The organism is Vibrio sp. V03_P4A6T147, from assembly GCF_002241085.1.
GTDB classification, from domain to species: domain Bacteria; phylum Pseudomonadota; class Gammaproteobacteria; order Enterobacterales; family Vibrionaceae; genus Vibrio; species Vibrio anguillarum.
Map to the genome: position 1 here is coordinate 1 of NZ_NDIO01000181.1, position 41,669 is coordinate 41,669.

General features: G+C 46.1%; 43 protein-coding genes. 20 read left to right on the plus strand and 23 right to left on the minus strand.

What is annotated here, in order from left to right:
• Positions 1 to 359: 359 nt before the first annotated feature.
• Entirely contained in the window at positions 360 to 899 is a 540-nt protein-coding gene (locus B9J84_RS07165; protein ID WP_010317655.1) for a PadR family transcriptional regulator, read from the plus strand.
• A 62-nt stretch (positions 900 to 961) separates the two neighbouring features.
• Here the strand turns inward: B9J84_RS07165 and cysE are convergent, their stop codons facing one another.
• The 5 genes from cysE to epmA all read right to left on the minus strand — a co-directional run bounded on the left by cysE (position 962) and on the right by epmA (position 5,310).
• Positions 962 to 1,783 (minus strand): serine O-acetyltransferase, encoded by an 822-nt coding sequence (gene cysE / locus B9J84_RS07170; protein ID WP_010317654.1) that lies wholly within the window; start codon positions 1,781 to 1,783, stop codon positions 962 to 964.
• 86 nt (positions 1,784 to 1,869) lie between these two features.
• Entirely contained in the window at positions 1,870 to 2,928 is a 1,059-nt protein-coding gene (gene gpsA / locus B9J84_RS07175) for an NAD(P)H-dependent glycerol-3-phosphate dehydrogenase (protein WP_013855871.1), read from the minus strand.
• Positions 2,929 to 3,109: 181 nt separating this feature from the next.
• Positions 3,110 to 3,577: a protein-export chaperone SecB gene (gene secB / locus B9J84_RS07180; RefSeq protein WP_013855870.1), complete on the minus strand. Its 468-nt coding sequence runs from the start codon at positions 3,575 to 3,577 to the stop codon at positions 3,110 to 3,112.
• A 167-nt stretch (positions 3,578 to 3,744) separates the two neighbouring features.
• Positions 3,745 to 4,179, minus strand: coding sequence for a rhodanese-like domain-containing protein (locus B9J84_RS07185; RefSeq protein ID WP_010317649.1), 435 nt, complete (start codon positions 4,177 to 4,179; stop codon positions 3,745 to 3,747).
• Between the two features lie 156 nt (positions 4,180 to 4,335).
• Positions 4,336 to 5,310, minus strand: coding sequence for an elongation factor P--(R)-beta-lysine ligase (gene epmA, locus B9J84_RS07190; protein ID WP_088732911.1), 975 nt, complete (start codon positions 5,308 to 5,310; stop codon positions 4,336 to 4,338).
• Positions 5,311 to 5,554: 244 nt separating this feature from the next.
• Here epmA and frdA point away from each other — a divergent pair, with 244 nt between their 5' ends.
• Genes frdA through frdD form a run of 4 tightly spaced genes read left to right on the plus strand, consistent with a single transcriptional unit; the run spans position 5,555 to position 8,903 of the window.
• Entirely contained in the window at positions 5,555 to 7,369 is a 1,815-nt protein-coding gene (gene frdA / locus B9J84_RS07195) for a fumarate reductase (quinol) flavoprotein subunit (RefSeq protein WP_013855868.1), read from the plus strand.
• A complete protein-coding gene (locus B9J84_RS07200) occupies positions 7,369 to 8,127 on the plus strand; it encodes a succinate dehydrogenase/fumarate reductase iron-sulfur subunit (RefSeq protein WP_017046770.1) in 759 nt (252 codons plus the stop codon). Before frdA ends, B9J84_RS07200 begins: the two co-directional genes overlap by 1 nt.
• A 2-nt stretch (positions 8,128 to 8,129) precedes the next feature.
• Positions 8,130 to 8,513: a fumarate reductase subunit FrdC gene (gene frdC, locus B9J84_RS07205; protein ID WP_017043204.1), complete on the plus strand. Its 384-nt coding sequence runs from the start codon at positions 8,130 to 8,132 to the stop codon at positions 8,511 to 8,513.
• Positions 8,514 to 8,525: 12 nt separating this feature from the next.
• A complete protein-coding gene (frdD, locus tag B9J84_RS07210; protein WP_010317640.1) occupies positions 8,526 to 8,903 on the plus strand; it encodes a fumarate reductase subunit FrdD in 378 nt (125 codons plus the stop codon).
• A gap of 124 nt (positions 8,904 to 9,027) precedes the next feature.
• Here frdD and efp read toward each other — a convergent pair whose 3' ends face one another.
• The gene (efp, locus tag B9J84_RS07215; protein WP_017043203.1) at positions 9,028 to 9,594 is read right to left on the minus strand and encodes an elongation factor P; all 567 of its coding nucleotides are present in this window, start codon (positions 9,592 to 9,594) and stop codon (positions 9,028 to 9,030) included.
• A 33-nt stretch (positions 9,595 to 9,627) separates the two neighbouring features.
• On the opposite strand from efp, the gene epmB reads away from it, so the two are divergent.
• Entirely contained in the window at positions 9,628 to 10,650 is a 1,023-nt protein-coding gene (epmB, locus tag B9J84_RS07220; RefSeq protein ID WP_019282863.1) for an EF-P beta-lysylation protein EpmB, read from the plus strand.
• 72 nt (positions 10,651 to 10,722) lie between these two features.
• Entirely contained in the window at positions 10,723 to 11,196 is a 474-nt protein-coding gene (locus B9J84_RS07225) for an MgtC/SapB family protein (protein WP_017046772.1), read from the plus strand.
• 50 nt (positions 11,197 to 11,246) lie between these two features.
• Here the strand turns inward: B9J84_RS07225 and B9J84_RS07230 are convergent, their stop codons facing one another.
• From B9J84_RS07230 to B9J84_RS07240, 3 genes are all read right to left on the minus strand, one after another.
• Entirely contained in the window at positions 11,247 to 11,804 is a 558-nt protein-coding gene (locus B9J84_RS07230) for a VC2662 family protein (RefSeq protein ID WP_026027420.1), read from the minus strand.
• A gap of 190 nt (positions 11,805 to 11,994) precedes the next feature.
• A complete protein-coding gene (gene groL, locus B9J84_RS07235; protein ID WP_013855861.1) occupies positions 11,995 to 13,629 on the minus strand; it encodes a chaperonin GroEL in 1,635 nt (544 codons plus the stop codon).
• Between the two features lie 69 nt (positions 13,630 to 13,698).
• A complete protein-coding gene (locus B9J84_RS07240) occupies positions 13,699 to 13,989 on the minus strand; it encodes a co-chaperone GroES (RefSeq protein ID WP_010317634.1) in 291 nt (96 codons plus the stop codon).
• Positions 13,990 to 14,241: 252 nt separating this feature from the next.
• Here B9J84_RS07240 and B9J84_RS07245 point away from each other — a divergent pair, with 252 nt between their 5' ends.
• Together B9J84_RS07245 and B9J84_RS07250 are read left to right on the plus strand one after the other, a co-directional pair.
• On the plus strand, positions 14,242 to 14,859 hold the full coding sequence (locus tag B9J84_RS07245) for a metalloregulator ArsR/SmtB family transcription factor (protein ID WP_017043200.1): 618 nt from the start codon (positions 14,242 to 14,244) through the stop codon (positions 14,857 to 14,859).
• 116 nt (positions 14,860 to 14,975) lie between these two features.
• Positions 14,976 to 15,314, plus strand: a complete 339-nt coding sequence (locus B9J84_RS07250; RefSeq protein WP_013855858.1) for a DUF3135 domain-containing protein — start codon at positions 14,976 to 14,978, stop codon at positions 15,312 to 15,314.
• A gap of 75 nt (positions 15,315 to 15,389) precedes the next feature.
• Here the strand turns inward: B9J84_RS07250 and B9J84_RS07255 are convergent, their stop codons facing one another.
• Positions 15,390 to 15,815 carry a DUF805 domain-containing protein gene (locus B9J84_RS07255; RefSeq protein WP_026027889.1) on the minus strand — a complete coding sequence of 142 codons (426 nt, stop codon included), beginning with the start codon at positions 15,813 to 15,815 and terminating at the stop codon, positions 15,390 to 15,392.
• Positions 15,816 to 15,832: 17 nt separating this feature from the next.
• On the minus strand, positions 15,833 to 16,180 hold the full coding sequence (locus B9J84_RS07260) for a 5-carboxymethyl-2-hydroxymuconate Delta-isomerase (RefSeq protein WP_017043199.1): 348 nt from the start codon (positions 16,178 to 16,180) through the stop codon (positions 15,833 to 15,835).
• Between the two features lie 292 nt (positions 16,181 to 16,472).
• On the opposite strand from B9J84_RS07260, the gene tpiA reads away from it, so the two are divergent.
• Positions 16,473 to 17,246, plus strand: a complete 774-nt coding sequence (gene tpiA / locus B9J84_RS07265) for a triose-phosphate isomerase (protein ID WP_026027419.1) — start codon at positions 16,473 to 16,475, stop codon at positions 17,244 to 17,246.
• Between the two features lie 147 nt (positions 17,247 to 17,393).
• Complete coding sequence (locus B9J84_RS07270; protein ID WP_094123850.1) at positions 17,394 to 18,731, plus strand: MATE family efflux transporter; 1,338 nt, start codon at positions 17,394 to 17,396, stop codon at positions 18,729 to 18,731.
• Positions 18,732 to 18,836: 105 nt separating this feature from the next.
• Here B9J84_RS07270 and rraA read toward each other — a convergent pair whose 3' ends face one another.
• The 7 genes from rraA to priA all read right to left on the minus strand — a co-directional run bounded on the left by rraA (position 18,837) and on the right by priA (position 26,688).
• On the minus strand, positions 18,837 to 19,358 hold the full coding sequence (gene rraA, locus B9J84_RS07275) for a ribonuclease E activity regulator RraA (RefSeq protein WP_026027418.1): 522 nt from the start codon (positions 19,356 to 19,358) through the stop codon (positions 18,837 to 18,839).
• A 76-nt stretch (positions 19,359 to 19,434) separates the two neighbouring features.
• On the minus strand, positions 19,435 to 20,352 hold the full coding sequence (locus tag B9J84_RS07280; RefSeq protein ID WP_017049221.1) for a 1,4-dihydroxy-2-naphthoate polyprenyltransferase: 918 nt from the start codon (positions 20,350 to 20,352) through the stop codon (positions 19,435 to 19,437).
• Positions 20,353 to 20,474: 122 nt separating this feature from the next.
• The gene (gene hslU, locus B9J84_RS07285) at positions 20,475 to 21,806 is read right to left on the minus strand and encodes an HslU--HslV peptidase ATPase subunit (protein ID WP_013855851.1); all 1,332 of its coding nucleotides are present in this window, start codon (positions 21,804 to 21,806) and stop codon (positions 20,475 to 20,477) included.
• 35 nt (positions 21,807 to 21,841) lie between these two features.
• Positions 21,842 to 22,408 carry an ATP-dependent protease subunit HslV gene (hslV, locus tag B9J84_RS07290; RefSeq protein ID WP_010317615.1) on the minus strand — a complete coding sequence of 189 codons (567 nt, stop codon included), beginning with the start codon at positions 22,406 to 22,408 and terminating at the stop codon, positions 21,842 to 21,844.
• A 120-nt stretch (positions 22,409 to 22,528) separates the two neighbouring features.
• Positions 22,529 to 23,071: an SPOR domain-containing protein gene (locus B9J84_RS07295; protein WP_017043196.1), complete on the minus strand. Its 543-nt coding sequence runs from the start codon at positions 23,069 to 23,071 to the stop codon at positions 22,529 to 22,531.
• A gap of 102 nt (positions 23,072 to 23,173) precedes the next feature.
• A complete protein-coding gene (cytR, locus tag B9J84_RS07300; RefSeq protein ID WP_017043195.1) occupies positions 23,174 to 24,181 on the minus strand; it encodes a DNA-binding transcriptional regulator CytR in 1,008 nt (335 codons plus the stop codon).
• A 305-nt stretch (positions 24,182 to 24,486) separates the two neighbouring features.
• On the minus strand, positions 24,487 to 26,688 hold the full coding sequence (gene priA / locus B9J84_RS07305) for a primosomal protein N' (protein ID WP_013855848.1): 2,202 nt from the start codon (positions 26,686 to 26,688) through the stop codon (positions 24,487 to 24,489).
• Positions 26,689 to 26,956: 268 nt separating this feature from the next.
• On the opposite strand from priA, the gene rpmE reads away from it, so the two are divergent.
• Together rpmE and B9J84_RS07315 are read left to right on the plus strand one after the other, a co-directional pair.
• Positions 26,957 to 27,172 (plus strand): 50S ribosomal protein L31, encoded by a 216-nt coding sequence (gene rpmE / locus B9J84_RS07310; RefSeq protein WP_010318344.1) that lies wholly within the window; start codon positions 26,957 to 26,959, stop codon positions 27,170 to 27,172.
• 205 nt (positions 27,173 to 27,377) lie between these two features.
• Positions 27,378 to 28,655, plus strand: a complete 1,278-nt coding sequence (locus tag B9J84_RS07315; protein WP_026027888.1) for a malic enzyme-like NAD(P)-binding protein — start codon at positions 27,378 to 27,380, stop codon at positions 28,653 to 28,655.
• A gap of 148 nt (positions 28,656 to 28,803) precedes the next feature.
• On the opposite strand, the gene metJ is transcribed toward B9J84_RS07315, so the two are convergent.
• On the minus strand, positions 28,804 to 29,130 hold the full coding sequence (gene metJ / locus B9J84_RS07320) for a met regulon transcriptional regulator MetJ (RefSeq protein ID WP_010318342.1): 327 nt from the start codon (positions 29,128 to 29,130) through the stop codon (positions 28,804 to 28,806).
• Positions 29,131 to 29,523: 393 nt separating this feature from the next.
• On the opposite strand from metJ, the gene B9J84_RS07325 reads away from it, so the two are divergent.
• The 3 genes from B9J84_RS07325 to metF all read left to right on the plus strand — a co-directional run bounded on the left by B9J84_RS07325 (position 29,524) and on the right by metF (position 34,237).
• Positions 29,524 to 30,690: an O-succinylhomoserine (thiol)-lyase gene (locus B9J84_RS07325; protein ID WP_094123851.1), complete on the plus strand. Its 1,167-nt coding sequence runs from the start codon at positions 29,524 to 29,526 to the stop codon at positions 30,688 to 30,690.
• A complete protein-coding gene (locus tag B9J84_RS07330) occupies positions 30,690 to 33,101 on the plus strand; it encodes a bifunctional aspartate kinase/homoserine dehydrogenase II (RefSeq protein ID WP_017049225.1) in 2,412 nt (803 codons plus the stop codon). The genes B9J84_RS07325 and B9J84_RS07330 overlap by 1 nt, the downstream gene beginning before the upstream one ends.
• Before the next feature lie 245 nt (positions 33,102 to 33,346).
• Positions 33,347 to 34,237, plus strand: a complete 891-nt coding sequence (gene metF, locus B9J84_RS07335) for a methylenetetrahydrofolate reductase (protein WP_017043191.1) — start codon at positions 33,347 to 33,349, stop codon at positions 34,235 to 34,237.
• Positions 34,238 to 34,355: 118 nt separating this feature from the next.
• Here metF and zapB read toward each other — a convergent pair whose 3' ends face one another.
• On the minus strand, positions 34,356 to 34,598 hold the full coding sequence (zapB, locus tag B9J84_RS07340; RefSeq protein WP_010318338.1) for a cell division protein ZapB: 243 nt from the start codon (positions 34,596 to 34,598) through the stop codon (positions 34,356 to 34,358).
• A 317-nt stretch (positions 34,599 to 34,915) separates the two neighbouring features.
• Between zapB and glpX the strand changes: the two genes are divergently transcribed.
• Positions 34,916 to 35,923, plus strand: a complete 1,008-nt coding sequence (glpX, locus tag B9J84_RS07345) for a class II fructose-bisphosphatase (RefSeq protein WP_013855841.1) — start codon at positions 34,916 to 34,918, stop codon at positions 35,921 to 35,923.
• 111 nt (positions 35,924 to 36,034) lie between these two features.
• Here glpX and pfkA read toward each other — a convergent pair whose 3' ends face one another.
• The 3 genes from pfkA to B9J84_RS07360 form a co-directional block, all read right to left on the minus strand.
• Positions 36,035 to 36,997: a 6-phosphofructokinase gene (pfkA, locus tag B9J84_RS07350; protein ID WP_026027886.1), complete on the minus strand. Its 963-nt coding sequence runs from the start codon at positions 36,995 to 36,997 to the stop codon at positions 36,035 to 36,037.
• Between the two features lie 260 nt (positions 36,998 to 37,257).
• On the minus strand, positions 37,258 to 38,166 hold the full coding sequence (gene fieF, locus B9J84_RS07355; RefSeq protein ID WP_010318335.1) for a CDF family cation-efflux transporter FieF: 909 nt from the start codon (positions 38,164 to 38,166) through the stop codon (positions 37,258 to 37,260).
• A 122-nt stretch (positions 38,167 to 38,288) separates the two neighbouring features.
• Complete coding sequence (locus B9J84_RS07360) at positions 38,289 to 38,786, minus strand: CpxP family protein (RefSeq protein WP_017049227.1); 498 nt, start codon at positions 38,784 to 38,786, stop codon at positions 38,289 to 38,291.
• A gap of 184 nt (positions 38,787 to 38,970) precedes the next feature.
• Between B9J84_RS07360 and B9J84_RS07365 the strand changes: the two genes are divergently transcribed.
• The 3 genes from B9J84_RS07365 to trmL all read left to right on the plus strand — a co-directional run bounded on the left by B9J84_RS07365 (position 38,971) and on the right by trmL (position 41,633).
• On the plus strand, positions 38,971 to 39,657 hold the full coding sequence (locus B9J84_RS07365) for a response regulator (protein WP_094123852.1): 687 nt from the start codon (positions 38,971 to 38,973) through the stop codon (positions 39,655 to 39,657).
• A complete protein-coding gene (cpxA, locus tag B9J84_RS07370) occupies positions 39,657 to 41,057 on the plus strand; it encodes an envelope stress sensor histidine kinase CpxA (protein WP_094123853.1) in 1,401 nt (466 codons plus the stop codon). Before B9J84_RS07365 ends, cpxA begins: the two co-directional genes overlap by 1 nt.
• Before the next feature lie 99 nt (positions 41,058 to 41,156).
• Positions 41,157 to 41,633, plus strand: coding sequence for a tRNA (uridine(34)/cytosine(34)/5-carboxymethylaminomethyluridine(34)-2'-O)-methyltransferase TrmL (gene trmL / locus B9J84_RS07375; protein WP_013855835.1), 477 nt, complete (start codon positions 41,157 to 41,159; stop codon positions 41,631 to 41,633).
• Positions 41,634 to 41,669 lie beyond the last annotated feature (36 nt).

A 41,669-nucleotide genomic window follows, 5' to 3' on the forward strand; every position in this document is an offset into this window, starting at 1 on the left:
CATTTTGTTTCACAAACTAGCTAAAAGGCCGCCTCTGCGCGGCTTTTTATTTTAAATCACAAAAATTATTGAGCATATTATCAGTTTTTTAAGCTAAACTAACAAAGTATTCTACTTTATGCTTATTATTTAGATATACTACTGCTCCTCTGCGGTAGCATACAAACATAACAAATCGCAGGTCGATATGCGTCACGCATATAATCCTAGGTGATAAACGGCTTTTTAAGGTGACACAACCCACTCCGTCAATAGAACGGTGGGTGTTGCTTAAACTCATTCATGATTGATGCCATCAGAAGCACAACACGAGTTTGAGCAAGTTGTTTTTGAGTTTATTAACCATTTGGATTAAAGACATGTCATTACCACACGTTATCCTCACTGTTTTGAGCACTCGCGATGCCACAGGGTACGACATCACAAAAGAGTTCTCTTCGAGCATTGGCTATTTTTGGAAAGCCAGCCACCAACAAGTTTACCGCGAACTGAATAAAATGGGTCAACAAGGCCTAGTCACTTGTGTATTAGAACCGCAAGATGGCAAGCCAGATCGTAAAGTTTACTCCATCACCGATGCAGGTCGCAGCGCTTTAGGTGAATGGTTTGACCAACCTACAGCTCACCCAACCGTACGTGATGAATTTAGCGCTAAATTGATCGCTTGCGCGGTACAACCAGCAACACCTTACCGAATTCAACTGGGTGAATTGGTTGAAGAATCGAAAAAACTGGTTGCTCACTACAAAGAGATTGAGTCTGCGTACTATGCAACACCAGCTACCCTCGATAAGCTACAGCGCCTTGAGCGTCTAACACTACGCCGCAACCTACTGGTTCGCCAAGCGTGGGTTGATTGGGCTGAAGAAGTGCTTGCTGAACTCGATGCAATGGCTTAATGCCAACCATAAAAAAGGGTGATGCTCTGTGAGCATCACCCTTTTTGTTTTCCGCGACCAAATCAAATACCATCACCGGCAATGAAACTTTGAGAGCGGCCATTAAATTGTTGGTCCATATCTAACGAAGGCTTATCGGTTTGCGGACGACCGACAATTTTGGCTGGCACTCCAGCGACGGTAGTGTGCGGAGGCACCGCTTGCAATACCACCGAACAAGAACCAATTTTCGCCCCTTCGCCCACTTCAATATTACCGAGAATTTTGGCACCCGCGCCAATCATCACGCCTTCACGAATTTTCGGGTGGCGATCGCCGCACTCTTTACCCGTTCCACCTAGCGTTACATCTTGTAAAATAGAGACATCATTCTCCACCACTGCGGTTTCACCGATCACAATGCCCGTAGCATGGTCAAGCATGATACCGCGGCCAATACGTGCAGCAGGATGGATGTCCACTTGGCAAGCTACCGAAATTTGGTTTTGAAAATAGGTAGCCAACGCCACTCGACCTTGCTTCCATAACCAGTTCGCGACGCGATAGCCTTGTAAGGCATGGTAGCCCTTGAGATAAAGTAGAGGCATTGAAAACATAGATACTGCGGGGTCGCGATTGACAGTCGCGCAGATGTCACACGCCGCCGCTTCCATAATGCTGGGGTCTGCGGCAAATGCCTCTTCGACCACTTCACGCACCGCCATCGCTGGCATTGAGGCCGTATTCAGCTTATTGGCAAGAATGTAGCTCAAGGCCGAGCTTAAACTATCATGCTTAATAATAGTGGCATGATAAAAACTTGCCAGCATCGGTTCTTGTTCTGACTGCTCGCGCGCCTCTTTGACTATGGCTTGCCACACTTTGAGTTTTTCGCAATGTTTCATCGTTGGTTGATCACCCTTCCTCATCCAATCTCTAGAGCGTCAATGTAGATTGCTAATAGGCTTTGTGCCTAATCATGAGCAATGAATTAGCGTTCTGCTTTTTTATCACGAGCCAGCAAATCTTGTGCTGCAACACGCGCATCTTTTCCTTGATACAGCACTTGATAGATTTGATCAACTATTGGCATTTCAACCTCCATGCGCGCCGCTAATAACCACACCTCTTTGGTGTTGCGATAACCTTCAACCACTTGGCCAATTTCTTGCTGCGCCGTATCCACGTCTTTCCCTTGTCCCAACGCCAAACCAAAGCGACGGTTACGTGATTGGTTATCGGTACAAGTGAGCACTAAGTCACCCAATCCAGCCATCCCCATAAAGGTTTCAGGCTGAGCACCTAACGCTGCACCCAAACGGCACATTTCGGCCAGACCGCGCGTAATCAATGCAGTACGCGCATTCGCACCAAAGCCAATCCCATCGGACATGCCAGCGCCAATCGCAATCACGTTTTTCACCGCACCACCTAGCTGCATGCCAATAAAATCACTATTGGCGTAAACGCGGAAAGTTTTGCTGCAGTGAATTTTGCCTTGCAGATCTTCGACAAACTGCGCGTCAGGCGAGGCAACAGAAATTGCGGTAGGCATTCCCATCGCCAGCTCTTTAGCAAAAGTCGGCCCAGATAACACTGCCAATGAATAGCGCTCGCCAATGGTGTCATAGGCCACATCCATCAGTAACCGGCCCGTTTCAGGTTCAAGCCCTTTGGTTGCCCAACAAATACGGGAATCATCACGTAAGTGAGGCTTTAAACTCTTCATAACAAGGCCAAATACGTGGCTCGGAACTACAACCAACAAATCGCGGCTCGCTTGTACCGCTTTTTTCAAATCGGTTTCCACAATCAGCGAATCGGGAAAATCAATACCGGGTAAAAATTCTTGGTTAGCACGATCAGCGTCAAGACGAGCCATATGCTTAGCATCGTGTCCCCAAAGGACAACATTAGCACCGTTACGTGCTAAAGAAATCGCCAGAGATGTGCCGTAAGAACCCGCACCAACTACTGTCATGGTGATCGCTTTACCGTAAATACTGTTAGGATCTGTCATTGTTTCGTCCATTGCTATTCGTGTTGTCATGTTATACCTAAATTCCTTCCGATACAGCTTTCAATACGGAGTAGCAAGGAACGGAGGTATTGGCATTCGAAATAAACAAAAAATGCACAACGCACCATCATTATCTGGGATGCTTTGTGCATTTTTTATCATCAAAGTCTGACGTGGAACGCCAACGTTAATGATCTCACGTCATTAACGATTAAGCTTCTGCTTGCTCGCCTTGAGTCGCTTGTTGTTGTAGGTAGTTCATGAACAATGCATCAAAGTTCACTGGTGCAAGGTTAAGTTGTGGGAATGTCCCTTTAACAACTAAGCTAGAAATTGTTTCACGTGCATATGGGAACAGAATGTTCGGGCAGAATGCACCTAAACAATGAGCAAGTTGACCCGCTTCCATTTTTTCAGCAGTAAAAATACCACCTTGTTGCACTTCGCATAAGAACGCGATTTCTTCCGCGTTTTTCACTGTCACCGTTAGGCGTAATACGACTTCATACACACCCTCACCCAGATCACGACTTTGAGTGTCAAGATCCAACTTCACATCTGGATTCCACTCTTTTTGGAACATAACAGGTGAGTTTGGCGCTTCAAAAGAGACATCTTTTAGAAAGATACGTTGAATTGCGAAATTTTGTTGTGCTGTTTGTTGTGCGGCTTCAGCCATGATTAAATCCTTAAATACTTACAAATTCAGTGTTGCTTTTAGACTAACCGAGCTGATTTCGAATGACTAGATGAGCTCACGATTACGTGGAAAACATCACAACTCTTAGCATCAAATGCTGGCTTTTCAGCCAGCACACTCAGTTCAAGATAACCGCGATCAGTGAATTATTTATTGCCACGAACCAATGGCAAGTTCGCTTCATTCCAAGCTACAAGACCATTTTTCAGTAAATTCACATTCTCAAACCCAGCTTTAGCAAGCAGGTTGGCACTCTCTTGCGCGGTTTGACCCGTTTTACATACCACAATGATTGGGTCAGACTTGTGCTTTTCAAGGCTAGCCAAGTTACCGGATTTAATATCTGACGGTAAAATGTGAACCGCATCGGTAATATGGCCTTTTTTAAATTCATCTTTCGTGCGGATATCGACAACAACACCGTTTTCACGATTCATTAAAAGCGTCGTTTGTGAAGCGGTGATCTCTTTATAGGCTGCCGTGGTTGATTTCACGATGCTCATGATTAAGGCGACGAGAATACCTACCCATGCCAAAGATAGAATCATATTGTGTTGGAAAAATTCGATGTACTCTTGCATATTCTGTGCTCTTGCAATGTGGGCTTAAAATCAGACAAGGAGTATAACGAGGTTGTCAGCCAGACGCGAGGGCTTACATTGCATAATAAGAAACTGTTGCCGTTTTTCAGCGCGCTCATCGCACTACAAGCGCGCAATCCACATCAGCTTAAAAGCTTAAGCTATCGGAAAAGGAAAAGCCGTCACGTTATCAATATGATCTTGGCCTAACGCCAGCATAATCAAGCGATCAATACCAAGCGCCACTCCTGAACATTCAGGTAAGCCAGCCTCTAACGCCGCTATCAAGTGGTAGTCAATCGGCTGTTCGACCAGCCCCATCGTTTTACGCTTTTGGTTATCCGCTTCAAAACGAGCCAGTTGCTCTTGTGGGTTGTCCAGCTCATGAAAACCATTCGCAAGTTCAATCCCTTTGAAATAGACCTCAAAGCGATCCGCAACACGATGATCTTGCGGGTTAATCTTAGCTAGTGCCGCTTGTGATGCAGGAAAATCGTAAACAAAAACCGGTACCTGTTGACCAATTTCCGCCTCAACACCGACACTAAATAGCAGTTGCAGTAAGATATCTCTATCCTCTTCTGGCTCAGCAATGTCACTTAGACCTAATCGGCTCGCAGCCGCTTTTAACTCGTCCATTGAGCCTTCTAACGGACAAACCCCAAGTACCTGCAAAAATGCTTGTTGGTAGCTCATCTTCTGCGCCGCTCCACACTGCAAAATAAGTTGCAGCAATTGATCCATCTCATCCATTAAATCATGGTGAGTAAAACCAACCCGATACCACTCTAACATCGTAAATTCTGGGTTGTGATAGCGGCCATTTTCCTCGTTGCGAAACGCTTTATTGATCTGATAAATCGAACCACTCCCCGCCGCCAAAAGTCGTTTCATATGAAACTCTGGGCTGGTCATTAAATAGAGTTGACGGCCATCAGCATACCCTGGGCCAACAAATTGGGTTTGGAAGGTTTGCAAATGAATGTCGGTTACCGTGGCATGACTCATGGCTGGTGTATCGACTTCCAATACATCTCGTAGTTCAAAGAAATGGCGGATCTGCTTGAGTAACTGAGCACGCTGTTTGAGTTGTGGTATTGATGCGGTTGGCATCCAGTTTTTTCTATTCATGTTCTGGCACACATAAGTTTGGATGATATGAATTTTACTGACTTAAAGCGCAATTCCAAATTCTAACGTGATTATTATCACACAAAGAAAAATAAGTATGCTCGCGCTTGCACTTCCGAAGCAAAAACCTAACAGAATCAATTTTTTCCTTACACAGCTCTTCTACACTACCCGTACCACTTAAGGCTTACGAACCTTTAACTATAACAAGCGGATTTTCCGCATCACACACCGGAGGATAACTGTGCAAATTATCACCACAGATATCGCAGTCATCGGCGCAGGCGGCGCTGGTCTTCGCACTGCAATTGCAGCCGCTGAAGCAAACCCTGATTTAGAAGTTGCTCTGATTTCTAAAGTTTATCCTATGCGATCTCATACGGTTGCAGCGGAAGGAGGCTCAGCAGCAGTTATCAAGGAAGAAGATAGCCTTGACAACCACTTCAACGATACCGTTGGTGGGGGAGATTGGCTATGTGAACAGGATGTTGTTGAATATTTTGTGGCCAACTCGACCCGCGAGATGGTGCAAATGGAACAGTGGGGTTGCCCATGGAGCCGTAAAGAAAATGGCGAAGTCAACGTACGCCGTTTTGGTGGCATGAAAGTCGAACGTACTTGGTTTGCGGCTGACAAAACAGGCTTCCACATGCTTCACACCCTCTTCCAAACTTCAATGAAGTACCCACAAATCAATCGATTTGATGAGTATTTCGTGGTGGATCTACTTGTTGAAGATGGCGAAGTTCAAGGGCTTATCGCGATTCATATGTCCGAAGGTGAGCTAGTAACCATCAAAGCAAAATCTGTGGTATTAGCCACTGGTGGCGCGGGCCGTGTGTACCACTGCAACACCAACGGCGGCATTGTAACTGGCGATGGTATGGCAATGGCTTATCGTCATGGCGTCCCTCTACGCGATATGGAGTTCGTGCAATACCACCCAACTGGCCTACCTGGCACGGGTATTTTGATGACGGAAGGCTGCCGCGGTGAAGGTGGTATCATCGTCAATAAAAATGGCTATCGTTATCTGCAAGATTACGGTATGGGCCCAGAAACTCCGGTGGGTCAGCCTAAAAACAAATACATGGAACTCGGTCCTCGCGACAAAGTTTCTCAAGCTTTCTGGCATGAACAACAAAAAGGCAACACCATCAAACATCCGCTTGGTGATGTGGTGCTGCTTGATCTTCGCCACCTTGGTGAAGAGTACTTACAAGAGCGTTTGCCGTTCATCTGTGAACTAGCGAAAGCTTACGTCAACGTTGATCCAGCAAAAGAGCCGATCCCAATTCGTCCAACCGTACACTACACCATGGGTGGTATCGAAACGGATGGACAATGTGAAACGCGCATCAAAGGTCTGTTTGCTGTCGGCGAATGTGCCTCGGTTGGCTTGCATGGTGCAAACCGTTTGGGTTCTAACTCGTTAGCTGAATTTGTGGTCTTTGGCCGCGTTGCGGGTGAAAGTGCAGTGAAACGCGCAGCGGAATTCAAAGGTTGGAACGATGAATCTATCGCCAAACAAGTCAAAGCCGTAGAAGAGCGTATTGCAGCGTTAATGAACCAAGAAGGTGATGAAAACTGGGCCACCATTCGCACTGAGATGGGTCACACCATGGAAGCGGGTTGTGGTATCTACCGCCAAGAAGATTTAATGCAAGCGACGATTGATAAAATCACCGAGCTAAAAGCACGCTACAAGAACATTAGCATTAAAGATAAAGGCAAAGTGTTCAACACCGACCTTCTGTACGCTATCGAAGTCGGTTATGGCCTTGAAGTGGCTGAAGCTATGGTTCACTCAGCTATCTTGCGTAAAGAATCTCGCGGTGCGCATCAGCGTTTAGACGAAGGTTGTACTGAGCGTGATGATGTGAACTACCTCAAGCACTCTTTAGCTTTCTATCAACCAGATGCCGCTCCAAGTATCGACTACAGCGCGGTTAAGATCACGAAATCTCAGCCGAAAGCTCGTCTCTATGGTGAAGCGGCAGAACAGGCTGCCGCCGCGGAAAAAGCGGCAGAAGAGAAAAGCGCAGAGGAGCAAAAATAATGTCAGCAAATCGCATTCAAAAAGTAGACATTTTGCGCTACGACCCAGAAAAAGATGCCAAGCCACGCCTGCAAGCGTTTGAAGTTCCCTTTGATGACACCATGTCAGTGCTCGACGCGATTGGCTACATCAAAGATAACCTCGATAAGGATCTCTCTTATCGCTGGTCTTGCCGTATGGCGATCTGCGGTTCATGTGGTGTGATGGTCAATGGCGTACCTAAATTGGCTTGTAAAAGCTTCCTGCGCGATTACCCCAATGGCGTGAAGATTGAACCTTTAGCCAACTTCCCAATTGAAAAAGATTTGATCGTGGATATGACTTCGTTTATCGAGCGTCTTGAAGCCATTAAACCCTACATCATTGGCAACGATCGCAAACCTGAAGATGGCACCAACTTACAAACGCCAGAGCAAATGGCCAAATACAAACAATTTGCTGGTTGTATTAACTGCGGTCTTTGCTACGCGGCCTGCCCTCAGTTCGGTTTGAACCCTGAGTTTATTGGCCCAGCAGCATTAACCCTTGCTCACCGCTACAACTTAGATAGCCGTGACCATGGTAAAGCCGAGCGTATGAAGCTTATCAATGGTGATAACGGTGCTTGGGGTTGTACCTTTGTTGGTTACTGCTCTGAAGTGTGTCCAAAACACGTTGATCCAGCGGCAGCCGTCAACCAAGGCAAAGTTGAATCTTCAATGGACTTCGTGATTGCCATGCTAAAACCTGACGGTTCACCAAAGAAAGTGGAGGGATAAGGATGAGTAACCGTAAACCTTACGTTCGTGAAATGACACGCACTTGGTGGAAAGATCACCCATTCTACCGCTTCTACATGTTGCGTGAAGCAACGGTACTGCCACTGATATTCTTTACCTTATTCCTTACCTTTGGCTTGGGCTGCTTGGTTAAAGGCCCTGAAGCATGGGAAGGCTGGCTAAGCTTTATGGCAAACCCAATTGTGGTCGCAATCAATATCGTCGCGTTGGCGGGGAGTTTGCTGCATGCACAAACCTTCTTTAGCATGATGCCGCAAGTGATGCCAATCCGCTTGAAAGGTAAGCTAATCGACAAGAAAATCATCGTATTAACTCAGTGGGCTGCGGTTGCGTTTATCTCACTGATTGTTCTCATCGTGGTGTAGGAGCTTATAGTCATGAACAACAATTATAAGGTAAATCGCACGCCAAAACGTTCTGATGAACCTATCTGGTGGGGGCTGTTTGGTGCCGGTGGAACATGGTTTGCGATGATTACCCCGATCACCATTCTCGTGTTGGGTATTTTAGCACCATTAGGCATTATCGATGCTGAAGCAATGAGTTATGAACGCGTTTCGAGTTTTGCGACTAGCATCATCGGCGCACTGTTTATCATTGGTACATTAGCCTTACCGATGTGGCATGCCATGCACCGTGTTCACCACGGTATGCATGACCTAAAATTCCACACCGGTTTAGTGGGTAAAATCGCTTGTTATGCGTTTGCAGGGCTGATTTCCGCACTCGCTGTCGTTTTTATCTTTATGATTTGAAGATAGAAAAGTGATGACATCAAAGAGCTGCCTCGGCAGCTCTTTTTTATTACGGCACTCACTCAGCTTTGGAGCAATAAAAAAGGCCGCTAACCGAGCGACCTTCTTACTTATCTTGAGGTGATTATTTGACTCGACCTACATATTCGCCAGAGCGGGTATCCACTTTGATCACTTCACCGATAGAGATGAACAATGGCACACGTACCACAGCACCTGTGACCAACGTAGCGGGTTTACCACCCGTACCTTGCGTATCACCTTTCAAGCCTGGATCAGTTTCAGCCACTTCAAGTTCAACAAAGTTTGGTGGCGTTACCGCAATTGGGTTACCGTTCCAAAGCGTCAACATGCAGGTGTTGTTTTCCACTAGCCATTTTGCGCTTTCACCCACCGCTTTATTATCCGCCGCAATTTGCTCGAATGTTTCATTATTCATAAAGTGGTAGAATTCGCCGTCGTTATAGAGATAATCAAGGTCGATATCCATTACGTCAGCCGTTTCTACTGAATCACCTGACTTAAATGTTTTTTCCAACACTTTGCCAGAAAGAAGTTTACGGATTTTGACACGGTTGAAGGCTTGGCCTTTACCTGGTTTCACATATTCATTTTCGAGAATGACACAAGGCTCATTATCAAGCATAATTTTGAGACCGCCTTTAAATTCATTCGTGCTAACAGTAGCCATTTTTTCCTCTTACCATTCTTCGAGTTAAATTCAATGCCGCATATAATAACCCGAAAACTTGATTCTGTTGAGCAAAACTGGCTTCAACAATTAACGAATGCGATCTCAAACCCTGCCGAGCTTCTCCAGCAGTTAGAGATTGATCCTGCCCTTTGGCAAAACGGGTTTGCCGCACGCAAACTCTTCGCACTACGGGTGCCACAAAGTTTTGTCGATCGCATGGAAAAAGGAAACCCTTACGATCCCCTGTTGCGTCAAGTTTTGCCACTCAATGAAGAGTTTGAATGGCATGATGGGTACTCAAATGATCCGCTTGATGAGCAAAACAATGCCATTCCGGGATTGCTGCATAAATACCGCAACCGAGTGCTAATGATAGTCAAAGGTGGTTGTGCGATTAACTGCCGTTACTGCTTTCGTCGTCATTTCCCCTACCAAGAGAATAAAGGCTCAAAGCAGGTGTGGCAGCAAAGTGTCGACTATATTGCCGCGCATCCCGAACTCAATGAGGTCATTTTATCGGGCGGTGATCCGTTAATGGCGAAAGATGAAGAACTGCGTTGGCTCATCGATGCAATCAGCAGCGTGCCTCATATTAAACGATTGCGTATTCACTCGCGCTTACCCGTGGTGATCCCCGCTCGAATCACCGATGCATTGTGTGATCTGCTGCGTGAAACTCGCTTACAAGTCATTTTGGTGACGCACATTAACCATGCCAATGAAATCAATCTAGAATTCAAACAGCAGATGAGTCGTCTGCGCGCCATCAATGTTACCTTACTCAACCAGGGTGTATTGTTAAAAGGTGTTAATGATAGCGTTGACGCGCAAGTCGCGCTCAGCGAAACGTTATTTGATGCAGGGATTTTGCCTTACTACTTGCATGTGCTGGATAAAGTGCAAGGCGCAGCGCACTTTTTTGTTAGTGATCAAAAAGCAAAAGAAATAATGGCAGGTGTCATTGAGCGAGTCTCGGGCTATCTTGTTGCTAAGCTAACTCGAGAAATCGGTGGCAGAGCCAGTAAAACGCCACTCGATCTGCATCTTGAGTAATTACAGAACTTCAAAAGAGCGGTTCGGTGTCAATCAACGAACTCTTACCTTCATACTTTTGGGAAAACCATCATGCAATCTCTCGGACAATTTCTTGATCTTAGTCCATTCAGTTGGTCTGCATTATTGTGCTGTGCTATCAATGGGTTACTGATTGGCGTTGAACGCCAAACCCGTGGTAAACCGGTGGGCATTCGCACATCAATATTAATTATCTCAGGGACTTATCTCTTTCTAGCGATGGCAGTATCACTGTCCCCTAACACCTTAGATCAAGCTCGCGTGCTTGGACAAATTATTACTGGGGTTGGTTTTTTAGGCGCAGGCGTGATGATGACTCAAGATGGGAAAATCCATGGCGTCACCTCGGCCGCTGTTATTTGGGTACTGGCATCACTGGGATTGATGATCGGTCTTGGTTACTTACAGCAATCCATCATTGTCACGGTATTAGCATTGTGTGTGTTGTATGGCGTGGATAAGGTAGAAAATAGCTTTCAAAGTTTGCGCCGTGGTGTTCATCAACGCTTTCGTCGTCGTACATAAGGTGAAAAAAAGAGCAGCTTGAGGCTGCTCTTTCGATTTCAATTCATCGGCTATTTAGCAAAGTTGATGATAGGAAAACACTTAAAGAAACCGTTATCCGCACAGTTAATTAGACCAACCTGAACACCTTCAATTTTTGTGGTTTTGTTGAACAAACCCACTTGCACTTTCGATGTATCAGAGAAGTTTGCTGCACCAACATCAACCATGGTATTACCTTCAGAGTAGTTCACTAGACTGACGTTAGCACCTTGTACATTGTTGGTCAGATTCACTACACCCACGTTAGCACCCACGGTTTGCCCTGTATTCCAGTTTAACAAACCGAGTGAAGCACCGGTCATCTCTTGATTGACTTTCGATGCCCCTAAAAGACCTAAATTTACACCCGTCGTAGAGTCAGTTTCAGATAATCCAACAACGGCGAGATCTAAGCCTTTAACTTCATTCACTTTACCGTAAAGAGCCGCAACACGAACGCCTGATACCGCATTTTCATCCGGCGCATTGAAGTTATTAATGGAAGAAAACATAACTGGAGTGCCAGCCATCGCAACAGAAGAAGATAACGCAGCCACTACGGCTAGTGCTGAAAGTACTTTTTTCATAAAGATCTCCATTGACCAATGAAACCGTTAATATTGGGTTTGTTCACGCTATTTCACTCACATCATCACCAAATTGTGATCAGTGAAGAGACGAAGTCTAGAAGAGTCGGATCACTCAAACGTCAGGATTGAGCTAATTATGCGAAAAAAAACCGGAGGCAAGCTCCGGTTTCTTATTGAGAGAGGATGATTACATCATCCCTCCCATACCGCCCATGCCGCCCATATCAGGCATTGCCGCTTCTTTCTTCGGTAGCTCAGTCACCATAGCTTCTGTGGTGATCATGAGGCCCGCGACTGAAGCTGCGAACTGTAGAGCACTACGAGTCACTTTGGTTGGATCCAAAATACCCATGTCGATCATATCGCCATATTCACCCGTCGCAGCGTTGTAACCATAGTTACCTTCACCAGCGCGAACATTGTTAGCCACAACAGAATCCTCTTCGCCCGCGTTTTTCACGATTTGACGAATGGGTGCTTCCATCGCACGTAGTGCAACACGAATACCTACGTTTTGCTCTTCGTTGTCACCTTCAAGGCCCGCAACTTTAGCAGCCGCACGGATCAGTGCAACACCACCACCCGCAACCACGCCTTCTTCAACGGCTGCGCGAGTTGCATGCAGTGCATCTTCTACGCGATCTTTCTTCTCTTTCATTTCAACTTCAGTGGTTGCACCGACTTTGATCACTGCAACGCCACCTGCCAGTTTGGCCACGCGTTCTTGTAGTTTTTCTTTGTCGTAATCTGAAGTTGCGTCTTCAATTTGTTGACGAATTTGTGCAACGCGACCTTTAATAGCTTGCTCTTCACCTGCACCATCAATGATGGTGGTGTTTTCTTTAGTGATAGAGATGCGCTTCGCTTGGCCTAGATCTTCCAAGGTCACTTTTTCAAGCTCAAGACCGATCTCTTCAGAAATCACAGTACCGCCCGTTAGGGTAGCAATGTCTTGTAGCATCGCTTTACGGCGATCACCAAAACCAGGTGCTTTCACGGCAGCAACTTTTACAATGCCACGCATGTTGTTCACAACCAGCGTCGCCAATGCTTCACCTTCAACATCTTCCGCCACAATCAGTAGTGGACGAGAAGCTTTTGCTACCGCTTCAAGTGCAGGAAGCAGTTCGCGAATGTTAGAAATTTTCTTATCAACCAATAGGATGAATGGGCTATCTAGATCAACACTGCCCGCTTCTTGGTTATTAATGAAGTAAGGAGATAGGTAACCACGATCAAACTGCATACCTTCCACTACATCGAGTTCATCTTGCAGTGCTTGACCTTCTTCAACAGTGATAACGCCATCTCGGCCCACTTTTTCCATCGCTTCAGCAATGATGTTACCCACGCTTGAATCCGAGTTCGCAGAAATAGTACCCACTTGCGCAATCGCTTTAGTGTCTGAACAAGGTACTGAAAGCTCTTTCAACGCTTCAACCGCCGCCACGACAGCTTTGTCGATGCCACGCTTAAGATCCATTGGGTTCATACCCGCTGCTACAGCTTTCAAGCCTTCAGTGATGATCGCTTGCGCTAATACCGTTGCGGTTGTCGTTCCGTCACCCGCTGCATCGTTAGCTTGAGAAGCAACTTCTTTCACCATTTGTGCACCCATGTTCTGGAATTTGTCTTCCAGTTCAATTTCACGCGCAACAGTGACACCATCTTTGGTGATAATAGGTGAACCAAACGATTTATCTATCACAACGTTACGGCCTTTAGGGCCAAGGGTGACTTTTACTGCATCGGCTAGAATATTAACGCCTTCTAGCATTTTAATACGTGCATCGTTACCAAATTTAACGTCTTTAGCAGCCATCTTTAATTTCCTTTTCTAAATTCTGTTTTAATCAATCGTTTTTGAATCAGAGCAAAAATTACTCAATGCTTACTCGACAATCGCCATGATGTCGTTTTCAGACATAATGAGCACTTCTTTACCGTCGATCTTTTCCGTTTTAGTACCGTAGCTTTCTGCAAAAATAACCGTATCACCTACTTTGACATCCAGCGGTTGTACCGAACCATTTTCAAGGATTCGGCCTTTGCCTACTGCTAAGATGACGCCACGAGTCGATTTCTCTGCAGCGGAACCTGTTAGAACAATGCCACCAGCAGATTTAGATTCAACTTCTTGGCGTTCAACGATAACTCGGTCGTGTAATGGACGAATGTTCATCGGTCGTCTCTCCTGATTAGATTTTCCGTTAGGTTTATGAAAAGGCTGATTACTCAGCTCGTGAGTGATATGTGGGGGAGCAAGCAAGGGATCCCAAGGGGGGAAAGCGAAAATTTTGTGATCTATTTAACGAATTGATAGCGAATCTTGGTTCTGTGCTGACAAAAGTTACTAGCGGCTCATCCTGTATAGTCAATAATTTGCTTTATTAAGCTGCTTCTTCATAATAGATAAGGCAAACAGAGGAATGCGATGAAAACCATTGACCGAATACTTCAAACCATCAAACGCGATGGAGCGGTAACCGCTAAACGACTGGCCGACGACCTAGGTATTACCACCATGGGGGCTCGCCAGCACCTACAAAGTTTGGAAGATGATGGCATTGTGGCGTTTCATGATGTCAAAGTAAAAGTCGGACGCCCTACTCGACACTGGTCTTTGACACAACAAGGCCACGACCAATTTGCTGATCGGCATGGCGAGTTGATCATCCAAGTGATTGATGCTGTTGAGCACCTTTTTGGTAAAGAAGGACTAGCCAAAGTGGCGGCAGAGCGTGAAGCTCACACATTAGCACAGTATCAACAAGCATTAATTGATTGCCACAGTTTAGAAGAAAAACTAGCTAAGCTAGTGACGCTTCGTGAGCAAGAAGGCTATATGGCAGAGCTCATACCATCAACGAACGGTTACACTTTAATTGAGAACCATTGCCCCATCTGTAAAGCTGCGGCACGCTGCCCTAATCTGTGCCAATCTGAACTTAATATTTTCCAAACGTTGATCGGTGAGCAATATGTAGTTGAGCGGAGCGAACACATCATTATGGGTGAGCGTCGCTGCCGTTATCAAATCACACCACGCTAAGATCGTCTCATTAGTAAGAAATGGCGATTTCGTTCCAACTCCTACCTTATTGATCGGTTATGCTTTCATTGTGTTGATAAAATAATCAACAGAGAAATAGTGTAAAGGAGAAAGATATGGAGCCCCCTCAAAAACAGGCCTTACCTTCTTTTGATGAGTTGGTTGAACTTGCCAAACATAATCCAGATGCCTTTACGCAACTGAAAAAAGATATCTGTGAAGAGATGATCCTCTCCTCTTCCAACAACATGCAAGACAGGTTATGGGCTCAGCAAAGTCACATTGACTTGGTGGTGAGCCAATGCAAAAACCCTGTCCATGCTAATGTTATGCTGATGCGTGAGCTCGGCGAACAGATGATGAAATTTAGAAATGCCTTAGATGGCGAATCGGCGCGCACTCAACCGAGCGCGACCATCATTCCATTTGTGCCGCGCCACAGCGACTGGCGTTAACCTCGCTATTTGAAGCTTTTTAAAACAACAGGAGGCATTGGCCTCCTGTTGTTTCATCAATTTTTTCTATCAAGTTTACTCTGGTTCAGGTCCGTAGCGGTTGCGGCTTTGCGTTCCCTTCATAAAACCACATTCGACTAAAATCCATGAGCCACAAACCAGTGCGACCAGCGATACCAATGACTCTGTCATACTGGCTTGAGTGGCAATCTCGGCACTAGCAAAAGGCATACTCATACGGCCTATCACCAAGGGGACATTAAGCAATAACCACCAAGCAGACTTATCTCTGTCATGCCAACGTTTTACCGTGATGGCCAAATCAGGCAGTAACACTACTAGCAAAAACAGCGGCAAGATCAGGTGCGTATAGGCAGGAAATATTTGGTTTGCAGCGAGTGCGAAGCCCATAATGGACGCGTAATAACAGAGATTCCACATCCAAAATACTTTGCGCCCGATGCGTCCTTGAAATGAAAATAGCAGTTCTTTAATCGACATCTTGTTACCTAAAATGGTTAATTTACAACCTTTTGGAAGCAATCTTTATCCATATCACGCACATTCACGGTCAGACTCCTGACTTGACTAGCTTGCTGTTGCAATACCGCCATTAATTGACGTGACAACTCTCTTTTTTGTTCAGGTGTTCGCCCTGACAGTAAATCAAAGCTGAGGTGAATAAAATCAACACTGTCGCCCTCCTCACCAATGCACCAATGGTGACAGCGTAGCGCCCGTGATTTCACTGAGTCAGCGTCAAATAATCCGCAGCGAAGTGCGACTTGGTGAAGATCTTCCAATAACCCTTGAACATTCACACGTTCATCCACAGAGTTCGAGTATTCCATAACAAGGTTGGGCATACGAATTCCTTTTCTTCATTCATGATCAAATTTCAACACTGGTGAGCCTTATTGGTATCACTAGCTTTTCTTTTAACAGCCACTAATAGCAATTAATCTCGTAAAATCCGAGCCATTATCGGCTATTCTGTCTATCTGATCACTGATAAGGAGTGTCACGCATTGCTTAAGATCCCATAAAGTCATGACTCGAATCATGATCTGACCGATTTTATCTGTTATATTCTTTCGCAATCACGTTTATTTTTGACATTCATTCATTTTAACTTTGATAGATAATGGAGATATTCCTATGCGTCATCCTGTAGTTATGGGTAACTGGAAACTAAACGGCAGCAAAGAGATGGTTGTTGAGCTGCTAAATGGTCTGAATGCAGAGCTTGAAGGCGTAACGGGTGTTGACGTAGCCGTTGCTCCACCAGCACTTTTTATTGACCTAGCAGAGCGCACTCTGACCGATGCGGGTAGCGCGATCATTCTGGGTGCCCAAAACAGCGACGTACACAACAGTGGCGCATTCACTGGCGATATGTCTCCAGCAATGCTGAAAGAATTCGGTGCAACACACATCATCATTGGTCACTCAGAGCGTCGTGAATACCACAACGAATCCGATGAATTTGTGGCGCAAAAATTTGCATTCCTAAAAGAAAATGGCCTAACACCAGTACTTTGTATCGGTGAATCTGAAGCACAAAACGAAGCTGGCGAAACAGTGGCCGTATGTGCACGTCAACTTGACGCTGTGATCAACACCCAAGGTGTTGAAGCGCTAGAAGGTGCGATCATCGCTTACGAACCAATCTGGGCGATCGGCACAGGTAAAGCAGCAACAGCAGATGATGCTCAACGTATTCACGCTGCCATTCGCGCGCACATTGCTGCAAAATCAGAAGCAGTCGCGAAGAATGTCGTTATCCAATACGGCGGTTCTGTAAAACCTGAAAATGCAGCAGCTTACTTCGCACAACCAGACATTGATGGTGCTCTAGTTGGCGGCGCAGCACTTGATGCGAAAAGCTTTGCAGCTATCGCAAAAGCAGCAGCTGAAGCGAAAAAAGCGTAATTATTCACACTAATTATCGTTAAGAAGGTCAGCATTTGCTGGCCTTTTTGTTTCTTCACTCTCGTCACGCTTCCCATCCTAGCAGCTATAGTCGCGATCGCCAGAATCAAGTATCCTAACGTTTTGCTTAACCTACGTTGCCCAGTAATGCACGATAAACACGGCCTATTAACCGCCCCAATTCCAAATGTGCTCACTCAAATGACGATCCCAATGATTTTTGGTTTGATCGCGATTTTGATGTTTAACTTGGTCGACACCTTTTTTATCTCACTGCTGGGCACCGAATCTCTTGCCGCCATCAGTTTTACCTTTCCCGTCACCTTTGCGGTCAACTGCATTACCATGGGAATTGGTATTGGACTTTCGACGAGTATTGGCCGCTTACTCGGTCAAGGTGACGCTAAGAATGCGGCGCGTTTTTCTAGTCATGGCGTGTTGCTGGCTGTGGTGCTGGTGACATTCGCTTCAATTCTGGGGTTACTGACCATTAAGCCACTCTTCCTACTGCTTGGTGCCACTGACGATTTAATCCCTTTGATTGAGCAATACATGCAGGTTTGGTATTTGACCATTCCTTTGCTCGTTATTCCCATGGCTGGTAACAGTGCAATTCGAGCCACAGGTGATACTAAAACGCCAGCTAAAATTATGATGCTCGCAGGTTGTATTAACGGTCTGCTCGATCCGCTGCTGATTTTTGGTTATGGCCCTTTCCCTGAATTAGGAATCCAAGGTGCTGCTATTGCCAGTGCATTCAGTTGGTTAGGCGCACTGTGCGGATCGCTATATGTCTTAATCAAAAGAGAAAAATTATTGGCATGGCCGTATTTTCCTACTTTATGGCATGATTGGCAGCAGATCTTAAAAGTGGGCACACCAGCGGCACTCTCCAATGCAATGAATCCACTCTCTGGCGCGCTATTAATGATGATGCTGGCCAGTCATGGCACGGCTGCAGTAGCCGCTTACGGCGCCGCGCAGCGTATTGAGTCGATACTCATTTTGGTCTTGATGTCACTAACCTCAGCACTGACTCCCTTTATGGCACAAAACATCGGCGCAAAAAATATTGAGCGTAGCTTTGCTGGCCTGTTCCTCAGCATGCGTTTTTCTATCGTATTTCAATTGATGATTTTTGCGATGATGGTACCGCTGAGCATCCCTTTGTCAGCCCTATTTTCTCAAGAGCCCTCGGTGCGCGATCTATTGTGGCACTATTTGCTGGTGGTGCCACTGAGCTATGGCTTTCAAGGCATTGTGATGATGCTTGTCTCTGGATTGAATGCATTGCATCAACCTATGCGCGCCTTTCAGTGGAGCGTGATGCGGCTATTTGTGTTCACTCTTCCTGCCGCATGGTTAGGTTCGTATCTCTATGATGTCGAAGGGCTGTTTATCGGGATTGCCGCAGGCAATACCTTAGGTGGGCTGCTGGGTTATTACTACGCCCTGCGTCTAAAACGAACTTACCTGTTTCGCTAATGCTACCATTTATCTGGTTGAGCACGTCGTGGTGAACTAAATATAACAAAGCCAGCATTCATGCTGGCTTTATCACTTAGAAACATCGCCTTTCAGCGCGAGAAACTACTCTTCAATCTCGTCAAGGTCATCATCTAAGTCCATATCCACATTTAAAGGCTCAGGAGATAAAATAATACCCGTATTATCAGCGTACAAATAATCTTCAGGTAGGAAAGTGACGCCACCAAAATTGACAGGCACATCCACTTCACCGATACCTTGATTGGATGCTCCAACAGGAATAGAGGCGAGCGCTTGAATGCCGATGCTCATCTCTTCGAGTTCATCCACTTCGCGGACACAACCGTAAACAACGATGCCTTCCCACTCATTTTCTTCAGCAAGAGCGGCCAATTCTGCATCAATCAGCGCACGGCGCAGTGAACCACCACCATCAATTAACAGCACCCGTCCTAGCCCATCTTGCTCTAATACTTCACGGATTAAGCCATTATCTTCAAAACATTTAATCGTCGTAAGCTGGCCAGCAAAGGATGCGCTTCCACCAAAGTTACTAAACATTGGCTCCACCACATCGACTTGGTCGAGATAAATATCACATAACGCAGAGGTGTTGTATTCCATAATGGTTCTTCTCTTGCCGAAAATTATCTTCACCGAGTATATAGGGTCATTAAGTCATTGCAATGACAAGCGACAATTAACTCGTCAGAGTTTGAGCTATAACAATTCCAACAAACAACAAGTTGGTGATCAGTGAACATTTGACGATAGCGGGCATCATAGGTGCTATCTGCGCAGGTTGATCACTCACCCACACCGCTTTACTGTGTTTTACCACTACCACAATGCTCAACAAAAAGGGCAAACTTATCCACGTTGGGCTGCTTTGCATCACTAAATACCAAGCAAAAGCGACCACCGCACCCGCCAATAGCATAAAGTGATATTGCTTGGCGCGCGTTTGCCCAAGACGTACGGCAACGGTTTTTTTTCCGCAAACTGCATCATTTTCAATATCACGCATATTGTTGACATTGAGCACAGCGACCGCCAATAAGCCACAGCCTAACGCGGGTAAGAACAGGCTCGGTTCCACATGGCCGGTATGCAAGAAATAGGTTCCAGACACCCCAAGTAAACCAAAGAAAATGAATACGGATAAATCACCTAAGCCGACATAGCCGTAGGGTTTGTTACCGACCGTGTAAGCAATCGCGGCCACAATGGCGAGCACGCCCAACCCGACAAAAGCCAGAATACTTTGCACGCTATCCAGTGCATAAAAAATCAACACCAAACCCGAGATAACCGTCAATGTGATGTTAATCAGCATCGCTTGCTTCATATCATCGAGCGTCACCGCACCGGATTGAATCGCTCTGATTGGCCCTAAGCGAGCCTCATTATCCGTACCCTTGACCGCATCACCATAATCATTTGCAAGGTTGGATAAGATTTGTAATAAAGTTGCGGTAAGCAGAGCAAGCAGCGCTACTGGCAACGAAAAATGGCCCGACGAGAAAGCTAACGCGCTGCCCGTTAAAATAGAAACTAGCGCGAGAGGGAGCGTTTTAGGCCTGGCCGCATCAAGCCAGATATGGAGCGAATTCTTCATGCAAGGTCACTGCCGTTCAAAAAAGGGGTCAGTATATACTGTTCTGCTGGCGAGTATAACACGGCAATAAAAAGCCCGTCACTTTGGACGGGCTACAAACAGTGTACTGGCCATTCGATCCGCTAAAGAATAAAGCGGCTCAAATCTTCATTCTCGACTAACTCACCTAGGCGCTGCTTGACGTAGGCTGCATCGATAATCATTGAGGAGCCAGGCTTTTCTGTTGCATCAAATGAGATTTCATCCATCAAACGCTCCATCACGGTATGCAGGCGACGTGCGCCGATATTTTCCGTGGTTTCATTCACTTTCCACGCGGCTTCCGCAATTTGAGTGATGCCATCTTCAGTGAATTCAATGTGCACCTCTTCCGTCTTCATCAGCGCAATATACTGCTCGGTCAGAGAGGCTTTCGGCTCAGTCAAAATACGTTTAAAGTCATGGCTCGATAATGCTTCAAGTTCGACGCGAATCGGCAAGCGGCCTTGCAACTCGGGGATTAAATCAGAGGGCTTCGCCACTTGGAATGCACCCGACGTAATAAAGAGGATATGATCAGTTTTAACCATGCCGTGCTTAGTCGAGACGGTACTGCCCTCAATCAAAGGTAGCAAATCACGTTGTACCCCTTCACGCGACACATCTGGACCTGAGCTTTCGCCGCGTTTACAGATTTTGTCAATCTCATCGATGAAGACAATGCCGTTATTTTCAACATTAAAAATAGCTTGATCTTTCAGCTCTTCCTGATTGACCAATTTTGCCGCTTCTTCCTCAGTCAAAGCTTTGAAGGCCTCTTTGATTTTGAGTTTGCGTTTTTTCTTGGTATCCCCTGCAAGGTTCTGAAACAAACCTTGCAGCTGATTGGTCATCTCTTCCATGCCTGGAGGTGCCATAATTTCAACCCCCATTTGAGGGACAGCGACATTGATTTCAATCTCTTTGTCGTCGAGCTTTCCTTCACGCAACTTTTTACGGAAGATTTGGCGAGTGTTCGAGCTCTCTTCGCCCTTTTCATTCTCTCCCCAAGCATCACGAGCTGGCGGCAATAAAGCATCTAAAATACGCTCTTCTGCTTGCTCTTGCGCGCGAAATTGCACTTTTTCCATCGCTTGCTGGTGAGTCATTTTTACCGCGACATCGGTTAAATCGCGAATAATGGTTTCCACTTCTTTACCAACATAACCCACTTCGGTAAATTTGGTCGCTTCCACTTTAATAAATGGTGCGTTGGCAAGCTTGGCGAGACGACGAGCAATTTCCGTTTTTCCCACCCCAGTTGGACCAATCATCAAAATGTTTTTCGGCGTTACTTCGGCGCGCAAGCTCTCTTCGAGCTGCATGCGACGCCAGCGGTTACGCAGCGCAATCGCCACCGAACGTTTGGCTTTATCTTGACCAATAATATGGCGATTTAATTCGTGAACAATTTCACGTGGAGTCATTTCAGACATCAGATTTTCCTTAATTCTTTACCCTAACACTGTCTTTATTTTTCGGTGGTCACTGTTTGTTGCAGTAGCAATTCCGCCGGTATTTCTAGTTCTTCGATAGTGTGGAAATGGTTGGTAAACACGCAAATGTCGCCCGCAATTTTTAGTGCTTTTTCAGCGATTTCACGTGCATCTAAATCGGTATTTTCTAATAATGCGGTCGCCGCAGCTTGGGCAAAATTACCACCCGAACCGATAGCAATCAGGTCGTTTTCTGGTTGAACGACGTCACCATTGCCCGTAATAATGAGTGATGCCGTTTCATCAGCCACCGCTAAAATCGCTTCTAGCTTACGCAGTGCTCGATCACTACGCCAATCTTTTGCCAGCTCAACCGCGGCCTTAGTAAGATGACCTTGATGCATTTGCAGCTTACTTTCAAAGCGCTCAAACAAGGTAAACGCATCAGCTGTGCCACCTGCAAACCCTGCCAAGACTTGATTATTGTACAGACGGCGAACCTTGCGCGCATTGCCTTTCATTACGGTATTACCGAGCGATACTTGTCCGTCACCGGCGATGACAACTTTATTATTACGACGTACAGAGACGATGGTAGTCACGACAGGACCTCTTATTTGTTTTCACGATGGAGTTAGCAAATATATGAGGATGGTTGGGGAAGATTTCAAGTCACAAAAAACACTCACCGCGAATCGATTGGATGCGGTGAGTGATCGCTCTTATTGTGGTTCAGTCCAAATGGCGCACGGCTCAATTTTAGCGCGTTGTAATTTATGCTCGTCACGCTGCGCATCACGCTTATATTTGTATGGCCCTAATACCACGCGATACCAACTGCTGCCTTCCGTTTTTCGGATTTCACTTTTTAAACCCTGAAACGCGATATCAAGTTTACGGCTTTCAGCCTGTGCCGAAGTTTTGTACGCCCCACACTGCATGATATAAGGAATTTCAGACACTTTTTGTTCTTTGGCTACCACTTCTACTTCACGTTTCGGCAAGCTATCCACGTAATCCCATTTTTCCTCTGGAGGCGGTGGGATCACTTTCTCTGGCTTAGGTTTTGCGACTGGTTTTGTAGGAACCACAACCGCTTGAGGCGGCTCAGGATCACGGCTGAGTAAGAACAGCCCATAACCAAAACCGGAAACGAGCAACAGTGCCAATAAGCCACTACGCCAAGGTTTACGACGTGGAGTTGTTTTTTTCGGGGTCGGCTTTTTCGGACTACGACCGCGCCTTACATAATCTTTATTAGCCACAGAGAATTCAAAAGTTGATGGTTTGTACCAATGTTAATGCAGTTTCCAACGACTTAATAGTGTTGAAAGAGTTGCAGCGCATCAAAAGTGCGCTGCATGTGGTTAGCTCAAGCGAGGAGGTGCTGCGCTTTCTCGAATCACTAACTTGGTTTCTAATAGTCGAGAACCTGCGCCAACCTCTTGACCGCGAAGAAGATCGAGCATCATGAGCATCGCTTGACGCCCTATCTCATAGCGCGGCTGTGAGATGGTCGTTAACGGTGGATCGCAGTAGAGCGCAAATTGAATATCATCAAATCCCACCACTGAAATATCTTGTGGAACGCGCAAACCCAATTTTTTGGCTTCCTTAATGACACCGATAGCCATACTGTCATTATGACTAAAAATGGCTGTGGGTGGCTCAGATAACGCCAATAATTGGCGCAGTGCTTTAGCCCCAGCTTCAAAAGTAAAATCACCATAAGTGCAATAATTAGGGTTCATGGTAATTCCTGCGCGGCGTAAAGCTTGTTGATAACCTTGATGGCGGAACTTACACAGCGTGGCCTCTGCTGGCCCCGATATTTGCGCGATGCGTTTGTGCCCGAGCTGCGTCAAATAGTTCACCGCTTCAAACGCTGAAGTAAGGTTATCAATATGTACCGTCGGCAACTCAAGTTCTGGCGCAAATTCACATGCCATAACCATAGGTGGCAGGTTTTTTTGCTCCGGCTTACTAACATCAAACGGCAAATCAGTTCCCAGCAACAACATGCCATCGGCCTGCTTAGTAAATACGAGGTTAACTAACGAACTTTCTCGCTTTTTCTGCTGACCACTATCACCCAACAGTACTAAATAACCATGTTCCATCGCCGCATCTTCGATACCACGAATGATCTCTGTGAAGTAAGGGTCACAAATATCAGGCACGATAGCGACAATGGTTTTAGATTCATTACGGCGTAAGTTGCGAGCGAGAGAATTTGGTGAGTAACCAGCTTCCAAAACAGCATCTTCGACACGCTTTCGCGTTGAAGATGATACTTTTTCAGGGTTCATCAACGCCCTAGATACTGTGGCGGTTGATACACCTGCAAGCTGGGCAACATCCTTCATTGTCGCCATAGAAATTAACCTCTTTAAAAGTTGTTACTGGGCTGAAATCACCCGTTGTTATGTTTATAAAATCCGGTTGTAAAATCTGGTTATCCATTTTGAACGCTGAGCTGTTATTCACAGCGGATATATGAGTGATAGTCTATTCATTTCCACCCAGAAAGTTACGGTCAGATTAACAAATTTTACATAATAAGCGTGAAGCCACTCACATTAGAGAGGATTAAATAGGCTGACAAAAATAACAGTAACCGTTTTAGCACTCGATTGCTTCAATATGTTACATCTCATTTCATCGAAAACGCTACGGAGGTTTAACTGAGATCTTGCGGTTCAATATCTAACGACCAGCGAATTTTCTTGGCTAATGGTAACAGTCCAATCGCAGGCTTAGCACTCATCAATAGTTTTTGCATTTTGGAGCGATGCTGAGTTTGCAGTAATAACTGCCAGCGATATTTGCCCGCTCTTTTCGCCAATGGGGCTGGGGTTGGCCCTAATACTAAGCACGAATCATCAAATAACGGATGCGCTTCTAACGTATGCCTAATTTGGCGTAAAAACTCTTCCACCATCGAAGCTTGATTGGATTCCGCTTTAAACAGTGTGAGATAGGTGTAAGGTGGCAACATCGCTATTTTCCGCTCTTCTAACGCGGTTTCTGCAAAATGACGATAATCCTTTTGCAACAATGCTTGCAGCAAACTGTGTTCCGGGTGATGCGTTTGTAAAATCACTTCGCCGGGTTTACTAGCGCGCCCTGCTCGACCTGCCACTTGAGTAAATAGCTGCGCCAAGCGTTCGGCGGCGCGAAAATCACTGCTGTATAGCGAACCATCCACATCCAATAACGCTACTAAAGTCACATCGGGAAAATGGTGCCCTTTAGCGAGCATCTGCGTGCCAATTAAAATCTGATACTCACCTTGGCGAATCGATGATAACGCACTTTCTAAACTGCCTTTACGACGCGTACTATCGCGATCAATACGCACCGTTTTATATTCGGGGAAAAGCTGCGCCAGTTGCGCTTCAAGTTGCTCGGTACCTACCCCAACCGTAACCAACTGAGTGGAACCACAACCTTGACACTGATGAACCACCGGACGTTGCGAGCCACAATGGTGACAACGCATGTCACTGCTATATTGGTGAAAGGTATAGTACGCATCGCAACGTTTACACTCGGCAATCCAACCGCATTCATGGCACATCAGCGCGGGCGAGAAGCCGCGGCGATTGAGAAACAGCATCACTTGGTTACCTGCGCTGAGGTGTTTTCTCATCTCAGCAATCAGCGGCGCTGATAAACCACTCTCTAAAAACAGGCCTTTCACATCCAACACCTTGTTTTTAGTGGGAACCGCTACGCCCGCACGCTGAGTTAAGCTTAAGTGATGATATTTGCCGCTCAATGCATTATGCAACGTTTCTAATGCTGGAGTGGCAGAACCAAGCACAATCGGGATCTGCTCAAGGTTTGCACGCATTACCGCAACATCTCTTGCATGGTAGCGTAGGCTATCTTGCTGTTTATACGAAGCGTCGTGCTCTTCATCAACAATGATGATACCTAGGTCTGCAAAAGGCGTTAGCAGCGCTGAGCGAGTACCAATGATAATGCCCGCAATATTATCACGCGCCGCTAACCACGCGTTGAGGCGCTCGGTTTCATTGAGCCCCGAGTGGACCACGGCAACTGGCACATTAAATCGCTTACGAAAGCGGTTAATGGTTTGTGGTGTTAGACCAATCTCAGGCACCAGTACCAATGCCTGACGTCCTTTTTCTAAAACGGGCTTGATTAAGTTTAGATAAACTTCGGTTTTCCCTGAACCGGTGACTCCTTCAAGTAAATAGCATGCGAAATGGTGATGGCTATTAATTGAAGCAATCGCGATCGCTTGTTCTTGGTTGAGCTTGGGCTTTTCCACATCCGCTTCAACATTTTGCGGCCAAGCCGTCAGTGTCGGCCGTTTTTCCAGTGATTCTATCCAGCCTTTCTCTTGTAAGGTTTTGAGTACGCTGCTACCTACCTCTTCATCAATAAACAGTTGATGGGGCACAGCGCCAGACTCAAGCATCGTCATCACTTTGGCTTGCTTTACCGCTCGCCCGAATCCTTGCATGAGTTGATCGCGCCCACTGGGCGTCAGTTGCCACTCCACTAAGGTCGAAAAATCGGCCGCTTTCCCTTTGCGTAATGCGCCAGGCAATGCATTAAATAACGTGTCGCCTAATGGGTATTGATAAAATTGGCTACACCATAACAGCAATTGATAGAGTTTCTCTGGCCAGACTGGCTGGCTATCGAGCACCGCTTTTAGCGGCTTTAATTGATCGACTGAAAACTCAGACTCACTGACTATAGCGGTGACGATACCCACCAGAGTTTGCCGACCAAATGGCACCGACACTCGTCCACCAACAATCGGAAACAGATGACTTGGGATCTGATAATCAAACTGCTTATCCAATGGGACAGGTAAGGCAACGCGTGCAATGGTGGGGCGCATAATCGACCGTTCGTTCTACAAAAAATGTGAAAAGACAGTCTACTGGATGCGTCACCGAAATTCGAGCTTCGTCATTGGACAAAAATGTGGCGAAAATAGCGGCGAAATGGCTTGATCCACTGAAGAGGATTCATTAATATATCGCGCCTTGATGATATGGCTTCTTGCTTGATGTTAAGCAGTCAGCGGTATCAACATTTTTTTATTAACTACGTGTGGTGTCCGGCTTCGATTCGGATAGCGACGCGGCCCAATTTGAGGTTATCCCATGAAAGCTGGTATCCATCCAGAGTACAAAGCAGTTAGCGCGACTTGTTCTTGCGGCAACTCTTTCGAGTTCAGCTCAACGCTAGGCAAAGATTCTATCCACCTAGACGTGTGTGACAAATGTCACCCATTCTACACTGGTAAGCAACGTATCGTTGATACTGGCGGCCGTGTAGATCGCTTCAACAAGCGTTTCGGTGCTCTTTCTAGCAAATAATCTCTTTTTTGCTAGAAAATTAAAAAAGGATGCTTCGGCATCCTTTTTTGTTGGCATTTTTTGTATAGTTGTCAGTACGCACTGGTCTTATCTGCGACATTTTCTCCATTTTTTGATGAAGCACGTCAGGTTCCCGCCTAGGAAGTTTGAGCGACATCCATTAGAATTATGGACCTTTTCCAATCCAACACGAGCACTTATACCTATGTCTGATGACACTCACCAAGAATTAACGGCAGAAGAACAATTTCGCCAACGCGCACTCGATTACCATGCTTACCCAACCGCGGGTAAAATTGCCATTTCACTAACTAAGCCTGCCGACTCGGCTGAAGACCTTGCTTTAGCTTACAGCCCGGGCGTCGCTGAACCGGTTCGTGAAATCGCACAGAACATCGACAACGTTTATAAATACACTGCGAAAGGCAACACCGTCGCTGTGATCTCAAACGGCACGGCTATTCTTGGTTTAGGTAACTTAGGTCCGATGGCTTCCAAGCCCGTCATGGAAGGAAAAGCGCTACTGTTTAAACGCTTTGCTGGGCTTGATTCAATTGATATTGAAGTAAAACACCGCACAATCGATGAATTTGTCGATACGGTTGCCAACATCGCCGACACCTTTGGCGGCATCAACTTAGAAGATATCAAAGCACCAGATTGCTTTGAGATTGAACGCCGTTTGATCGAACGCTGTAATGTGCCTGTTTTCCATGACGATCAACACGGCACTGCGATTGTTACCGCAGCTGGCATGCTCAATGCGATTGAACTGCAAGGCAAGAAACTCAACGAATGCACTATCGTCTGTCTTGGCGCTGGCGCAGCAGCCACCGCTTGCATGGAACTATTGATTAAGTGCGGCGCAATGCGTGAAAAAATCTACATGCTTGATCGCAAAGGTGTGATTCATACTCGTCGCGATGACATCAATGAATATAAGCAGTTGTTTGCTAATAACACCGACAAACGCACACTGGAAGATGTGATTGAAGGCGCTGACTTATTCCTAGGTGTGTCAGGCCCCAACCTGCTACCTGCCGAAGCGCTAAAATTAATGGCCGATAAACCGATCGTATTTGCTTGCTCAAACCCGGATCCAGAAATTAAACCGGAACTCGCACGCGCGGTACGTGATGATTTAATTCTCGGCACAGGTCGTAGCGATTATCCAAACCAAGTCAACAATGTGTTGTGCTTCCCATTTATTTTCCGTGGCGCTTTGGATGTCCGTGCTAGTGAAATTAATGACCAAATGAAGCTAGCCGCAGTTGAGGCGATACGTGAACTGGCTAAAGAAGAAGTGCCGGCTGAAGTGTTGAAAGCTGCTGGCGTAAAAGCGTTAAGTTTCGGCCCTGAATACATCATTCCAAAACCGATGGACCCACGCCTACTGCCTCGTGTTGCTAAAGCGGTTGCTCAAGCAGCGGTTGACTCTGGCGTCGCTCGAATCGAGATGCCTGTCAATTACATGCAAGAATAATCACAATCTTGAGCGGCTAAATGCCTCGCTCGAAAAAAAACCGCTGACTTTCAGCGGTTTTTTTATATTCTGAGACACAGAGCCAAAGTCACAATGGCAACTTACCCAGTATCCTCTCGATTTTATCTCGTTGTACCGCAATTACGCGCTACACTTCTTCATCATCATACGCTTCAAATTCAATGCCCATGGCGGTCATTAATGCTTTTGCTTCCGTCGGAATATCGTCTGGACGATCTTTTCTCAAATCTTCGTCGGTCGGTAAAGGTTGACCGGTATAAGCATGCAAGAAGGCTTCACACAGCAGCTCACTGTTCGTTGCGTGGCGTAAGTTATTGATTTGACGGCGAGTGCGCTCATCAGTTAATACTTTCAACACTTTCAATGGGATTGAAACGGTGATTTTTTTGACTTGCTCACTCTTCTTCCCATGTTCAGCATATGGGCTAATGTATTCCCCATTCCAGTCTGCCATTGCGCACCTTCGTTATCGTAATTGGTCGTTAAAAATTTGAAAGTTGGATTTTAGCGGGATTTACCGCCACAAGCAAAGACATATAGACGTCTAGATATATTGACGTCTTCTTTTCAGTTCAGTAAAGTGTGCCATTATCGACAAAGAGATACCCGAAATACTTGAAATTTCAGCAGAGCGACAAGTCAAGGCAGCCAGACTATGTGATTGAAGTAGGTGAATCTAGCCAACATCGCAGCAACTTCAAGTTAGAAAGGGGATAGCAATCTCACGCACTATCGGATATAGCTAATACTCGAGACAATGGACGTTGCCATTTCGTTGTCCCCAGATAAAGCAGGAACCCCTCAATAAAAGTCAGTTTATTGAGTTTAATTAAGTAAGGAAACCGTCATGACCACTCGCAAGCCAGCCACCATCGCCGTTAGAACCGGTATTGAATCCGACTCTCAATATCATGCTGTTGTGCCTCCAATTTATCTTTCGACAAATTATAGCTTTCCTGCATTTGGTGAAGTACCTAAATACGATTACACACGCTCTGGCAACCCAAATCGAGGTCTGCTCGAAAAAGCGTTGTTTGAACTCGAATCGGGTCAAGGCGCAGTGGTGACTAACTGTGGCACTTCGGCGCTGAATCTATGGGTTTCCGCCTTTTTAAGTCCTGACGATCTGATTGTGGCCCCGCATGACTGCTACGGTGGCACATATCGCCTGTTTAATACACGCGCCAAAAAAGGCGATTTTCAGACACTCTTTATTGATCAATCCGATCCAAACGCTTTGCAGGCTGCTTTGGCGAAAAAACCCAAATTGCTACTCATTGAAACTCCATCCAACCCATTAGTTCGCGTGGTCGATATTGCTGATATTTGCCAACAAGCACACGCCGTCGGTGCATTAGTGGCGGTTGACAACACCTTCTTAACGCCAGTTTTCCAAAAACCATTAGAGTTGGGCGCAGATTTTGTCATCCACTCCACCACCAAATTCATCAACGGCCACTCCGATGTGATTGGCGGAGTTGTTATCACCAAAACAGAGCAGCACGCTGAAGAGCTAGCATGGTGGGGCAACTGCCTTGGCTCAACGGGAACCCCTTTTGATAGCTATATGACGCTGCGTGGCATTCGTACCTTAGGCGCAAGAATGCGCGTCCATGAGGAAAGCTCACGTGCCATTTTGGACTATCTGCAAAGCGAAGCCTTAGTAAAGGTCATTTATCACCCGAGTTTGCCAGAGCATCCTGGCCATGAGATAGCGAAAAAGCAGCAATCTGGCTTTGGCTCTATGCTCAGTTTTGAGTTTGCGGGCAGCTTTGAACAGCTCAAATATTTTGTCTCTCAGTTAACATTATTCTCACTGGCAGAATCATTAGGAGGCGTGGAGAGCTTAATCTGCCACCCCGCTTCGATGACTCACCGAGCGATGGGCGAAGAAGCGTTGGCCGAAGCTGGTGTTTCACAGCAGCTATTACGCCTATCGGTCGGCTTAGAAGATGCCCAAGATTTGATTGACGATCTCGCGCAAGCCTTTGCTAAAGCGAAGGAGGCCTATTAATGACTGCCCTACGTCAATTGCACAAGTTTGGCGGTAGCAGCCTTGCCGATCCTGAATGCTACAAACGGGTCGTTAATATCTTAAAAGAGTATTCTCAAGCTGATGATTTGGTGGTGGTTTCTGCCGCAGGAAAAACCACCAATCGTTTAATCGAATTTCTCGACGCTCTCAATAAAGATGGCCGAGTGGCTCATGAGAACTTGCAATCTGTCCGTCAGTACCAAATCGATTTAATCAACGCGCTGCTCGATGAAGATGCAGCGCAACCGCTCATCACTTTACTCACCAACGAAATTCGCACCTTGGGTCAGCTTTGCGCGCCCCTATCGCCAGCTCAACAAGCGGCGGTACTTGGCCATGGTGAAGTGTGGTCATCACGCTTATTGGCGGCGTTACTCAATCAACATAACCTTGCGGCCGTGGCACAAGACGCCCGCGAATTTCTTCGCGCGCAAGCAGGCACACAACCGGAAGTGGATCGCGCTCGCTCCTACCCTTTGCTGAAAGAAATTTTGGCACAACACGCGCATCACCGAGTGATCATCACAGGCTTTATGGCTCGCAGTGAACAAGGTGATACTGTGCTACTTGGGCGCAATGGTTCCGATTACTCCGCCACTATGATCGGCGCACTTGCGGAAGTAAACCGAGTAACGATTTGGAGTGATGTGGCCGGTGTTTATAGCGCCGACCCGCGTATTGTCAGTGATGCCTGTTTACTGCCGCTACTGCGTTTGGACGAAACCAACGAGTTAGCGCGCCTTGCCGCCCCAGTATTACACAGCCGAACTTTGCAGCCCGTGGCGCAAAGCACCATGGATTTGCACTTGCGCTGCAGTTATCAACCCGAAGCAGGATCGACTCGTATTGAGCGTGTATTGGCATCGGGACGCGGTGCCAAAATCATTACTTCACTTGATGATGTGCTGTTGATTGAGCTTAATTTTGCTCACGGGCATGACTTCCAGCGCCTACAAAATGATGTACTGCGCAGCTTGCGTCGTGCTCAACTCGAACCGCTAGCTTTCGATACTCAAGCCGATCAACACCAATTGCGCCTTGCCTATACTGCTGAGATTTCAGGTGGAGCCCTAGCCCATCTGCAAGATGCCGCTTTTGAAGCGGAAATTAAACTCAAAGAAGGCTTTTCATTAGTGGGGGCTGTAGGTGCGGGAGTGACGAAAAACCCCAATCACTGCTACGGCTTTTATCAACAGCTACGTTCATCACCGATCGAGTTTATCTGTGAAGCCGAATCTGGGCTGAGTTTAGTCGCGGTACTGCGTAAAACGCCGATCACCCCCTTAGTGGTGGGTATGCACAACCAACTATTTCAGGCGCAAAAACGGGTCGCACTGGCACTGTGTGGCAAAGGCAACATTGGTTCGAGTTGGTTAAAACTCTTTGCTGAACAAAAATCAGAGTTAGAAAAACGCCATGGCATGAACTTCGAGTTGGTCGCGGTGGTCGATAGCCAAACCTATTGGTTTGATGAGCAAGGGATTGATGCGGCATCGGTTTTAAAGCATTTTGACGATGAAGCGATTGCCAGTGAAGGAATGACTTGGCTACAACGATTAAGCAATATTCAAGGATATGACGAAGCGGTTGTGCTCGATGTAACCGCAAGCAAAGAACTGGCTGATCACTATCTCAGCATTGCTGAAAATGGGGTGCACCTCATCTCAGCGAATAAAGTCGCGGGCTCTTCCTCTAGCGTCGATTACCACCAAATAAAAGAAGCGTTCGCGAAAATTAGCCGCCATTGGCTCTACAACGCGACGGTTGGCGCAGGCTTACCCATTAACCACACGGTACGTGATTTGCGTGAAAGCGGTGATGAAATCGTCGCCCTCTCTGGTATTTTCTCTGGCACTTTATCTTGGTTATTTCAGCAATTCGACGGCTCAATACCGTTTAGCGAACTGGTCGATTTAGCATGGCAACAAGGACTTACCGAGCCTGACCCGCGCAGCGATCTGGATGGTTCAGACGTAATGCGCAAACTGGTGATCCTAGCCCGTGAAGCGGGATTACATATCGAACCGGAAAATGTCAAAGTTGAATCACTGGTTCCTGATGAGCTCAAGCACCTCTCACTGGATGACTTTTTAGACAAAGGCCAACTGCTGAGTGAAAAATTAGCCGAGAGACTAACCAAAGCACAACGTGAAGATAAAGTGCTACGCTATGTCGCAAGGCTTGAGAAAAATGGCAAAGCAACGGTGGGGGTTGAAGCTTTAGAGCGTGAACACGCTTTGGCTAACCTTTTACCTTGTGACAACATTTTTGCTATCGAGAGTAAATGGTATCGCGATAACCCGTTAGTGATTCGTGGCCCGGGCGCTGGTAGAGAAGTGACAGCAGGAGCTATCCAATCGGACCTCAACTTGCTGTCAAGCTTGCTGTAACACTCCAGCTTATTCCAGATTAAGGGGCCACTAGGCTCCTTAATTTAACTGCGAAAGGATGATATTAGGTCATGCATACCGAGGTTGAGCATGACTTGAAGGTCACTCACAATCAACATGAATAATATTCATAATTACAGTGTTGACATTAAATGCTATTCAATACATTCTGTGGACATATAGACGTCTAAACGTCAACTTAAGGAATGATAGATTGGCGGAAGAACGCCACAGGGAGAAATAAAATGGGATACACGCACGCCGGTCATATTGATGCACTCAACCAGAACGTGGCTGAGCTATCAGATAATATCAATGTCTCATTTGAGTTTTTTCCACCCAGCTCAGCGCAAATGGAAGAGACATTGTGGAATTCCGTTCACCGTTTAAAAACCCTACAACCTAAATTTGTTTCTGTGACTTACGGAGCAAACTCTGGCGAGCGCGACCGCACCCATTCGATCATTAAAGAGATTAAAGATCAAACTGGCCTTATTGCAGCACCGCACCTCACTTGCATCGATGCCTCTCGCGATGAGCTGATTCAGATTGCCGATGACTACTGGCACAACGGCATCCAAAACATAGTTGCACTGCGTGGCGATATTCCCGCTGGTGGCGGCAAACCAGAAATGTATGCTTCCGACTTAGTGACTCTACTCAAATCTCGCCATGATTTTGATATTTCTGTCGCGGCATTTCCAGAAGTCCACCCTGAAGCGAAAAGCGCGCAATCCGATCTGGTCAATCTAAAACGCAAAATTGATGCAGGTGCAAACCGCGCAATTACTCAATTCTTTTTTGATGTTGAAAGCTACTTACGATTTCGCGACCGCTGCGTAGCTGCTGGTATTGATGCTGAAATTGTACCGGGCATTCTACCGGTATCAAACTTTAAACAAGCTTCTCGCTTTGCCGCGCAAAACAACGTTAAAGTCCCTGGATGGATGGCGAAACAATTTAATGGATTAGATGATGACCCAACCACACGCCAGCTCGTGGGTGCAAGCCAAGCAATTGACATGGTTCGCATTTTAAGCCGTGAAGGCGTCAAAGACTTCCATTTCTATACGCTCAATCGCGCTGAAATGACCTACGCATTGTGCCATACGTTGGGCGTAAGACCGAAAGCATAAACTTTCTCTGCACTCATAACGCTATTATTAGTAAATGTTGTTCGTGATAAAACGCGATGATTGATTAAAAGTAACGCCGACTTGATGTCGGCGTTGTGGTATCACTTAAGCGAGCAGATTATTCCACGTCGTCCATTTTACCAAGTAAGCTACGAATACGATCTTGCCATGCATTCTGCTCTTGCTCCATTTGTTGCGCTTTTTGCTCAAGCTCTTCACGCGCTACTTTTAGCTCATTCGCTTCATTCACGAGCTGCTGTTTCTCTTCTTTAAGCTCTTCCACTTCCATTTGTAGAAGTGCGATGGTGTCAACTGCGGTTTGAATTTTTGCTTCTAGTAGTTCTAATACTTCAAAAGACATGGTGCATACCCTTAGTTATTCGGTTGAGGTGAACAAAATTTCACTTATTGGTTCATTCTACTCAGCACAGCGCTCAGAAACACTCACTATATGCAAATTTTCTCGCTATTTGGCTAAAAAATCGGCTCAACTTAACAGTCAACTCACTTAAGCGCCAAACCTAGGCTGAAAAACACTTTATCTGACCATGGATTTGCTCAATTTGAGGCTTAGCTTTGATCAAGTGCAATCCTTGTGAACTAAAAAAGCAAACGTTTACTATTTGATATGCTAAAATTCCCGCCGAAATTTCCTATTCCCTTTTCTTTGGAGCTAGCATGAAACGCGATTTAGCAATGGCATTCTCTCGAGTCACTGAAGGTGCCGCACTGGCAGGTTACAAATGGCTTGGCCGAGGCGATAAAAATGCGGCCGATGGCGCAGCGGTAGAAGTCATGCGCAACCTACTCAATAAAACTGACATCCAAGGTGAAATTGTAATCGGTGAAGGCGAAATTGACGATGCTCCAATGCTCTACATTGGCGAGCTTGTTGGCCTTGGTGGCGATGCGGTTGATATCGCAGTGGATCCTATTGAAGGTACACGCATGACGGCAATGGGCCAGTCAAACGCATTGGCTGTTTTGGCGGCTGGCGAAAAAGGCAGCTTCCTTAAAGCACCTGATATGTACATGGAAAAATTGGTGGTTGGCCCCGGCGCTAAAGGGTGCATTGACCTCAATAAGCCTTTAAAAGAGAATTTAGAAAATATCGCCGCCGCGCTGAATAAACCATTAGACACTCTAGTTGTGATCACCTTAGCGAAACCTCGCCATGATGCCACCATAGCGCAGATGCAAGAGATGGGTGTTCGCGTGTTTGCTGTGCCAGATGGCGATGTCGCCGCCTCGATCCTAACTTGTATGCCTGATAGTGAAGTCGACGTGATGTACTGCATCGGCGGTGCACCTGAAGGAGTGGTTTCAGCCGCGGTCATCCGAGCTCTAGATGGTGATATGCATGGCCGTCTACTACCACGTCATGAAGTCAAAGGCGATACGGAAGAAAACCGTATTTATGGTGCAAAAGAGTTAGCACGCTGCGCGGAAATGGGTGTCGAAGCTGGCGTAGTGCTGAAAATGGAAGAGATGGCCCGCAGTGATAACGTCATTTTCTCAGCTACTGGTATCACCAAAGGGGATCTGCTGGAAGGTATTACCCGCAAAGGCAACATCGCCACCACAGAAACACTATTAATTCGTGGCCGCTGTCGTACCATTCGCCGTATTAAATCAATTCACTACTTAGAGCGCAAAGACCCAGAAGTGCGCGCGATCATTTTGTAATCCGCCAGTGCTTTGCTCTGTTTTATTTTAACGACAAAGCATAGAGAGACAAAAAAGACCGCAATGCGGTCTTTTTTACTTAATCACTTTATACCGAGATGGAAGAAGTGATTAGAATAACTCTTCAGCCACTTTATACAAATCAGTGCGAACTGGACGCTTCATATTTTCAATTGCGTCGATAATATCGTGGTGAACCAACTGCTCTTTCTGAATACCAACACAACGACCACCGTGGCCATCAAGCAGTAAATGTACTGCAAAATTACCCATGCGTGACGCAAGAACACGGTCAAACGCCGTCGGGCGACCACCGCGTTGAATATGACCCAGCACGGTAGCGCGAGTTTCACGTCCCGTTGCTTTCTCAATTTCTTTCGCCAGTTGGTTAGCATCCATCATCAACTCAGTCAGTGCAATAATGGCGTGTTTCTTACCTTTCTTAATACCGTCTTGAACATTTGCAATCAGTTGCTCCATATTCAGGCCAGTTTCAGGGGTGATGATGTATTCACAACCGCCTGCAATCGCCGACATCAGAGTCAAATCACCGCAATGACGACCCATAATTTCAACAATAGAAATACGTTGATGAGAAGAGGAAGTATCACGTAAACGGTCAATCGCATCGATAACCGTATTTAATGCCGTTAAGTAGCCAATGGTGTAATCGGTACCAGCAATGTCGTTATCAATCGTGCCTGGTAAACCAACGCATGGAAAACCCATTTCGGTCAGCTTTTTCGCACCCATGTAAGAACCGTCACCACCGATGACAACTAAAGCATCAATACCATGCTTTCTTAGGTTTTCGATCGCTTTTTCACGTACTGCGACTTCACGAAATTCAGGGAAACGCGCAGAACCTAGGAAAGTACCACCTTTATTGATAACGTCAGAAACGCTTGAACGATCCAATTTTTTAATGCGATCTTCATAAAGACCAAGGTAGCCATCGTAAATACCAAATACTTCCAAATCAGCACCGAGTGCCGTACGAACAACACCACGGATTGCTGCGTTCATGCCAGGTGCGTCACCGCCACTAGTCAAAACACCGATCTTCTTAATCATGCTCACCCTCGATTTTTTGGGAACTTAATACTAATTTTTTACGCTGTCCGTTAGCGATAAAACCGACAGCAAAATCTTTCTAATCTGTGCATAATGTTACCTTTCCTAAAGAGGAATACTACTGTTATTTGCACGAAATTATGTAAGTTTGCTACTTATGTAAGAGTATTACAGTTTTGAGTTAATGCTTTGTTGATTCATATCAGAATCAGGCTTATTTATTGTTCTTAAAAAGATAGTTAATAAGCGCGTTTTTGTCGCTACCACCCTTGTGATTTTTGCTTTTTTTCTGGTCCAAACACCACAGAATAAGGATCTTGGTGGATTAATACATCAGCTCCTGGGAAAGCCTCGAGTAGCTTATCTTCCACCTCATCGGAAATGCGATGCGCCTCAATCAAGCGGATATTGTCATCTAGTTCCAGATGTAACTGAATGAATCTTACAGGTCCGGACATGCGAGTTCTTAATTGATGCACACCCAACACACCAGCCACAGAAAGACATTCTGTGCGGATTTGCTTCAATTCCTCATCAGGTAACTTACGATCCAATAAGGTCTGAATGGCCTCTTGTACCATACGAAAAGCACTGTAAAGAATATAAACGCCAATGCCGATCGCAAAGATGGCATCGGCCTGTTTAAAGCCAAACCAGCTCAATATAAGCGCGATCATAATCGCCGCATTCATGAACAGATCGGTTTGGTAATGCAATGAATCCGCGGCAATGGCTTGGCTGCCCGTTTTTTTCACGACATGCTTTTGGAACAACACTAAGCCAAAAGTCACTAGCATTGCAAACAGGCTGACATAAACGCCATATTCAGGAGAAGTTAATTCGTGTGGGCGGAAAAAACGATCAACCCCATTGAGGATAAGAAAACAGGCCGAGCCTGAAATGAACATCGCTTGGGCAAGAGCCGCAAGCGATTCCGCCTTACCATGACCAAAGGCGTGCTCTTTATCTGCGGGCTGCAGTGCGTAACGCACCACAATTAAATTGACCACGGAAGCGGCAATATCAAGTAAGGAATCAATCAAGGATGCGAGTAGGCTGACCGAGCCAGTAACCCACCAAGCGATCACTTTTACTATCAGCAACAATGAGGCTACAAGGGTTGCTGTCCAGGCAGCAAGCGTAACAAGGCGTGCGTATTCTTGTTTCATATCACTAAAATCAGCTTGAGAATGAGCAGGTAGTATACCTTCTCAAATTAAGAATGAATATGACACAAAAATGAACAGGCCTCACCCGAGGCCTATTATCAATGATTAGCGGTTATCAATGACTAGCTATTTTTTTTCATGTGCTTAGGACCATTTTCCATGCACTTCTGCATGCGATCTTGTTGTAGCGTTTGCAGTTTTGCTTTTTGTTCCGGAGTTAGCACACTCATCATGTCATGACGTTTTTCTAGCATCTTGACACGGTGAGCGACCTGTTGATCGACCATCTCTTTGGCTAGTTCATTTGCCGCTGCCGCATCAAAGTTCTCAGCGAGCACGAGAGCCTGTACTTTGTCATGGTGCGCTTTCATTTTCGCTTGGCGTTGACCTTTGTGCTCACCCTTCATCGCTTCGCGATTCGCCTCACGCATTCCTTTCAGCTTTGCTTGTTGATCAGACGTCAAATCAAGCTGCTGCATCATGCCGCGATCAAAACCGCCACACTCATCATTTGGGCCTTTATGCTGCTCTTTACCACCAAATGCAAAGACGCTTGCTGTGCTAAGAGTCAGAGGAAGTATCACCGCCGCGAGTACTAATTTTTTTGCCATTTTCATCATTCTATTCCTTCACTAAGTAGATTCTAACAAGCTGTATTCACAGCGCTTGAGTGTAGAATAGGATCTGTACGGTAAAGCAACGTATAGTGAGCGTAAAGAATCGTAAAGAGCTTATTGCTCACTGAATATCTTGCCTATTTCGCAGTAAACTGTACCCATAACTTCCCCAACGACGAGGCGACACATGGCGCATATTCTTCTGATTGATGATGATACTGAGCTCACCAGCTTACTAAAAGAAGTCTTGAGCTATGAAGGCTTCGATGTCTCTGAAGCGAATGATGGAGAGAGCGGGCTCGCGGCCATTCATGATCGCATTGATCTTGTCTTACTCGATGTAATGATGCCTAAGCTTAATGGGATGGAAACGCTGAAAAAGTTACGTGAAAACTGGCATACCCCGGTATTAATGCTCACCGCCAAAGGAGAGGAGATCGATCGCGTCATCGGTCTAGAACTCGGCGCGGATGACTATTTACCGAAGCCTTTCAGTGACCGAGAACTGCTGGCACGCATTCGCGCGATTTTGCGCCGAACCCAAACCACCAATGGCACCAAACATAATGAAGTCATTGAGTGCCAAGATATTCAAGTATACCCCTGCAAGCAGGAAGCCTATTGCCAAGGGCAATTGTTGGACCTTACCACCACGGAATTTGCCTTGCTGACTCATTTTGTGCAAAACCCAGGCGAAACCTTAACTAAAGAAGCGCTCAGCCTTGATGTTCTAGGAAAACGGTTGGCGGCCTTTGACCGAGCGATTGATATGCACGTCTCGAATTTACGCAAGAAATTACCTGAGCGTGTCGATGGTAAATCACGGATTAAAACGCTGCGTGGTCGTGGCTACCTCATGATTCTGGAGGATTAATGCGCCTACCTAAGATCAACAGCCTTTATGGCAGAATTTTTGCCATTTTTTGGTTTACGATGCTGCTGGTGCTGATCGCAGTATTAGCATTGCCGCACCTTGATCCTCGCAAAACCCGTGATATACCTAGCGATGAATACCAACGTCTTACACACTTAAAACAGAAAATAGAGAGTATGTTTAAAGATGAGCATGAACTCACACGCATCCTCTTTCGTTTAGAAAGTAGCAGCAACAAGCGTGGTGAAGGGCACATGCGCGAGAAGAACGGCACTCCACAATTCTTTATCACAACGCCAGATGGCACAATTCTCACCACCAAAACTCAAGCCGACTTTAAGTTTAAAGCACTCCAAAATTTCGTGACCAGCATTGAATCCATTGATAAGCCACAACAGAAGCTCTATGGCCGTTATATGATTTCAGGTCCATTGCCAATTACCCTTGCTAAGCAAGATCTACTCATGTTTGTCGGTATTCGCTGGAATGAGCCCCCCCCGTTCTTATTGCAACTATTTGACCGTCCGTTCGGTCTACTGCTTGCCGTGATGCTCGTCAGTACACCACTACTCTTATGGCTCGCATGGGCATTGAGTCAACCCGCCAGCCGCCTCGGGCAAGCCGCCAAACGGGTCGCTCGCGGCGAATTTGTGGTCGACCCAAGCTTAGAAAAAGGCACCAGTGAATTTCGCCAAGCAGGAAAAAGCTTTAACCAAATGGTAGAAGCCGTCAATCAGATGATTTCTGGCCAGCAGCGATTGCTATCGGATATTTCACACGAGCTGCGCTCCCCTTTAACTCGACTGAGAATGGCCAATGCACTTGCCACTCGTAAACAAGGTAGCAGCTCAGAATTGGAGCGAATCGACACCGAAGCACAGCGTTTAGAGCAGATGATCGGTGAACTGCTGACGCTTTCGCGTATGCAAACCAATAGCCATCTCAGCCGAGAAACTCAACCGCTATCCAGTTTATGGGAGGAATTATTGAGTGATGCCCAATTTGAGGCGGAGCAGATGGAAAAAAGACTCACCTATAATGCGATTCCACCGCACACGATTTCCGGTACACCAAAACTGCTGATGAGCGCATTGGAAAACATTGTGCGTAACGCCATTTACTATGGCAAAGATGAAATCAATATTACCTTTTCGGTCGAAAAAGGCAGACTATCGGTTTGCGTGGAAGACAATGGTGAAGGCGTTCCCGAAAACGAGTTAGACGATATTTTCCGCCCCTTTTATCGTGTTTCGACCGCGCGTGATAGGCACAGTGGTGGTACAGGGTTAGGTTTAGCCATCACCGAAAGTGCCATTCGTCAACACAGCGGTACGATTCACGCAAGTCGCAGCCAATTAGGTGGGTTAAAAGTACAATTCTCGCTCCCATTGGATAGTTAAATTCCACTTATGCCTATATTGCCAAATAACGGGTGACTTGTACTCAATAGGCTCGTCACCTTATACTTCCGGCCCACACTCTTTAAGAGCAGCTATACCATGTTTGATATCGCACTTTACGAACCTGAAATCGCCCCTAATACCGGAAATATTATTCGCTTGTGTGCCAATTGCGGCGCTAATTTGCATCTTATTGAACCGCTAGGTTTTGATCTAGAAGAGAAGAAAGTGCGCCGCGCAGGGCTTGATTACCACGATTTAGCGCGCGTAACGCGTCATGCCAACTTGGATGCCTTTATGGACTACCTCAATGCAGAGCGCGAAACGTACCGGATTTTTGCTTGTACCACTAAAACCACGGGGCACCACGTCGATGCGCAGTTTCAAAAAGGAGATGTGTTGATGTTTGGCCCAGAAACTCGTGGATTACCAGCGCAAGTCATCGAAAGCCTACCGATGACACAACGTATTCGTATTCCGATGATGGCAGAAGCTCGCAGTTTAAATCTCTCTAATGCGGTCGCTATTATTGCGTTTGAAGCGTGGCGTCAAATGGGCTTTGAAGGTGCGCAATAACAGCGCTAGTGTTCTAAAACGGTAGGAAGATAAATC

Excerpts from the sequence above, each read along its gene's own strand:
- B9J84_RS07165 (WP_010317655.1), top strand. The coding sequence starts at position 360 with ATGTCATTACCACACGTTATCCTCACTGTTTTGAGCACTCGCGATGCC.
- cysE (WP_010317654.1), bottom strand. The coding sequence starts at position 1,783 with ATGAAACATTGCGAAAAACTCAAAGTGTGGCAAGCCATAGTCAAAGAG.
- gpsA (WP_013855871.1), bottom strand. The coding sequence starts at position 2,928 with ATGACAACACGAATAGCAATGGACGAAACAATGACAGATCCTAACAGT.
- secB (WP_013855870.1), bottom strand. The coding sequence starts at position 3,577 with ATGGCTGAAGCCGCACAACAAACAGCACAACAAAATTTCGCAATTCAA.
- B9J84_RS07185 (WP_010317649.1), bottom strand. The coding sequence starts at position 4,179 with ATGCAAGAGTACATCGAATTTTTCCAACACAATATGATTCTATCTTTG.
- epmA (WP_088732911.1), bottom strand. The coding sequence starts at position 5,310 with ATGAATAGAAAAAACTGGATGCCAACCGCATCAATACCACAACTCAAA.
- B9J84_RS07200 (WP_017046770.1), top strand. The coding sequence starts at position 7,369 with ATGTCAGCAAATCGCATTCAAAAAGTAGACATTTTGCGCTACGACCCA.
- frdC (WP_017043204.1), top strand. The coding sequence starts at position 8,130 with ATGAGTAACCGTAAACCTTACGTTCGTGAAATGACACGCACTTGGTGG.
- frdD (WP_010317640.1), top strand. The coding sequence starts at position 8,526 with ATGAACAACAATTATAAGGTAAATCGCACGCCAAAACGTTCTGATGAA.
- efp (WP_017043203.1), bottom strand. The coding sequence starts at position 9,594 with ATGGCTACTGTTAGCACGAATGAATTTAAAGGCGGTCTCAAAATTATG.
- epmB (WP_019282863.1), top strand. The coding sequence starts at position 9,628 with ATGCCGCATATAATAACCCGAAAACTTGATTCTGTTGAGCAAAACTGG.
- B9J84_RS07225 (WP_017046772.1), top strand. The coding sequence starts at position 10,723 with ATGCAATCTCTCGGACAATTTCTTGATCTTAGTCCATTCAGTTGGTCT.
- B9J84_RS07230 (WP_026027420.1), bottom strand. The coding sequence starts at position 11,804 with ATGAAAAAAGTACTTTCAGCACTAGCCGTAGTGGCTGCGTTATCTTCT.
- groL (WP_013855861.1), bottom strand. The coding sequence starts at position 13,629 with ATGGCTGCTAAAGACGTTAAATTTGGTAACGATGCACGTATTAAAATG.
- B9J84_RS07240 (WP_010317634.1), bottom strand. The coding sequence starts at position 13,989 with ATGAACATTCGTCCATTACACGACCGAGTTATCGTTGAACGCCAAGAA.
- B9J84_RS07245 (WP_017043200.1), top strand. The coding sequence starts at position 14,242 with ATGAAAACCATTGACCGAATACTTCAAACCATCAAACGCGATGGAGCG.
- B9J84_RS07250 (WP_013855858.1), top strand. The coding sequence starts at position 14,976 with ATGGAGCCCCCTCAAAAACAGGCCTTACCTTCTTTTGATGAGTTGGTT.
- B9J84_RS07255 (WP_026027889.1), bottom strand. The coding sequence starts at position 15,815 with ATGTCGATTAAAGAACTGCTATTTTCATTTCAAGGACGCATCGGGCGC.
- B9J84_RS07260 (WP_017043199.1), bottom strand. The coding sequence starts at position 16,180 with ATGCCCAACCTTGTTATGGAATACTCGAACTCTGTGGATGAACGTGTG.
- tpiA (WP_026027419.1), top strand. The coding sequence starts at position 16,473 with ATGCGTCATCCTGTAGTTATGGGTAACTGGAAACTAAACGGCAGCAAA.
- B9J84_RS07270 (WP_094123850.1), top strand. The coding sequence starts at position 17,394 with ATGCACGATAAACACGGCCTATTAACCGCCCCAATTCCAAATGTGCTC.
- rraA (WP_026027418.1), bottom strand. The coding sequence starts at position 19,358 with ATGGAATACAACACCTCTGCGTTATGTGATATTTATCTCGACCAAGTC.
- B9J84_RS07280 (WP_017049221.1), bottom strand. The coding sequence starts at position 20,352 with ATGAAGAATTCGCTCCATATCTGGCTTGATGCGGCCAGGCCTAAAACG.
- hslU (WP_013855851.1), bottom strand. The coding sequence starts at position 21,806 with ATGTCTGAAATGACTCCACGTGAAATTGTTCACGAATTAAATCGCCAT.
- cytR (WP_017043195.1), bottom strand. The coding sequence starts at position 24,181 with ATGGCGACAATGAAGGATGTTGCCCAGCTTGCAGGTGTATCAACCGCC.
- priA (WP_013855848.1), bottom strand. The coding sequence starts at position 26,688 with ATGCGCCCCACCATTGCACGCGTTGCCTTACCTGTCCCATTGGATAAG.
- rpmE (WP_010318344.1), top strand. The coding sequence starts at position 26,957 with ATGAAAGCTGGTATCCATCCAGAGTACAAAGCAGTTAGCGCGACTTGT.
- B9J84_RS07315 (WP_026027888.1), top strand. The coding sequence starts at position 27,378 with ATGTCTGATGACACTCACCAAGAATTAACGGCAGAAGAACAATTTCGC.
- metJ (WP_010318342.1), bottom strand. The coding sequence starts at position 29,130 with ATGGCAGACTGGAATGGGGAATACATTAGCCCATATGCTGAACATGGG.
- B9J84_RS07325 (WP_094123851.1), top strand. The coding sequence starts at position 29,524 with ATGACCACTCGCAAGCCAGCCACCATCGCCGTTAGAACCGGTATTGAA.
- B9J84_RS07330 (WP_017049225.1), top strand. The coding sequence starts at position 30,690 with ATGACTGCCCTACGTCAATTGCACAAGTTTGGCGGTAGCAGCCTTGCC.
- metF (WP_017043191.1), top strand. The coding sequence starts at position 33,347 with ATGGGATACACGCACGCCGGTCATATTGATGCACTCAACCAGAACGTG.
- zapB (WP_010318338.1), bottom strand. The coding sequence starts at position 34,598 with ATGTCTTTTGAAGTATTAGAACTACTAGAAGCAAAAATTCAAACCGCA.
- glpX (WP_013855841.1), top strand. The coding sequence starts at position 34,916 with ATGAAACGCGATTTAGCAATGGCATTCTCTCGAGTCACTGAAGGTGCC.
- pfkA (WP_026027886.1), bottom strand. The coding sequence starts at position 36,997 with ATGATTAAGAAGATCGGTGTTTTGACTAGTGGCGGTGACGCACCTGGC.
- fieF (WP_010318335.1), bottom strand. The coding sequence starts at position 38,166 with ATGAAACAAGAATACGCACGCCTTGTTACGCTTGCTGCCTGGACAGCA.
- B9J84_RS07360 (WP_017049227.1), bottom strand. The coding sequence starts at position 38,786 with ATGATGAAAATGGCAAAAAAATTAGTACTCGCGGCGGTGATACTTCCT.
- B9J84_RS07365 (WP_094123852.1), top strand. The coding sequence starts at position 38,971 with ATGGCGCATATTCTTCTGATTGATGATGATACTGAGCTCACCAGCTTA.
- cpxA (WP_094123853.1), top strand. The coding sequence starts at position 39,657 with ATGCGCCTACCTAAGATCAACAGCCTTTATGGCAGAATTTTTGCCATT.
- trmL (WP_013855835.1), top strand. The coding sequence starts at position 41,157 with ATGTTTGATATCGCACTTTACGAACCTGAAATCGCCCCTAATACCGGA.